The 57,671-nt window shown below is 47.3% G+C and carries 56 protein-coding genes and 1 pseudogene (1 of these 57 running past the window's edge); 35 read left to right on the top strand and 22 right to left on the bottom strand.

What is annotated here, in order from left to right; all coding sequences use genetic code 11:
* The coding region (locus AB3R30_RS01545; RefSeq protein ID WP_458647375.1) for an IS110 family transposase at positions 1 to 257 on the bottom strand (257 nt) is incomplete at its 3' end.
* Between the two features lie 340 nt (positions 258 to 597).
* Between AB3R30_RS01545 and AB3R30_RS01550 the strand changes: the two genes are divergently transcribed.
* Genes AB3R30_RS01550 through AB3R30_RS01570 form a run of 5 tightly spaced genes read left to right on the top strand, consistent with a single transcriptional unit; the run spans position 598 to position 4,960 of the window.
* Positions 598 to 1,719, top strand: a complete 1,122-nt coding sequence (locus AB3R30_RS01550) for a hypothetical protein (RefSeq protein ID WP_458647376.1) — start codon at positions 598 to 600, stop codon at positions 1,717 to 1,719.
* A gap of 1 nt (position 1,720) precedes the next feature.
* On the top strand, positions 1,721 to 2,341 hold the full coding sequence (locus tag AB3R30_RS01555; protein ID WP_458647377.1) for a ParB N-terminal domain-containing protein: 621 nt from the start codon (positions 1,721 to 1,723) through the stop codon (positions 2,339 to 2,341).
* The gene (locus AB3R30_RS01560) at positions 2,338 to 3,849 is read left to right on the top strand and encodes a ParB N-terminal domain-containing protein (protein WP_458647378.1); all 1,512 of its coding nucleotides are present in this window, start codon (positions 2,338 to 2,340) and stop codon (positions 3,847 to 3,849) included. The genes AB3R30_RS01555 and AB3R30_RS01560 overlap by 4 nt, the downstream gene beginning before the upstream one ends.
* On the top strand, positions 3,846 to 4,304 hold the full coding sequence (locus tag AB3R30_RS01565) for a hypothetical protein (RefSeq protein ID WP_458647379.1): 459 nt from the start codon (positions 3,846 to 3,848) through the stop codon (positions 4,302 to 4,304). Before AB3R30_RS01560 ends, AB3R30_RS01565 begins: the two co-directional genes overlap by 4 nt.
* Entirely contained in the window at positions 4,241 to 4,960 is a 720-nt protein-coding gene (locus AB3R30_RS01570; protein WP_458647380.1) for an L-histidine N(alpha)-methyltransferase, read from the top strand. Before AB3R30_RS01565 ends, AB3R30_RS01570 begins: the two co-directional genes overlap by 64 nt.
* Positions 4,961 to 5,177: 217 nt before the next feature.
* On the opposite strand, the gene AB3R30_RS01575 is transcribed toward AB3R30_RS01570, so the two are convergent.
* Together AB3R30_RS01575 and AB3R30_RS01580 are read right to left on the bottom strand one after the other, a co-directional pair.
* On the bottom strand, positions 5,178 to 5,495 hold the full coding sequence (locus tag AB3R30_RS01575; RefSeq protein WP_458647381.1) for a hypothetical protein: 318 nt from the start codon (positions 5,493 to 5,495) through the stop codon (positions 5,178 to 5,180).
* Between the two features lie 9 nt (positions 5,496 to 5,504).
* A complete protein-coding gene (locus AB3R30_RS01580; RefSeq protein ID WP_458647382.1) occupies positions 5,505 to 5,987 on the bottom strand; it encodes a hypothetical protein in 483 nt (160 codons plus the stop codon).
* A 123-nt stretch (positions 5,988 to 6,110) separates the two neighbouring features.
* Here AB3R30_RS01580 and AB3R30_RS01585 point away from each other — a divergent pair, with 123 nt between their 5' ends.
* From AB3R30_RS01585 to AB3R30_RS01615, 7 genes are all read left to right on the top strand, one after another.
* Entirely contained in the window at positions 6,111 to 6,314 is a 204-nt protein-coding gene (locus tag AB3R30_RS01585) for a hypothetical protein (protein ID WP_458647383.1), read from the top strand.
* On the top strand, positions 6,307 to 6,948 hold the full coding sequence (locus AB3R30_RS01590; RefSeq protein ID WP_458647384.1) for a hypothetical protein: 642 nt from the start codon (positions 6,307 to 6,309) through the stop codon (positions 6,946 to 6,948). Before AB3R30_RS01585 ends, AB3R30_RS01590 begins: the two co-directional genes overlap by 8 nt.
* Positions 6,899 to 7,555: a hypothetical protein gene (locus AB3R30_RS01595; RefSeq protein WP_458647385.1), complete on the top strand. Its 657-nt coding sequence runs from the start codon at positions 6,899 to 6,901 to the stop codon at positions 7,553 to 7,555. Before AB3R30_RS01590 ends, AB3R30_RS01595 begins: the two co-directional genes overlap by 50 nt.
* Positions 7,556 to 7,703: 148 nt before the next feature.
* Positions 7,704 to 9,071, top strand: a complete 1,368-nt coding sequence (locus AB3R30_RS01600) for a transposase family protein (protein ID WP_458647386.1) — start codon at positions 7,704 to 7,706, stop codon at positions 9,069 to 9,071.
* A 105-nt stretch (positions 9,072 to 9,176) separates the two neighbouring features.
* On the top strand, positions 9,177 to 11,258 hold the full coding sequence (locus tag AB3R30_RS01605) for an N-6 DNA methylase (protein ID WP_458647387.1): 2,082 nt from the start codon (positions 9,177 to 9,179) through the stop codon (positions 11,256 to 11,258).
* Between the two features lie 3 nt (positions 11,259 to 11,261).
* Positions 11,262 to 12,617, top strand: a complete 1,356-nt coding sequence (locus AB3R30_RS01610; RefSeq protein ID WP_458647388.1) for a restriction endonuclease subunit S — start codon at positions 11,262 to 11,264, stop codon at positions 12,615 to 12,617.
* Positions 12,618 to 12,622: 5 nt separating this feature from the next.
* On the top strand, positions 12,623 to 13,594 hold the full coding sequence (locus tag AB3R30_RS01615) for a hypothetical protein (protein WP_458647389.1): 972 nt from the start codon (positions 12,623 to 12,625) through the stop codon (positions 13,592 to 13,594).
* A 41-nt stretch (positions 13,595 to 13,635) separates the two neighbouring features.
* Here AB3R30_RS01615 and AB3R30_RS01620 read toward each other — a convergent pair whose 3' ends face one another.
* The 5 genes from AB3R30_RS01620 to AB3R30_RS01640 form a co-directional block, all read right to left on the bottom strand.
* Positions 13,636 to 14,097, bottom strand: coding sequence for a DUF7689 domain-containing protein (locus AB3R30_RS01620; protein ID WP_458647390.1), 462 nt, complete (start codon positions 14,095 to 14,097; stop codon positions 13,636 to 13,638).
* An 18-nt stretch (positions 14,098 to 14,115) separates the two neighbouring features.
* Positions 14,116 to 14,613 (bottom strand): hypothetical protein, encoded by a 498-nt coding sequence (locus AB3R30_RS01625; RefSeq protein WP_458647391.1) that lies wholly within the window; start codon positions 14,611 to 14,613, stop codon positions 14,116 to 14,118.
* Positions 14,594 to 15,391 carry a TIGR04255 family protein gene (locus AB3R30_RS01630; RefSeq protein WP_458647595.1) on the bottom strand — a complete coding sequence of 266 codons (798 nt, stop codon included), beginning with the start codon at positions 15,389 to 15,391 and terminating at the stop codon, positions 14,594 to 14,596. The genes AB3R30_RS01625 and AB3R30_RS01630 overlap by 20 nt, the downstream gene beginning before the upstream one ends.
* A 170-nt stretch (positions 15,392 to 15,561) precedes the next feature.
* Positions 15,562 to 16,212 (bottom strand): 3'-5' exonuclease, encoded by a 651-nt coding sequence (locus tag AB3R30_RS01635; protein ID WP_458647392.1) that lies wholly within the window; start codon positions 16,210 to 16,212, stop codon positions 15,562 to 15,564.
* 128 nt (positions 16,213 to 16,340) lie between these two features.
* Positions 16,341 to 16,634: a hypothetical protein gene (locus AB3R30_RS01640; protein ID WP_458647393.1), complete on the bottom strand. Its 294-nt coding sequence runs from the start codon at positions 16,632 to 16,634 to the stop codon at positions 16,341 to 16,343.
* A gap of 50 nt (positions 16,635 to 16,684) precedes the next feature.
* Between AB3R30_RS01640 and AB3R30_RS01645 the strand changes: the two genes are divergently transcribed.
* The 3 genes from AB3R30_RS01645 (at position 16,685) to AB3R30_RS01655 (ending at position 18,850) form a co-directional block, all read left to right on the top strand.
* Positions 16,685 to 16,825, top strand: a complete 141-nt coding sequence (locus tag AB3R30_RS01645) for a hypothetical protein (protein ID WP_458647394.1) — start codon at positions 16,685 to 16,687, stop codon at positions 16,823 to 16,825.
* A gap of 94 nt (positions 16,826 to 16,919) precedes the next feature.
* On the top strand, positions 16,920 to 18,296 hold the full coding sequence (locus AB3R30_RS01650; RefSeq protein ID WP_458647395.1) for a tetratricopeptide repeat protein: 1,377 nt from the start codon (positions 16,920 to 16,922) through the stop codon (positions 18,294 to 18,296).
* 143 nt (positions 18,297 to 18,439) lie between these two features.
* Positions 18,440 to 18,850 (top strand): hypothetical protein, encoded by a 411-nt coding sequence (locus AB3R30_RS01655; RefSeq protein WP_458647396.1) that lies wholly within the window; start codon positions 18,440 to 18,442, stop codon positions 18,848 to 18,850.
* A gap of 94 nt (positions 18,851 to 18,944) precedes the next feature.
* Here the strand turns inward: AB3R30_RS01655 and AB3R30_RS01660 are convergent, their stop codons facing one another.
* From AB3R30_RS01660 to AB3R30_RS01670, 3 genes are all read right to left on the bottom strand, one after another.
* Entirely contained in the window at positions 18,945 to 19,532 is a 588-nt protein-coding gene (locus AB3R30_RS01660; RefSeq protein ID WP_458647397.1) for a hypothetical protein, read from the bottom strand.
* A gap of 179 nt (positions 19,533 to 19,711) precedes the next feature.
* The gene (locus AB3R30_RS01665) at positions 19,712 to 20,101 is read right to left on the bottom strand and encodes a hypothetical protein (protein ID WP_458647398.1); all 390 of its coding nucleotides are present in this window, start codon (positions 20,099 to 20,101) and stop codon (positions 19,712 to 19,714) included.
* 55 nt (positions 20,102 to 20,156) lie between these two features.
* Positions 20,157 to 20,654 (bottom strand): hypothetical protein, encoded by a 498-nt coding sequence (locus tag AB3R30_RS01670; RefSeq protein WP_458647399.1) that lies wholly within the window; start codon positions 20,652 to 20,654, stop codon positions 20,157 to 20,159.
* A 292-nt stretch (positions 20,655 to 20,946) separates the two neighbouring features.
* On the opposite strand from AB3R30_RS01670, the gene AB3R30_RS01675 reads away from it, so the two are divergent.
* Together AB3R30_RS01675 and AB3R30_RS01680 are read left to right on the top strand one after the other, a co-directional pair.
* Positions 20,947 to 21,120 carry a hypothetical protein gene (locus AB3R30_RS01675; protein WP_458647400.1) on the top strand — a complete coding sequence of 58 codons (174 nt, stop codon included), beginning with the start codon at positions 20,947 to 20,949 and terminating at the stop codon, positions 21,118 to 21,120.
* Between the two features lie 244 nt (positions 21,121 to 21,364).
* Positions 21,365 to 22,138: an HAD family hydrolase gene (locus AB3R30_RS01680; RefSeq protein ID WP_458647401.1), complete on the top strand. Its 774-nt coding sequence runs from the start codon at positions 21,365 to 21,367 to the stop codon at positions 22,136 to 22,138.
* Between the two features lie 77 nt (positions 22,139 to 22,215).
* Here the strand turns inward: AB3R30_RS01680 and AB3R30_RS01685 are convergent, their stop codons facing one another.
* Positions 22,216 to 23,238: an o-succinylbenzoate synthase gene (locus AB3R30_RS01685; protein ID WP_458647402.1), complete on the bottom strand. Its 1,023-nt coding sequence runs from the start codon at positions 23,236 to 23,238 to the stop codon at positions 22,216 to 22,218.
* Positions 23,239 to 23,315: 77 nt separating this feature from the next.
* Complete coding sequence (gene menA / locus AB3R30_RS01690) at positions 23,316 to 24,239, bottom strand: 2-carboxy-1,4-naphthoquinone phytyltransferase (RefSeq protein WP_458647403.1); 924 nt, start codon at positions 24,237 to 24,239, stop codon at positions 23,316 to 23,318.
* 201 nt (positions 24,240 to 24,440) lie between these two features.
* Here menA and AB3R30_RS01695 point away from each other — a divergent pair, with 201 nt between their 5' ends.
* The 6 genes from AB3R30_RS01695 (at position 24,441) to AB3R30_RS01720 (ending at position 30,545) form a co-directional block, all read left to right on the top strand.
* Positions 24,441 to 25,889 (top strand): isochorismate synthase, encoded by a 1,449-nt coding sequence (locus tag AB3R30_RS01695; RefSeq protein WP_458647404.1) that lies wholly within the window; start codon positions 24,441 to 24,443, stop codon positions 25,887 to 25,889.
* 192 nt (positions 25,890 to 26,081) lie between these two features.
* Complete coding sequence (locus AB3R30_RS01700) at positions 26,082 to 27,404, top strand: mechanosensitive ion channel family protein (protein WP_458647405.1); 1,323 nt, start codon at positions 26,082 to 26,084, stop codon at positions 27,402 to 27,404.
* Between the two features lie 134 nt (positions 27,405 to 27,538).
* Positions 27,539 to 28,546, top strand: coding sequence for a DUF389 domain-containing protein (locus AB3R30_RS01705; RefSeq protein ID WP_458647406.1), 1,008 nt, complete (start codon positions 27,539 to 27,541; stop codon positions 28,544 to 28,546).
* A gap of 146 nt (positions 28,547 to 28,692) precedes the next feature.
* Entirely contained in the window at positions 28,693 to 29,160 is a 468-nt protein-coding gene (locus AB3R30_RS01710; RefSeq protein ID WP_458647407.1) for a single-stranded DNA-binding protein, read from the top strand.
* Between the two features lie 10 nt (positions 29,161 to 29,170).
* Entirely contained in the window at positions 29,171 to 30,139 is a 969-nt protein-coding gene (locus AB3R30_RS01715) for an Npun_F2552 family protein (RefSeq protein ID WP_458647408.1), read from the top strand.
* 184 nt (positions 30,140 to 30,323) lie between these two features.
* Positions 30,324 to 30,545, top strand: a complete 222-nt coding sequence (locus AB3R30_RS01720) for a hypothetical protein (protein ID WP_458647409.1) — start codon at positions 30,324 to 30,326, stop codon at positions 30,543 to 30,545.
* A 5-nt stretch (positions 30,546 to 30,550) separates the two neighbouring features.
* On the opposite strand, the gene AB3R30_RS01725 is transcribed toward AB3R30_RS01720, so the two are convergent.
* Positions 30,551 to 30,805: a CRR7 family NDH-1 assembly protein gene (locus AB3R30_RS01725; protein WP_458647410.1), complete on the bottom strand. Its 255-nt coding sequence runs from the start codon at positions 30,803 to 30,805 to the stop codon at positions 30,551 to 30,553.
* Positions 30,806 to 31,531: 726 nt separating this feature from the next.
* On the opposite strand from AB3R30_RS01725, the gene AB3R30_RS01730 reads away from it, so the two are divergent.
* From AB3R30_RS01730 to AB3R30_RS01755, 6 genes are all read left to right on the top strand, one after another.
* The gene (locus AB3R30_RS01730) at positions 31,532 to 32,128 is read left to right on the top strand and encodes a hypothetical protein (protein ID WP_458647411.1); all 597 of its coding nucleotides are present in this window, start codon (positions 31,532 to 31,534) and stop codon (positions 32,126 to 32,128) included.
* 369 nt (positions 32,129 to 32,497) lie between these two features.
* Complete coding sequence (sir, locus tag AB3R30_RS01735) at positions 32,498 to 34,450, top strand: sulfite reductase, ferredoxin dependent (RefSeq protein ID WP_458647412.1); 1,953 nt, start codon at positions 32,498 to 32,500, stop codon at positions 34,448 to 34,450.
* Positions 34,450 to 35,223, top strand: coding sequence for a 16S rRNA (uracil(1498)-N(3))-methyltransferase (locus AB3R30_RS01740; RefSeq protein WP_458647413.1), 774 nt, complete (start codon positions 34,450 to 34,452; stop codon positions 35,221 to 35,223). Before sir ends, AB3R30_RS01740 begins: the two co-directional genes overlap by 1 nt.
* A 1-nt stretch (position 35,224) precedes the next feature.
* Complete coding sequence (locus tag AB3R30_RS01745) at positions 35,225 to 35,578, top strand: nucleotidyltransferase domain-containing protein (RefSeq protein ID WP_458647414.1); 354 nt, start codon at positions 35,225 to 35,227, stop codon at positions 35,576 to 35,578.
* On the top strand, positions 35,575 to 35,955 hold the full coding sequence (locus AB3R30_RS01750; RefSeq protein WP_458647415.1) for a HEPN domain-containing protein: 381 nt from the start codon (positions 35,575 to 35,577) through the stop codon (positions 35,953 to 35,955). The genes AB3R30_RS01745 and AB3R30_RS01750 overlap by 4 nt, the downstream gene beginning before the upstream one ends.
* Before the next feature lie 185 nt (positions 35,956 to 36,140).
* Positions 36,141 to 37,211 (top strand): tetratricopeptide repeat protein, encoded by a 1,071-nt coding sequence (locus AB3R30_RS01755; protein ID WP_458647416.1) that lies wholly within the window; start codon positions 36,141 to 36,143, stop codon positions 37,209 to 37,211.
* Positions 37,212 to 37,221: 10 nt separating this feature from the next.
* On the opposite strand, the gene AB3R30_RS01760 is transcribed toward AB3R30_RS01755, so the two are convergent.
* From AB3R30_RS01760 to AB3R30_RS01775, 4 genes are all read right to left on the bottom strand, one after another.
* Positions 37,222 to 39,558 carry a cation:proton antiporter domain-containing protein gene (locus tag AB3R30_RS01760; protein WP_458647417.1) on the bottom strand — a complete coding sequence of 779 codons (2,337 nt, stop codon included), beginning with the start codon at positions 39,556 to 39,558 and terminating at the stop codon, positions 37,222 to 37,224.
* A 151-nt stretch (positions 39,559 to 39,709) separates the two neighbouring features.
* Positions 39,710 to 40,180 (bottom strand): hypothetical protein, encoded by a 471-nt coding sequence (locus AB3R30_RS01765; protein WP_458647418.1) that lies wholly within the window; start codon positions 40,178 to 40,180, stop codon positions 39,710 to 39,712.
* 433 nt (positions 40,181 to 40,613) lie between these two features.
* Positions 40,614 to 40,988, bottom strand: coding sequence for a hypothetical protein (locus AB3R30_RS01770; protein WP_458647419.1), 375 nt, complete (start codon positions 40,986 to 40,988; stop codon positions 40,614 to 40,616).
* A 6-nt stretch (positions 40,989 to 40,994) separates the two neighbouring features.
* Positions 40,995 to 41,429 carry a VOC family protein gene (locus AB3R30_RS01775; protein ID WP_458647420.1) on the bottom strand — a complete coding sequence of 145 codons (435 nt, stop codon included), beginning with the start codon at positions 41,427 to 41,429 and terminating at the stop codon, positions 40,995 to 40,997.
* Positions 41,430 to 41,596: 167 nt separating this feature from the next.
* Here AB3R30_RS01775 and AB3R30_RS01780 point away from each other — a divergent pair, with 167 nt between their 5' ends.
* Positions 41,597 to 42,397 carry a TIGR00297 family protein gene (locus tag AB3R30_RS01780; protein ID WP_458647421.1) on the top strand — a complete coding sequence of 267 codons (801 nt, stop codon included), beginning with the start codon at positions 41,597 to 41,599 and terminating at the stop codon, positions 42,395 to 42,397.
* Positions 42,398 to 42,644: 247 nt separating this feature from the next.
* Here the strand turns inward: AB3R30_RS01780 and AB3R30_RS01785 are convergent, their stop codons facing one another.
* Positions 42,645 to 43,445, bottom strand: a complete 801-nt coding sequence (locus tag AB3R30_RS01785) for an MORN repeat-containing protein (RefSeq protein WP_458647422.1) — start codon at positions 43,443 to 43,445, stop codon at positions 42,645 to 42,647.
* 582 nt (positions 43,446 to 44,027) lie between these two features.
* On the opposite strand from AB3R30_RS01785, the gene AB3R30_RS01790 reads away from it, so the two are divergent.
* Complete coding sequence (locus AB3R30_RS01790; protein WP_458647423.1) at positions 44,028 to 44,849, top strand: hypothetical protein; 822 nt, start codon at positions 44,028 to 44,030, stop codon at positions 44,847 to 44,849.
* Between the two features lie 96 nt (positions 44,850 to 44,945).
* On the opposite strand, the gene AB3R30_RS01795 is transcribed toward AB3R30_RS01790, so the two are convergent.
* Both AB3R30_RS01795 and rsmI read right to left on the bottom strand, forming a co-directional pair.
* The gene (locus AB3R30_RS01795; protein WP_458647424.1) at positions 44,946 to 45,278 is read right to left on the bottom strand and encodes a hypothetical protein; all 333 of its coding nucleotides are present in this window, start codon (positions 45,276 to 45,278) and stop codon (positions 44,946 to 44,948) included.
* 82 nt (positions 45,279 to 45,360) lie between these two features.
* On the bottom strand, positions 45,361 to 46,212 hold the full coding sequence (gene rsmI / locus AB3R30_RS01800; protein WP_458647425.1) for a 16S rRNA (cytidine(1402)-2'-O)-methyltransferase: 852 nt from the start codon (positions 46,210 to 46,212) through the stop codon (positions 45,361 to 45,363).
* A 57-nt stretch (positions 46,213 to 46,269) separates the two neighbouring features.
* On the opposite strand from rsmI, the gene AB3R30_RS01805 reads away from it, so the two are divergent.
* The 4 genes from AB3R30_RS01805 (at position 46,270) to AB3R30_RS01820 (ending at position 57,500) form a co-directional block, all read left to right on the top strand.
* Positions 46,270 to 47,136 (top strand): sugar kinase, encoded by an 867-nt coding sequence (locus tag AB3R30_RS01805; protein WP_458647426.1) that lies wholly within the window; start codon positions 46,270 to 46,272, stop codon positions 47,134 to 47,136.
* A 169-nt stretch (positions 47,137 to 47,305) separates the two neighbouring features.
* Positions 47,306 to 48,157, top strand: a complete 852-nt coding sequence (locus AB3R30_RS01810) for a 3'(2'),5'-bisphosphate nucleotidase CysQ family protein (protein ID WP_458647427.1) — start codon at positions 47,306 to 47,308, stop codon at positions 48,155 to 48,157.
* A gap of 287 nt (positions 48,158 to 48,444) precedes the next feature.
* On the top strand, positions 48,445 to 51,786 hold the full coding sequence (locus AB3R30_RS01815) for a non-ribosomal peptide synthetase (protein ID WP_458647428.1): 3,342 nt from the start codon (positions 48,445 to 48,447) through the stop codon (positions 51,784 to 51,786).
* Complete coding sequence (locus AB3R30_RS01820) at positions 51,783 to 57,500, top strand: amino acid adenylation domain-containing protein (RefSeq protein ID WP_458647429.1); 5,718 nt, start codon at positions 51,783 to 51,785, stop codon at positions 57,498 to 57,500. Before AB3R30_RS01815 ends, AB3R30_RS01820 begins: the two co-directional genes overlap by 4 nt.
* Before the next feature lie 46 nt (positions 57,501 to 57,546).
* Here the strand turns inward: AB3R30_RS01820 and AB3R30_RS01825 are convergent.
* Positions 57,547 to 57,671, bottom strand: a pseudogene (locus AB3R30_RS01825) (IS1 family transposase); its annotated part runs 209 nt beyond the window's last position; the annotation flags it as partial.

Consider the following 57,671-nt stretch of genomic DNA (forward strand, 5'->3'; position numbering starts at 1 on the left):
ATCCGGGCTGGATTGACAATGCTCACCTGATGTCCTGCCTGGTAGAGAACTTCAGCAACAGCCTCCCCATAGGTGCTGGTTGACTCTAAGCAAGCATGGACACCCTCGCATCCCTGCTGCTTGAGCCAACTCAACAGCGCTTGATGACCATCGGCACTATTGGCAATCGCTTTGAGTTTAGGCTTGCGTTCTGGGCGTAACAGGGCAATATGCAACTGGTGCTTGCCTACATCAATACCTAAAATTACCTCACTCATCACACCCTCCTGGTCTAGAATCATGCTATCGATAGACTGCACCGCTGCTAAGCTTGTTCATGCAGGTTCAGCTTCATCAATTAGAAGCGACCTTAGATGCTGTCCAGCCTACCCGATGTCAGTCAATGGCGGTAGAAGGGGTTCAATCTACGTCCCAGGCTTGTTGCCTCAGCTTGCTTCCAACCTCTCTTCTACCGTTCTCTCTCAAGCCAAAAGGGTTCTTGACCCATTTCGCCTGATTAGTTTCAAGATACAAGCTTGTTGGTTGCTATTTTGCTTTTATCCCAAATACTCACATCCTCTCTTAGTTTTAGTGGGTGAGCAGGGCAGTGGTAAAACTATGACGGCTGAAATACTGACGAATTTAGTTGATCCCAATAAAGCTCCACTTTTGCCCCACGTAGCAGATTTACGAAATTTAGCGATCGCGGCTAATAACCGTTGGGTGCTGGCATACGACAACTTATCTGGATTAAACCCGGAACAATCAGATGCACTGTGCCGGATTTCGACAGGGGGAGGATTTACAACCCGCACTCTCTTTGAAAATGAAGATGAAACTGCTTTTACGTTTTTACGCCCACAGATTATTACCGGGATTGACTCCCCAGCAGCTAGAGGCGATCTCCTCTCTAGAGCAATCCAGGTGCGGTTGAGAGCAATTCCTGATAACCAGCGGCGAACAGAGGCAGAGATCCAGGCGCTTTTGGAAGAGGCAAAACCCCGAATTCTAGGGGCGCTATTAACGGCACTGAGCCGGACACTGAAAATTCAACCGACAATTATGCATTCCCCAACTCGATTAGCTGACTTTACTCGGTTTGCGATCGCAGCAGAAGAAGCATTGGGCTTTCCGAAAGGGAGTTTCTTAAAGGCTTACCAGGGTAACCAGCAGGACGCACACCAGATTGCGATTGAGGCTTCCCCTGTGGCAAGGGCAATCCAAAAGCTCATGACTTCTCGACAAAGTTGGCAAGGGACTGCCAGCGACCTACTAGAAGAGTTAGAAAAGTTAGTAGACGAAAAGGTGTTGAAGCATAAAGCTTGGGCAGGCGACTCACGTCGATTGGGTAAGGCGTTAGCTCGTCTTGCACCTGATTTGCGAAAAGGTGAGGGAATTGAAATCGAACAAGGGCATAATTCGCGCAAAACCCAACGAATTGTCCGTCTAACTAAAATCAAAGATTCCTTGTCCGCAACGTCCGTTCTGTCCGCTAATAAACAAATTCAAAGCTCTGTACTTGCAGTAGTTGTAGGAAACACAGACGAGACGGACGAGACGGACTTTAAACTAGACAGTTTGTCTTCCGAATTGAAAGTGGGCGATCGCGTAAAAAAGCGGTTCCACGAAGGCTGGAGAGGAACAGTGACTGCTATTGAAAGCAGCAGTCATGTGCAGGTTCACTGGCAGCACGATAAATATCCTGAATTGATTGCAATTTCTGACTTAGAGGTTGTTTAACATGATTCGCTCAATTCACGACCTCAAACCAGACGATCGCAATGCCAACAAGGGCACAGATCGCGGTAAATCACTCTTAGCTAACTCCCTAACAACATTAGGAGCCGGACGGTCAATCGTATGCGATCGCAACGGCAAAGTGATTGGTGGCAACAAAACCTTAGAGCAGGCATTAGCACTGGGGTTAGAGATTGTCCCTGTCACTACGAAAGGCGATCGCCTGGTCGTGGTCATCCGCGAAGATTTGGACTTAGACACCGACTCCATAGCCCGCTCTCTTGCCCTAGCAGACAACCGCATTGCCGAATTAGATCTCGACTGGGATGCCGAGCAAGTGTTAGCCGACATAGAGGCTTGTGAACTAGACGGGCTATGGACGCAGGAAGAAAGTACCTTGTTGGCATCCCTATTAAAGGAAGAACCTGATCCGTTTGATGACTTTCAGGATTCAAGCGATCGCACCGCTGACATCAAACCCCAAAATGCTAGCTGCACCATCGGCGAGTATCGATTCTCTCTAAAACGAGAACAGTATCTCCGCTGGCAAGAGCAGTTACGCCAAACCGTTGGCTTTGATCAAGACAACATCATTGCCGAAATTCAGCGGAGGTTAGAGCTATGAAACTTCTACCCATCAGCGCCATCAACCCATCTAGCTACAACCCCAGGATTGCCGACCCACAACGCCTTGATTTAATTGAACTCTCCCTGCGGAAACTGGGTTTTCTGCTGCCTCTGTATGTTGATGCCAATGGTGAGATTCTGAGCGGACATCAGCGCCATCATGTTGCAACTCGAATGGGCGTAGAAAAGGTTCCGGTCGATTTCACCAAACCACTCGACTTGGCAGAACGAAAAGCTTGCAATGTCATTTTTAATCGGGCAACGAATGACTTGTCCCCAGATGATTTGCCCAAAACTTTAACCGAAGCATTAGAGCGTTCTAAGGTTCACGAGTTGGCAGAAGCACTGCCAGATTTAGACATTCACAGCCCTGAATTCTATCCCTGCCTCAATGCTGAGGAACTGGACATCCAGCCCTTACTGTCTGTCAACACGGGACGATGGGTGCAGTATGCCCGCAACATCAGCAAAACCTTGAAAGGTAAAGGCGTTGTTATGCCATTGGTGATTGATCCTGATGGAAAAGTCATCAACGGCATTGGACGACTGCAAATGTTGGCAGAAAGTAACGCACCCACGGTTAAAGCGGTCAGAGTCTCTCATGCTCAAGCAGCCCTAGCCGATGCCATGCTGAACCTGCTCTCCATGGATTTTGACATCCATAATCGCTACTCCGATTTACTGCGCTATAACTCCTTCTGCCGATCTCGCCGTACCCGCAATGAGTTAGGCAGAGGCTTTGTGTTTGCGGTGATTGGTGCCCAACCTAGCTATACACTTGATTTGAGCAATCCAGACCACCTGAAGCGATGGAAAGCGGTACATGGCTCGACTGTACTGGATTTTGGAGCCGGACACCTGACCGAAACACAGATTCTTCAACAGGCTGGAATTGACTGCACCCCCTTTGAGCCGTTCCACATCACGAAAGGCGAAGAGATCGATAAAGTTGCCAGTCTAGAGATTGTGAAATCGTTTCTGCAAGTGGTTCGCAGTGGCAAACGATTCAGCAGCATCTTTATCAGCAGCGTGTTGAACTCCGTGCCATTTGAGGGCGATCGCCGTCATATTGTCACCTTGACCGCTGCTTTAGCTGATAGCAAGACTCGTTTGTTTGCCGTTGCCAGCAGCACCCAGCAAACCGGATGGCGCAACCTGAATGGAGCCGCACCGCTCAATAAATCCGACTCGTCCCAAATCACGTTCATGCTGGACTACGAGCCAGGGATCGGATTGGGCGGCATTTCCAAACTGCCCAAAGTGCAGAAATATCACACCATTCCAGAGTTTCGGGAGTTGTTTCTAACCCGATGGCAGGAAGTGAGGGCAAACATCGCCGTTGAAAATGTGCAGGCGATTTGCCGCAATCCTTGCCCGGTTGATCCGGTTGCGCTCAGAGACGCGATCGCGTTTGAATTCAATCTTCCTTACCCGGATGGTTCTCGTATGGACATGGTTAACACTGCACTAGAAGCCTTCAGTACCCGATTAGGAGTTGCCCTATGATCATCCTGCTTGACTTAAACTACACCCTAGTAAGTAACTCGTTGACCAAGAAAAGTCCCTTCACCAAACAGATTGAAGGGGAAGAGTACCGGGAATGGCTGATTGAACTGGTCAAACCTTATACCACGATCCTGATCACCGCTCGCCCTCAGCATCATCGGAACCAAACCTTGCAAAGCATTTTGGATAAAACTGGATGGCAACCCCAAGACGCTTATTTCAATGCCCACAACCTGCGTCCACCCCAGGCAAAGGAGAAAATGTTATTAGAAACCATCTTTCTAAGTTATGGGCAAGATGCCCCTTATCTCGCGATTGAGAGCAATCCCAGAACTCGCACCATGTATGCCAAGTACAACATCCCTAGTATTTTCGTAGAGGACGGAATTGAATGGACAGCCCTACCTCAGTTGGACATTTCCCCGGTGACAAGTGGCAATTTGACGACAGCGTGACCCAAGTATTTGAGGATATGCTGTGGCGCTCCATCCCGCAGTATCAGGTGATGCGGGAGGCTGTGACGGATTTAGCGGTTCAGCATACAATCGGCGACAGCACGATCGTGGATCTGGGTTGTTCTAGGGGAGAGAACATCGCCCGGTTGCTGTCTGTCCTGAATGGGCGATGCCGCTTTCTCGGTATTGATGTAAGCCAACCGATGCTGGATGCTGCACGGCAACGGTTTCAGTCTGCTGACAGCGTGAAGATCGAGCGGTTTGATTTGCGTCAGGGTTACCCAGCGGTGAAAAACGTATCAGTGACTCTGGCAATCCTGACCCTGCAATTTACGCCGATTGAGTACCGTCATCGAATCGTCCGTAGTGCCTACCAATCTATCTGCCCCGGTGGATGCTTGATTTTAGTAGAAAAAGTGATTGGTGCCACTGCCGACATTGATAGCTGCCTTCGCGATCGCTACTATGCCTTGAAAGGTCAAAATGGTTACAGCACCGACGAAATTGAACGGAAACGATTGAGTTTAGAAGGAGTGCTAGTGCCAGTCACCGCGAGGTGGAACGAGGAGTTATTGCAAAGTGCTGGTTTCAATCAAATTGATTGCTTTTGGCGCTGGATGAACTTTGCTGGATGGATTGCAGTGAAGGGAGATTAGAAGATGGATGAGGGCGATTAGATACCACGTCTTTTAAGGCAGTTGATGTTTATTTTAAGAATGAGGGATTAGTGTTTGTATCGCCCGATGAAGCTGAAGCCCGGCGGGCTAACTGTGAAGCGCAACTCAAGAACCATAAAGTCAAACTGGAGGGCAACAAGTCGATTTTGCTCAGTTTTGGCAAGAAAAAGGACTCAGAATAACAAGGCATGGCAATCTACCCCTCGTTCGGATCGCTCCCACCAAAACCAAGCTGGTGCAGCAATGTTTTCACGTCCTCAAACTCTAACCCGCAGTAGTAGTACCTTTTATGGCGTAAGTCTGCCAGATAGTAGCCAGCCTTACCTCCATTGATCCGAAATAGCTCAACGCTCATCTGTTGCTTTGAAACACCATAGAGCAGTTCAAAGTCTTGCCAGTCGATCGCAAAGGGCAACCGTTTGTAGAAAAGTGTACCCTGCTTAATCAGCCAGCCACCGGGTTTACGTTCCACAATCCGTATATAGTCTGGATAGATCACACTTGAGTTTGACATGGCTATTCTTTAAGCAGCATTTGCAATCGCTTCTACAGTCTCTACTAACCAGAATCGTCCTTCAGCATCAGAACGAATTCCATAGCCCAATTTCAATACGGCAGTCTTGCGGGGATTCCAATCTTTCCAGCCCAATGTAGTGCGGATTTGAGCTTTAGTGACACCCTGACGGAGCAGGTTCACCAGTTGCAAGATTTCATCCCCCGGTTTGTAGCCAGCGATCGCAGTGCTAGGAGCCACATAAACTGTTTTAGATTTGCGATCGCTTTGGGCAACAGCTTTCTGCTCAACTACAACAGGTTCTACGACTTCAATCGGTTGGGCAATCAGATTCAACCGAGCAGCCGTCTTAATGCGGATAATTTTGTTGTTGCTTAAGTTCTTTGCTTCCCATCCACCAGCACGATGTTTGCGGAGAATCAACACTTCCACGGGCTTGTCTGAAACTTTGGTTTGATAGGTAGTTCCGATTTTAACTTGGTTGGTGTTCATCGTTTTCTCTCCTGTGTTTTCATACTTCTATTCTAACCGTTATATATGTCGGTAATAACCGTATTTATGCTTAATCTGTTCAGCGTTTTATCCGTTATATATAAGGGAAAGTGTTATGTTTGAATGATGCAGCCAACAGAACGAAAGAAACGGGGCGGTAAAGCTACTCAATTTAAGCCAAAACCTGATTCTTTGGCAGAAAAGCCGATTAGTGTTTATCTGGAGAAGATAGATGATGAGGCAGTGAGAACGCTGCCCAATCGCTCTGAGTGGTTAAGGACAGTGATTCATGCAGCATTGATAGCGGAAGGGTTGATCCATGAATGAGCCAATTTGGGAGCAGCAGCCGGAAGAACCCGATCGCTGGTATGGCAGATTTCACCGCTACCTACTCATGGGTAGTGGGCGATCGCTGCTGGGTTGCGTTCATGCTGAGGAAAAAGCCGCAAAAAGCCCAAAAAAGCCTTCTAAAACAGTGCCCGGTTCTTGGAAAGATGCCTTTGAAAAGTGGCAGTGGCGCGATAGGGCTGCTTTTTGGGATACATGGCAGTGGCAGCAGGAAGAAGTGATCTGGCAGGAACGGCGTAAGCAATGGCGCGGGCAACAGTGGGAACTGGCTCAACGAATGAAGGAACGAGCTGAGCGAATGATGAGTTTTCCACTTACCCGAAAGACGGTACAGGAAGGTGAGGGGACATCCATTATTGAACCTGCACGATGGTCACAGCGAGACGCGATCGCTTACCTGAACCTGGCAAATGAGTTTGTGAAAGATTCTGCTAATCTCCACGAGAATAAGCTGTTTGATGCCATGCAGACGTTGATGCAGGCAGGTATGGCATCTCCTGAGCAAGCAGCCGTGATCAAAATGGGAATTGAGTGGATGCAAGAGTCCTTGCGGGAGGTGCGAGATGGCAAATTGGGGAACTTTGAAGAGACTGGCGGATCGGATTCTGGATGAGGAGTCTGCAAAGCAACCAAATTCATCACTCTCTCAAGACTTTCAGATATGGCGATCAGAGGTATGGGAACCCTACTGGACAGAGATTCAGGATGAGCGGGAATGGTTGGTGCTGGATGAGGATTGCTGGCAAGGCAATCAACTTAAAACTGGGCAATGTACTAAACAAGGCAATTTTATCCGCATTAGCAATACGCATTTGCACAGCTTTCGTAATCACTCCGGTCGCTGCAAGCAGTTCAGCATTAATCCCCAACATTTAACCTCACACGACCCGAAACAGGCAGAACCGTTACTTGTATTCATGCTGGAAGCAATACACAAGCTTGATGGAGATGCTTATGTGCTGAAACAGTTTCCTCAGATTCGGGAGGAGCTACGTCAGCTTCGTCAATGGCAAGAAAAAGCGACGATGGTTGAAATCGTTTATAACTACAGCCTGACTCATTTGCTCTATGCCCGATGTCCTGGTTTTCGGCACTTTATCGATACCTACATGGAACTGAGCAGTTACCGAAACCGGATATGCGGACAAATCAAAACCATTGCGGCTCGAAATATTCCACCTCTCTACAGTTTGAAGGTGGAATGCCAATTGAGTGGTTAGCATTGCTTGGTAATTATTCATGGTTAAACATTGCCTTAATTTTCACTTCTGGCGATGTGAAAATCGCCGATTGCTAATCACACAGGACTTGGCAAGTTACAAGTAGAGGAAAATAGAAACGACCTCCTACCTCAAACCGGAGAGATAGATGATTCCCTTTGTTGGAGTTCCAAATACGATTCTCCGAAGGAGACGCTGCGCGAACGCCAAAGGCATGAGTGCTTACCGAGAAGTATTTTGTCGAGAAGAGGGATTTGAACACGTTAGCCGCTATATCAGCGGACTGCTGCTAAGTGAGAACAAGACCTTACAAGGGATACACGCCCAACAAGTTTATTTTGAAGGAAAAGCAAGCAGCCGACGAGCCATGCACACAGCAGTGTTTGAAGCTGGCTGGGATAGTGAAGGATTGATGCAACAGCATCGAGTCATCGTGGGCAAGCAACACCAGGAGTGTGGGCGAGAAATCATCAGTTTGGACTGGACGCTATCGCACCATGAAGACGGCTTCGACATCTATGGGGTAAAACGCTCCTATGATTATGTCAACCACTGCATGAGCCGCTTTCAAACCGTAGTCACAGCAGTGATTGCCAATCCCCAGCAGACGGATGGGATTGCAGTCGAGGTGCAGATACCGGACTTTAGTGAGGCAGAGCGAGGATACCTGAAGATGACTGCTCAACCCAGTTACGAGGAGATGGAACAGGTCATGCAACGCCTGGTGGAGTTGTTACATCATCAGAAAAATCAACTGGCATATCGCAAGCGCACCGAGATGGTGGTAGACATCGTGCGGCAAATTGAGGCAGAAGGGCAGTTTCCAAAAGCCGATTATGCGTTTGACAACGGGGTGTTAACCCTGGGCTTGACGCAGTTGATTGAAGCCTCCGGTAAGCATTGGGTGAGCGAGATTGAGTGTTCCCGCTTGATTCTCTGGAACGGGCAATGGGGTCGAGTTGACACCGTAGCGACTCAATTACGCGTTGAGCATCCAGAAAGCTTTCGGCATCTGCAAGTGCGCTGCCGCAATGGAGCCGTGAAGGAGTGCTGGGCATTTACCAAGACTGTTCGCCTCAAACGCTATGGACGCAAACGATTAGTCATTGTGCATGAACAGGCGGATTTGAGTGATACCCCCCGATTTCTCCTCACCGATGCACTGCATTGGGAAAGTGCGCGGGTGATCCAAACCTGGAGTTACCGTTGGGCTTGCGAGATCTTTCATGAGTTTTGCAAGCAAGTAGCAGGCTTTGAGTCGGCTCAGGTACGCACTGAGGAAGCGGTCAAACGCCACTTCCGCTTAAGTTGCGTAGCGCAGTCGTTGCTTGGGCAAGCGGCTTGTCAGGGCAAAAAATTAGAGAGATTTGCGTTTGCAAATGAAAAGCAAACTGTGGGACAACGGCTTTACAGTCTAACCCGTGAGGTCTATCACCAACTGCTGCATCTGGTGCAAGCACTGTTTGCTCAAGGACAAACCTGTGAGCAAGTGCTGGAGGTGATTATACCGGATTAAAATGACTTGTCCTTCTTTTTCTCTCATCGTAACCTTCCAAGTCCTGATCACAAGCAAAGTCTTGCTATAGAATAGCTAAGTTTAGCCCTATCACAGCCAAGTTTGATGGAAGCAATAGCCAGCCTAACTTATACAATCGCAGAAATCCTGAGATCGACTGACTATGCTCTAGATGCGTTTGAGCCGGAGGAAATTGCAGCGATCCAACTTTTTGATAAGAAGGGTAAGCCGTACCTCAAAGATTTTGCAGATGGGAAGGAGCGCCCCGCCAAGCCAGAGGAAATTGTGCGGCAACTGGTGCTGTATCGATTGCTGAATACCTACGGCTATCCCCGCGATCGCATTTTTGTGGAGCGAGGGGTTTACTTTGGCTCCAGTGTAGCGGAGAAACGCGCCGATATTTTTGTGAGCGAGAAGAATCATCCTGATACGGCTTATATCATTGTCGAGGTGAAAAAACCGAAGCGGAGAGATGGACTGGAGCAACTGAAGTCGTACTGCAATGCGGAGGGTGCACCGATCGCTGTGTGGACGAATGGCGGCGAAGTGGTGATTCTCCACCGGGAAGATCCGAACATTTATCGGAAGATCGATCACTTACCTAATGCCACCCAGACCCTAGCGGAGGTAATTAATGAGCAGGTAACGCTGGATGAATTAGCAGCGCGAAACAAGTTGGTAACGGAACGCTTAAGTCTGCGGGATGTAATTCTAGATCTGGAAGATCTGGTGCTGGCAAATGCAGGGGTGGACGCGTTTGAAGAAGTGTTTAAGCTGATTTACGCTAAGCTGTATGACGAATGGGCGGCAGAGAATGACCCCAAACGGAAGCGGTTAGTGCAGTTCCGGGCATCGGGAGAAACCTATCGAGATCTGTACGACAAAATCAATGGGCTGCTAAAGGAAGCAATTAAGAAATGGCAAGGGGTATTTTTGCCAGGGGAAAAGATTGATTTGACCCCGACTCACTTAGCAGTTTGTGTCTCATTTTTGCAGGATGTGAAGCTGTTTAATTCCAATCTGCAAGTGATTGATGAAGCGTTTGAATATCTCGTGACGCAGGTTGCGAAAGGCTCGAAGGGGCAGTATTTTACGGTTCGACCCGTGATCGATATGGCGGTGAAAATGATGAATCCGCAATGGGCAGAGTTTGTGATTGACACGGCGGCAGGTAGCTGTGGGTTCACAATGCACAGCATCTTTCATGTGTGGGGTGGAGAATTAACGGCGCAAAAGCCGGAGGCGTGGCAGTTGAGCTATGCGAGTGAGAAAGTGTATGGGTTAGATTTTGATGCGAGAAGTGTGAAGATTGCGAAAGCAATTAACCTGATTGCGGGAGATGGCAAGACCCATGTATATCGGGTAAATACGCTTGATCCACGCGGTTGGGATGAGGAGGCGCGGTTGGGACTGCGCGATCGCCTCTACCCGTTTGAGAACGATCAGCGCGATGAACAAAATCGCAAGGATTACCGCTTTTTCAATTTTGATTTACTGCTGACGAATCCGCCGTTTGCAGGAGACATCAAGGATACGAGAATTTTGTATCAGTATAAATTGGCGAAGCGGGATGATAGCAAGTGGCAAAGCACAATGGGCAGAGACATTCTGTTTATTGAGCGTAATTTGGAGTTTTTGAAGCCGGGAGGGAGAATGGCGATCGTGCTTCCCCAAGGCAGGTTTAATAACATTAGTGATGAGCGAATTCGACGGTTTATTGCGGAACAGTGTCGGATTTTGGCGGTGGTGGGGCTGCATGTGAATACGTTTAAGCCGCACACAGGTACGAAAACGAGTGTGTTGTTTTTGCAGAAGTGGAATGACAATGAGGCAGTGGGGGTGTTGTGTCCACAGGTAGAGGATTACCCGATTTTCTTTGCGACGAATCAATATCCCGGTAAGGATAATTCGGGTGAGTATGTGTATTTGCGGGGTGAGGACGGGCAGCCACTTTTAGATTTGTTCGGGCATCAGATTGTGGATCAGGATTTGTATGATGTGCGGCAAACGCTGGCACAACAGTTAAGCCGATTGCTGGAGCGGGACAAGAACAATCGCGAGAAGTGCGATCTCCACCGCAAACAATCAGAATACTTGCTGCTGCATATTCCCCATCGCCCGACGATCGCTGAGGCATTTATTGAGTTCGCCAAAGCTCAACAGTTCTCATTTTTTCAGGAGGATTAAGCATTGGCAGTTTGGAGCATAATCAACTTTAGTGAACTCCCCGGACTAAGGACTGATCCTGAGTATTATCAGCCCTACTATTTGGAACTAGAGGAAAAGCTAAAGGCTGCTGATCCTGCCTGTATTGATGATTTCGCTTTCGTGACTGACGGAATTCATGGATCTCCAGAGTGGGTAGAAGAAGACGGGGTGCGATACCTATCTGCGAAATGCGTGAAGGATAACTATTTTGCTTTGACCGATGCAGGGCAGATTAGTAAAAAGCAAAATCAAAAGAATCCGCGAACACAAGCACAGATGGGAGATGTTTTATTAACGACTGTTGGTACGATCGGGAATGCAGCAGTAGTTAATGAAGATATTCTTCCAGCCAACATGGATAGGCATTTGGGAATCATTCGGATTAGTAATCAGGCTGATGTTGATCCCTATTATGTTGCGACTTTTCTTAATAGTGAGTTTGGACGTTTTCAGACGTTGAGAGAAGCGACTGGTAATGTTCAGTTGAATCTTTTCATTGACAAAATCAAAAAACTGTTAGTGCCGATCGGCGATCGCTTCAACAAAATTGGTAATCTAGCCCGTCAAGCCTACGACAAACGTCGAGAATCAGAAGCTCTCTATGCTGAGGCTGAGGAGTTGTTGTTGCATGAGTTGGGGTTAGATGCAATCGACCTTTCACCCCAAACTACCTACACCGCTAACTTCAGCCAAACCATAGAAGCAAAACGCACCGATGCTGAATATTGGGGAACACAATATACAAATCTGATCAATTATTTGAAAGATAAACCTCATGAGAGGTTGGCTCATATAGCAACTTTCTCCAATGGTGCAACTCCAAAAGGTGCTGAGTATTTAGAGACAGGAATACCATTTTTGAGAATTCAAAATGTGGTTAAGAACCGAATTGATCTGGATGAAGTTGTTTGTATATCTGATGCAGTACATCATGGTCTTTTGAAGCGATCACAGTTGCAACCAGACGATGTTTTGATAACAATCACTGGAAGAATAGGAACTGCTGCTGTAGTACCCGAAACTATTTCAATCGGCAATATGAATCAGCACAGTGTAAGATTGCGCCTCACCAACAAGCAAATTAATCCTTATTACCTATCAACGTTTCTGAACTCAAAAGCTGGACTCTTACAGACTGAGCGGGAATCCTATGGTTCAACCCGTGACGCTTTGCCCTACTACTGTTTAGGAAAATTGATCATACCAACAGTCTCGCAAAGCTTACAAGAACAAGTCGAAATCAAAATTAGGCAAGCTAACAATGCTTTGGAGGAAGCTAAAAGCCTTTTACAAGAGTCCAAGCAACAAGTAGAAGAAATGATATTGAGAGAGGGTTGAATCAGATGTCTCGACTTGATGATTTGATAGATCTTCTTCAGAGTGCTAATGAAATTTATCTAATCAACCCATCTCGTAACGTCCGTTCCGCTTTCATCCAGGTTGATGATTTGTGTGAATTAGCAATGAAAAGCTGGCTTCAAATAGATACAGAATTACGCCAAAAAAATTGTCAATCTGACTTAGAAGCTGCTAGCGTGATAACAACTAGTGGACACAAGAAGAGTCTACAAGAGTTTTTTTTAGAAAGTAGATCCCAGCCTGACCTTGAAAAAGCTATAGGAATAAGTGGGAATGCTACAAAGAAAGCTAGCTTGGACAGCATTCTGATAAATTATGGACACTTAGAAGACCTCCTGCATAACTGGAAGTCTGAAATAGAACCTGGGCGCTATAAGTCTTTCCACCAAGTTGCTAATGAAATTGAGGGTAGGAAGCCCTTACCTACCCATCAAGACCTACACGATGCCCTGAGTCGAATTAATGATCGTCGTGCCAATCGGAATAAGTTTTTTCATAGCCATGAGCAGTCGGGTCTAACAGTAAACGAGCAACAATGCTTGATGGCATTCTTAGATCTCTACTATTTAATCTCCGAGTTGTTTGGTTCCACATTCGCCGAGAAGCTCGAGCTAAGTCCAGTTGTCCAAGCTCAACTCATAATAATGAAGCTGAAAAATCATGCTTACCGCGCAACTGCTGCATATGATGAGTATAGGCAAATTCTTCGTGAAAGGAACTTTCTCAAGGTCCATCCTGAAAGCTTTGGTTATGAACTCTGCTTTCTATATGAAGATGCTGTGACTTTTGTTTCTACTATTAGACAGCATTTTCAAAACAAAATAGTAGAGCATCAAATTAGGATAGATGCTATCAATAACATGACAAGAAAAAGTCACGAACGTTCCAGTGAATTGAGCCAAAGACAGCGACAGGTAGATATATTGAAAGATGTGATTGATAGCTGCCTTCAATAGACTAGCTCTGATGAACTGTGAAAAACTTATTGATAGTTAAGTTATTGAACGGTAGATGAGCGGGGAATTGGGCGCTTCATAATTTGTTGGACGAAACCATAATTTACATCCCCTATACCGTTTTCTATTCCCTCGATCTGATGCTCAATATCTTCCCAACCACCCAGCTTGCTTGTCCAATTACCGTTCGGTAATTGCCGAGCTGCATGGCTTGGTTCTCCAGCATTTACGTAAATCGCGATCTTCTGAAATTCAGGTTCAACTTCAGCCGAATCGCAAGGCACATACCCCAACATGCCATAGGTTTGAATAAATGCTTCGAGCGTTAGCTCTCGTGGTGCATTCTCAGGCCAGTAATAATCTTCTGCTGAGTCCGGCGACCACCACCGTTCATCTTCCTCTGCTGCCCAAGCAAAGCAGTTGTAGTCGTTGGTGCGTGGGCTAGTGATTGCGTATTCTGTTCCTGCCAGATTGGGCAACCACTCCTCAAGGTCACTCTGCATACTAAATCTCAAATATTCTTACTGGCAATATCCGCGATCGCGTCCCCATTCCAACCAATCCTGAGCCATCCGCTTGACGCGTCCCCGATTTTCGGGCTGCACCGGATTCGCCCCCGTAATTGCTCTTAATGCCCAGAACCAATGATTTGGTTCTCGCTCTAATTCGTTCAACAGCAAAGGAACAGCTTTCTCACCCATCCCAATGATGCGCTGATACGCTGGGTGTAAAACTTTTTGAGACAACACAGAAAGCATTCCCGTCTCCACTTTCCACTGGGTTGCGAGTTGGTTAAATTGACGCTCAACCTGACTGACCGATTCAGCAACTCTCAAAGGTTCATTTGGCAAAATATTGAGTTGAAGCGATCTCTCCCCATATCGTACCTGTCTGCTCTCACGTCTAGAAGCAAGCAGATTTGTTTGTTTGTCAAACTGGCGCTGAATGACAACATATACGCCTCTTTGGGCGATCGCCGTCGCCATGCCCGTACTTGCACTAATTACTGGCAGTCCCACTCGTGACAGATTGGGGTCCCATTGCCAAATGAAGTTTTTCCGTAATGCTCCACCTGAAGAGATTTCTAGCCGACTTGTTGTACCGATCAAAACGTTCCCAGACATAGCTTCCAACCGCAGTTCGCTCTTCACTAAAGAAATCTGAATCTAACAAATAAGCAGGTTCAATCAGGTTCTGCTCTGGATCTCTAGCTTCAACTAATCCATGCCGAAACGCAACTAGCCCTGTCTCAATCTTCATCATCAGCGTCTTTGTAGATGCAATCACCGCACCAGCCGTTTCAGGCGAGTGCAACTCTGGAGCAATATGAACTGGAATCAGGCTTGTCCAGTCCTCATCTTTTAACCCTAAGCTAGAGCGAATCACTAAATCCTGGTATCGCAGCCCAATTCTGGAGTAGAAAGACGGCTTATAGATTGCTTCAAACGCCGCAACAATTTTCTGGAAGCGATGTTTGAAGACTTCATAACGTTTGTAGTCCTTTGTTGTTAAGGCGATGAAGTGACCACTAAGTGAAACTTGCCAGCGTAGATCTTCAGATCTAAAATGATAGACCGTATTAAGCTTCCGAGTGTCGGGCAATTGTTCACCATCTCCCTCCACCCACAAAACATCTGTGGCAACTTCCAAAATCGGATAATCGACTCGAATCGCATCCTGAAACTCCACAGGATCTTGATTAACGATTTTGAGAATTTGCGGAAACTGTAGCTGACCCACAACCTCTACAAGCGGGTTACGCTGATAAATTACTCTCTCTGTCTCAGGCAGTTGCATCACATTGGTACAATTTAGACGCGAGGTTTTGCATTGTTAAAATTGATCGATCTAACTTCTAAGGTATTGCTTAGTGACGCGACTGTCCAACAACTGTAATGGTCCAAGTGGGTGGAAATGGCGTTAGACATTACTGTGAGGCTTGATTAGGTTTTCCGGGTCAAAAAAACTTATTCCCCTATTACAAAGATTAGTTCAGCTTTTGCTCTGGTCAGCGCCACATATTTTAGGTTCATTTCCTGCTTCAGTTCCCAGGACTGCTGATTCTCCCACACCAGCGGCAACTTATCTGGGTATAGGATAAACACCCGCTCCTCCTCCAAACCCTTCGCCCGATGCACCGTAGATAGGATGACCGACGGGCGATCGTCGCTGAATAGCCCCTCAATCTCCAAGCAAAAGGCTGCCAAAGTTTTGCACTCAAACGCCTCATAGCAAGCCCTTACCCCATCTACCCGATCGCAAAAGCTCTCAACCTGCGCCTCTGAATTTGTCCGTTGCTGTAACTTCGCCACTCGCTTCGAGCGATACTCTTCCAAAAAATCGCTAAACCTGTGGAACGTGAATTCGCGCATCTGTGACACATCCCGCGCGATCGCCGTCAGCATTCGCCCAATATCTCGACCTCGTACTCGTGCTGGAATCCGTTGAGCAATCAGTTCAATGCATAGGTTCACCAGCGGAGCCGTCAGCCGACACAGAATCAAATCCCCTTCCTTTACGACCTCTGGCAACTTTGATTCTTTGATCGTCTCCACTCTGCCATCGGCTGCATTGGGAGCCGCTTCCATGTGAGGCACAATCTTTTTCGCTAGTTCCAACACTTTCACCGGACAGCGATAGCAGATGGAAAGCGGTAGTTCTTGGGCTTGTAACGTCTCCTTGATCTGGTCGAATGCCTCACAATCTGCCCCCGCAAACCCGTAAATTGCTTGCAGCGGATCGCCGACTAATAACTCCGCCCACCCTTTGCCCGTGCTTTAAGGATGAGGTGTAATTGCGCTGCTGAGAGATCCTGCGCTTCATCCACAAACACCCATTCAAACGTCTGTGGCTGCAAATCCCAAGCATAGGGCAAGTAAAGCATATCCGAGTAGTCAATGATTTTGCCTTGCCGCGCCAGGTCTTGCCCTTGCTCCAGAATGGTTGCGATAGCTGGAATCAGCAAAGCGGGATAGGGAACCTCTAGCCCAAAATGGGCAGCCATTGAATGGACAGCGATCGCACTGCCAGGATTGGTCAAGGTGCATTGGGTGAAGTGAACCAGTTGGGCGATCGCTCAAGGTTTTAGCAATGTGGGTATTGAACGCGGCAAACAACGCCCTGGAAGTTTTCAGCCGTTGGGATGCCTGGATTAGAGTCGTCGTTTTCCCTGATCCTGCAACGGCATGGGCGATTGTATCGCCCCCAGATCCAAATTTATTGCATGAGTAGCATCTCTATTTTGTTCGAGATCCTCAACTTCAGGGAATTCTAGCGATAGTAGCACGATGCAAAATTGTTCTGTAACGCAGGATAGGCGATACATATGACACAGCTATTTCTTCAATCCCTCGATCCAAGCTTTATTGGATCTTTCTCTTCACAACTTGCTGGCAATCTGTCCCAAAAACTAATTGATAGGTTGCTTGATATCTTAGTTGAGGTAATAGTACAAGACCTCAAAACTTGGATTGAAAACATTAAGAAAATCAATGAAGGAAAAGCACTATTTGATATGGAGTACTATGAAAAAGCAATGCGTCTTTTTGAAGAAGTTGTACAAAAAGAGCCAAAGAATTATGAGTCTTGGTTCATGAGAAGTTTGTGTTTTTTATTATTAGGTGATTTAGAACTATCCATTCGATCTTTTGAACAGACATTGAACAGAAGAGAAACTTATCAAGCATATTACTATAAATCAGCCGCTCAAATTCTGCTTCAAGATTTTGAATCTGCTTTAAACAGCTTAGAAAAAGCAATTCAACTAAATTCTAAAATTTCTGAGCTTTGGTTCTGCAAAGCAAGAGTTCTTGAGCAAATTGGAAAATATGAAGAAGCAATAGATAACTATGATAAAGCAATCACAATTAAATCTAATAATTATTCGGCGATTATCCATCGTGATATTTTACTTAATGCTTATACAGAAACACCTGAAATTTTGATTGGTAAAAGCGCTGAACTCATCAAGAAATCAAGATATGAGGAAGCGGTTGATTACATCAATAAAGCAATTGAGATGAACTCTGAAAATGCTGAAGCCTGGTGTCTAAAGGGAGACATTTTAAGATTGAATAAGTCTTATCAAGAATCCATGCTTTCTTATAAAAGATCAATTGAGATTAATCCAAAGATGAGCCAAGTTTATTACGGGATTGGGCTATCATATTTTCAAATAAAAAAATATAGATCTGCTTATTTACAATTAAAGAAAGCCGTAGAGTTAAATGATCAGTTGAGTGATGCTTACTTTCATTTAGGAATAGCCTCACGCATACTGAAGTATTGGGATAAATCAAATGCTGCATTTACTCGATTTTGTGAACTCAATCCAGCTGATACAAGAGGCTTTTTAGAAAAAGGACATACCCATCGAAAATCTGAAGACTATATGAACGCCTTAGATGCCTATGAACAAGTCCTTAGTATAGACCCAGAGAATAAGGCTGCTTTAACTTGTGCAGGCAACATTTATTTTTCACAGAATGAAAATAATGAGCGAGCTTTAGGATTATACAAAAAGTTGAGTGGCTTGATGCCAGAAGATTGCTTTGTACAATCTAGAATTCAAGAGTTAGAAGATAGACAAGATCAGGGACAACAGCGACAGAAGGAAGATCAACAAAAACAGGAACAAGATCAAGAATTGCAAGAACAAGAACAAGAGACACAAGGAAAGAAAAAGTGGTTCGGATTGTTTTAGCATTTAGGATTAAATACCTTGCCAATCAAGTGCATTTTTCAATCAGCTGTATGAGTCCTCAATTCTGAACCAACGATCGCAAAACGACTGTTCAAACCTTCAAACAGACGATCGCTGATATCCTGGCTAACATTGCCAAACTTGTGCCCGATCGCTTCTTAGAAACAAGGCAGCAGGGCGGAGCAGATTTGACCTACATTGCCTGGTACACGGTGGCAAAGCTGCTGGACTACTATGCTCCCGGTTGGGAAGGAATGGTGACGCAGATGCACACCACGGGCGATCGCTTGTTTGTTACCTATCGGCTAACGATTCATGCCGCAGAGGGCGCCTTTATCCGTGAGGCAACGGGGACAGAGTTATTGAAAGAGGAGAAAGAAGTATGGGTCGGTCAAAAGCCGAATCGAAAGCAGTTGAAGGATGAGCAAGGTAGACCGATGACGGAGCGGCGAGAGCTTGCCTATGGCGACCCGTCTTCCAATGCAGAATCGATGGCGTTTCGTCGGGCGGCGGCTAAGTTTGGGTTGGGGCTATATCTTTATGAAAAAGAATAGGAAACGAAGCCGCTTCTCAAGACTGTACGAAAACCAGAATCACTTCGCCATTGAGCCTGATTGTCAGAATCACCCTCATCCATTAGAGGTTGGGTTATTTAGGTAAGCTGCTGATACAACCCGCTTGGTTAAACTGCTCGACCACTTTAGGTTCATTCCGCAAGTAGTCTGTTGCTTCTGGATTGCTTAAGGGGCGTGGGTGAGCATACTCATAAATGCCGGGTTTTCCCTCATACACAAAAGCATTCGCCAAGAAGTTTCCTTCTTTGATCAACACTTTTTTGTCACCTGCACGAAGTCCATTATTGGTGACTGTGGCAGTGGTGAAGCTTACGCCCAGTCCTCGATCTGCCAAGAATGTCTCAATAATGCATACTTGCCCTTTTGCTTTGGAAGGGTAGATGCTCATCGATTCCTCAATCGCTGTCCACATTCCCAGGAATGGAGCCGTTTGGGAATCGAGCTTTGACCAGGCATCCACAAAGGATTTAACCTGTTGCTGTTCAGTCGGTGTGCGTCTGTCTTGGTACATGCGGTCTTTTTTTAACGTAGGAAGTTTTTGCTTGAATTGGCGAGAAAGCTGGCTCAATTCTTGCTCAGTGGGATAACGCTCAGATGCCCATGCGGGTAAGGCGATACTGCTTAAAATCAAAGCGGCGATCGCAAATCGAATTGATTTCATTGACTTTAATGCTCTCCTAATTTGTCATCAAGTATCTACGGGCAGCTATTCGTCAAGGCAGGGCGCGCTCTATCAAAACAAAATGCTTAAAGTTTTCGCCAAAACATTTCATCGTCAGCTTTTGAGGAATAAGGGCAATGTGGATAAATTGCCTCATAGCAGAAAGACAATAATTATTCCTAGTCTGCATAAGATCTGATTCCCTTTTTAATAAGGATCGCCACACAGAGTGCAACAACACCTACATAAGGTTTTGCAATGCATGTGCCTGTTAAGAGTATCCTTGTGACTTCACTTGCAAGTTGTGGAATGCTATCGCTAATATCCTTATCACAAAGAATAGAACGGCAAGTCTTGTCCACTTCTGCAATGAGTGAACTCAAGGCTATACCTGTATCTTGAGCAACTTTCTCAAGCGTCGCACTTAAATTTCCTTGACAAGTCTCAATAAACCTTAAAGCATCGCTTATTTCAGGGTTGGAATTAGTCTGCTGCTCAAGTGACTGCATCTCCTCTTCAGATACATTTGCTTCTGGCAGGGGTGAACCCATACAGAGATATTTTGCCATTTACTATTTCCTGTCTCCAAATAAACTGATTACTTCACTCACATGACGATCTCTTCTATCGCGCTGGACGGAAATTGCGGGTGAATCCAATCCAGCGGTCTACCTTACCGCCTGTAATTGCCAAAATTGGCACATTTATCAGACGAGTTGCTTGACCAGCTTCTTCAAAAGAGACATTCATTGCCGTTTGTTCTGGTTTGCCCAATCCATAGGCGATCGCGAGATCACTTGCTAATCGGCAGCTAATTTGAAAATTGCCCATATTAATCGACCCATTGCCAGCGGCATAAGTCCAAACGGTGCCAGGTGAAAGTCGCCCTGAGCTACACATAAAATGGGTCACCTCAACCATTTTGGCGATATGCACGTCATACACCCGCAGTTTACCGCCATAGGCAGATGAGGTCGTGTTGGTGTTGGGAACAGTGAGGCTAAACATTCCCTCACTCGTAGAAATCGTCATAGGCAGAGCGGTACTTTGGGCAAAAACCGGCTGGGCGACCAAAAGGGCTGATGTCATCGTTGCCAGTACAAGCAAATTTTGGGTGATCATTAAAAGCTTTCCAGATTGAGGAATACATTCACAGAATTCCCTACTCAGAGCATAAATGCACAAAATATTATGGAGTCAATGTTGTGTCGGCAAAATAGGGTTATCCCCTCGAACCGACACAACATTTATGAACTACAAGCACCTGACGATCGAACTGGAACGACTAGAGGGAAGCAGGTTGAGGATCAAGAATGAGGGAGAGGTGCTATCAAGTCACTAGATAGATTCGGCAAAAGCACGAGGAAGGACTTATCATCGCTTACGACGCTGGAATGAAGGAAGATCAGAGTTTGTGCGGACGCTGAAGCTGGAAGAATTGGCAGAGATTAAGGCAATGTGCGATCGCGCTCGGCAATTGGAAAAGGTTAACCAGTCTATTCAAGATGTGACGGCTCAGATAGACGGAGTGGTTGCATTGGCAGGAGAATTAGGAGTTTCGGTTAAAACTCTGCAAAATCAAAAGTAGCCTTCTACCGTCGAATATCGTAGATTGGTAGAGAATTGGTAGACGGTCTTATTGAGAATTGCCGGACAGCCCATGCGGAAAGCAATTGAGCCGTTTATACTCCACGTTGACATCGTGGGGGTCTCCCATTCGAGTCGGGATGTGTCCATTTTTGTACTGTACAGATAAGTCTAAATACACTCCTCCATCAGAGGACTATTACGGTATCTTGAGGCGGCAGGGTTCCTGAGATGAGTAGTGGACAATGACTCTAACCGTTCTAGCGCTTGATTTTGATGGGGTATTGTGCGACGGGTTGAAGGAATACTTCAAAACATCCTGGCAAGCCTATTGCAACCTTTGGCAGCCTACCAGTTTGGTGCCGCCAGATGGGTTGGCTGAGTCCTTTTATCGGTTGCGCCCGGTGGTTGAAACGGGTTGGGAAATGCCATTGGTGATTCATGCAGTGCTAGAAGGGGTATCGGAAGCGGCTGTGCTGCAAGATTGGGTTGCGATCGCTCAGCAACTCATTGTCACGGAACACTTAGATCCCGCAGCACTAATCGCAGAAGTGGATGGCATTCGGGATCAATGGATTGTGTCCGATGTGAACAGTTGGCTAGCGGAGCATCGGTTTTATCCGGGTGTCTGCGATCGCCTGAAAGCAACCCTGCAAACGGATACTCAGGTTGCCATCATTAGCACGAAGGAAGGACGCTTTATTCAGCAGCTATTAGAGCAACAAGGCATCGATTTGACCGATCTGCAACTGTTTGGCAAAGAGGTAAAACGCCCTAAAAGTGAAATTTTGTTTGAGTTGATGCAAGTGTTTGGTAAGGATGCCACTTTTTGGTTCGTTGAAGACCGTCTTAAAACGTTACAAGGGATTGCTAGAAAGCCTCAACTTGATACTGTGCGCTTGTTTCTGGCAGATTGGGGCTACAATACGAGCCGCGATCGCGAACAAGCAGCGAATGATTCTCGCATTCAGTTGATTTCGCTGGATCAATTTGCTGGAGATTTTGCTGGGTGGCTGTGATGGTGCGTTTCGCGGCTCAACAGCACCCTACACGATCTGTGTTTTATGCCTCTTCCCTCTTTCCTCTCCCCTCTTCCCTACTCCTCAAACCAGTGCTCTGTGCCATAGCCCATGGCGCGATCGCGATTTCCTAGTTCTGCTGCTAACCGTAAGCCTGCCTGCCGTCCAATCTCAGTTTCAAAAACGGAGGAAAAAACTGCATCAATCGAGTGAGTTTGAAAGAATTGTCGTAGACGATGGGGTGAACCAGCGATCGCGGGTTTAATCACAAAAATTCCACGCCAGCCTTGAGTATGGCAATCTTGCAGGTGAGCTAGGGTTGCTACCGATTCATCAAGTGCTAGAGGGGTGGAATGCTGTTTGCTTAATTCCATCATCTGAGTCAATTGGCTAGGAGAAAGCGGTTGCTCTAAATATTCGATCATGGGGAGGCGATCGCACACCGTCAACCACGCGATCGTAGCCTCCAGACTCAATCCGCCATTCGCATCTAGCCGCAGTCGAGCCGTTTTTGGTAACTCATAAGCCAGTCGTGCTAACAGTGCCAGTTCTACGTCCAGAGCTTGTACTCCAATCTTCCACTTAAACGTTCGATAGCCTTCCTCCCACCGTTTCTTCCAGGTTAATAATGCATCCTCTCCCGCAGGTAGCAACGCGCTTTGCAGGAGTCCGAAGGATGGAGTACGGAGGATGGAGTACGGAGGGTGGAGTACGGAATTTAAGGATTGTTCTTTGTAACCTGATACCTGAGACTTTGCACCTAAAACCTGATCCTTACCACTCGCCACTCGCCACTCACCACTCGCCACTTCTTCCCACGCCATTTCAAAGCCAAATTTACAGGCTGGCAAAGTGGGTGGGATGTCAAAAATAATAGGCTCCCTAATAACAGCAGGCAGTTGACGGCAAAAATCTAAAGCTTGCTCTAGGGTTTCAGAGCCAAACCAAGGCAGGGGAGCAATTTCGCCGCTGCCAACCTGCCCAGTTGAATCAATCAGTTGTAGTAAAATCCCCTCTCGCACCTTCCAAGTCCCGTGGTTGGTTTGCAAGGGGTGTTTGAAAGGCCGCTGATAGGACTGGAATTGAAACTGATAGAGCATCAAGCGTTTGGGAATTTATGCCGGAGGCACACTTTAAGATTTTGTACCTGCACAAAGATCTTGTTTTTGATGAATTTTTAACCTCTGGATAGGACAAATCCTAAACCCAGCATTGAGCCAGTGACAAAGTGAAACGAAACGGCGATCAATCGACAACGCAGGAGTGTTTCTGGTTGATGGTAGTTGGCAGCGATCGTTCGACACAGTTGGAGGGCATAGGGCACACTAACAAACACCAGCAGCGTCCACAGGGGAAACAGTTTGACTGCTATAAATAGGACGGTCAGCCCATAGACGCTGCTGCAAATCCAAGGGAGCAGTTGGGCAGCGCGTTGGGCACCTAGCCGCACCACGGGCGATCGCTTGCCCACGGCGGCATCATCATTCACTTGGTTGAAATGGGAGCAAAAGAGAATCAGGCTGGTGGCAATGCCAATCACGGCGGAGGCAGCAAAGTTGGTGACTGACCAGGATTGGGTCTGGCTATAGTAAACAGCGGCAAATGCAAGAGGACCGAAGGCAAAAAAGCAGAGAATTTCGCCCATGCCGTGATAGCTGAGGCGAAAGGGCGGACCTTGGTAAACATAGCCGATCGCGCAACAGAGCAAAATCAGCCCAATCACGGTTAGGTCTTGCTGCCAAAAGGCGATCGCCCCAATCCCGAATAGCCCAACTATCAAACAGCCATTACTGATCCAAAAAATCAGCGGCTTGTTTCCAGTCAGGTTCACTAGAGAGTTTGCCTTGTTCACATCAACCCCAGTTTCGGCATCAAACACATCATTGCTAAGATTTTCCCAAGCCAAGATCAAAATTGCCGAAACAAGAAATGTAACGAAAATTTTAGTTTGAAACAGCCCCGTTTCCGCATAAGCGATCGCCGTGCCGACTCCAATTGGCATGATAGCAACGCTATACATGGGGGGCTTAATGGCAGCGAACCAAAGCTTTCTTTCAGGTAAATGACTATTTGTAGGTAAATTAACAGTTTTCGTAACCATTTTAGATGTTGTTAAGTGAGCATCTTTCAGCGTAAAGTTGCCTAATCATTCTATGATCCAACGATTCCCAGACTGAGGAAATAGATGAAGAGTTTAAACTTTGAAACATGTTAAGAAATGATGCGCTTACAGACTGAAAATGGCTGCACAGAGTCATTTACAGAACTATACTGTTTATAAAATTGTGTTGTCTTCTATTACATGCCAGTCACACTTTGTTGCAATCAGCAGTTTAAAACTCAGCAGGATCTTTATCAATTTCTTTCAAGTTGCCAGCAAATTTCTTGTGAAAAAAAGCAAGCTCAAATCATTAGTATTGCCTTAGAAATTGATGCAGTTGATCCACTCGTAATTTTGCATGAAATGGCTGAATTGGGTCAGCTAAGTTTCTATCTAGAAAAACAAGATTTATCTAGAAAAACAAATTTTAGTGATGATAAAGTTGCGATCGCAGCAATTAATTCTATAGCTCAATTTCAGACCGATGGCAGTCAACGTTTTTCCCAGGTTAAAGCCTTTATTCAAAACACCTTAGCAAACACAATTATGGCGGGTGTATCGGGTATTCCCTTCTCTGGACCGCACTTTTTTTGTAGTTTTTCTTTTAGCGATCGCCTTTCTAATCAAGCCTATGGCGAGTTTGCAGCAGCAACCGTGTTTCTTCCACGCTGGCAGATTTCCTATCAAAGGAATCGAAGTACCGTTGTGGCAAATGTAGCGATTGAGGCTCAAACTTGCCTTACTTCCACTGTTGAAATGCTGTGGAAAAATCTGCAAAAAATTAAGGCTGTTCAATATAAACTAATTAATCCAATTCTTCAGACTTCTGATTGGTTAAAACAACACCCAGTTGCAGGGATCGAAACATTTCAGAATGCCGTGGGTAGTGCCTTAAAATCAATTCATACAGAACACTTTGATAAAATCGTTCTAGCTTATGCAGTAGATGTGGTTTCGCCGCTTCCCTTTCATCGAGTTTTTTCACTAAACAATTTGCGAACCCAGTATCCAGATTGCTATATCTTTTCCACAACCAATGAGCGCGGACAGCATTTTGTGGGAGCCAGCCCCGAGCGATTGGTCAGTGTGCAAAATCACCAACTGATTACCGATGCTTTGGCAGGCTCAGCCCCACGCGGAAAAACCACCTGTGAAGATGCTCGTTTGGCAAATATTCTGCTCCACAGCGTCAAGGAATTGCACGAACACCAAGTGGTGATTGATTTCATCATCCAGCAGCTTGCCCAGTTGGGGTTAGAGCCATCTTGTTCGCCCCTGCGCTTACTGCAACTATCCAATATTCAACATTTGCACACCCCTATTCGGGCGATCGCCCCATCAGAGATCCACTTGCTGGATGTAGTTGCGGCGCTGCATCCGACTCCAGCCGTTGCCGGAAGACCCAGAGAGATTACCTGTGAGCAAATTCATCGCTATGAACCGTTTGAGCGATCGCTCTATGCCGCACCCATTGGCTGGGTTAACCATCGCGGCGAAGGGGAGTTTGCCGTGGGTATTCGGTCGGCTTTAATTGATGGATGCACCGCCCGGCTATTTGCGGGTGCTGGCATTGTGGCAGGCTCGACCCCAGAACGCGAGTTGGCAGAAGTGCAGCTTAAGCTACAAGCTCTACTGGCAGCCTTAGTTTGAGGGGGCTGCGTACCCAAATTTGGCATTGCTAATTAATTAAGGATGAATTGCCCACTTTGAAGGAGCATACATGGATGGAAATCGAGTCAATAAAGTGCTGGGGACTCTGACTCACCCGCATGTTTTTGAGTAGCAACCTGCCACACTTAGGAAGAGCTTAGATAGGTTCGATCTGTGTAGTCAAAAATTATAGTGAACGGTTTATTCAAACGATTCTTTCTAAAGGCGATCGCCACCTTGCTCACGCTCCTGCTCTATCTGCCTGTCGCTGTGGCGCAGACCGAACAAGTGACGGTGCGCCTCGACGGACGCGCAGTCTTTCGGGTGGGCGCAGTGAAAAATCTAGATGCAAATACACGGGCGCGCCAAATCGAGCGACGGATCAATCGTTTATTAGAAAACCCAGAGGCAATTGCGCCCCCCCGAATTGAATCTACGAACGACAATCAGGCTGAGCGCGTGATTACGATCGCGGGGATTCCTGTAGTCACAGTGACAGAGGCGGATGCTCAAGATAATCTAACAACCGTAGGCATATTAGCGACTCAGTGGTCACAAGCGATTGATGCCACCTTAAAACGCGCCAGTACCCGCCGCTTATCACCCGGAGGGCGATTCGCCTCAGAAGTTCAAGCCTCGATTGAGAATGCATTTGGACGATTGCTGGAATCCACTATTGTGATCATTCCGCGTGCTTTAGCGACCCTCTTAGTAATTGGATTATTTTGGGCGATCGCGACCTTTGTTCGCTGGTTGATGCGGATTCTCTTTCGGCGCATCGTATCAGACCTCACCGTTGAAAATCTGATTAAACAGGTTGCTTACTACACCGTTTGGATTTTGGGGTTTATTGTCGCGTTAGATACCTTTGGCTTTGATCCGCAAGCAGTCGCCACAGGTTTAGGGCTAACTAGCCTCGCTTTGGGTTTTGCCCTCAAAGATATTCTTTCCAATTTCATTAGCGGCATCTTAATTTTGGTCTTGCGTCCGTTTGAATTGGGCGATCAAATTATCGTGGGTGAAACAGAAGGCAACGTCGAGCGCATCGAACTACGAGCGACGCAACTGCGAACCTATGATGGTCGCGTCGTGCTAGTGCCAAATGCCGAGGTCTTTACCTCTCGCATCATTAACAACACAGCAGCTTCTATTCGGCGAGGGACTGTGGCTCTTTTCCTGGGATACGACAGTGATCTGGAAACCGCGATCGCGGTCATTCAAACAGCCGCTGAAACAGTGGATAGTGTGCTAAAAGAGCCTGCCGTCTCTGTTCGGGTTCAAGATCTCGGTCAAAATGATATTGAGGTTGAAGTTCGCTTCTGGACAGACTCGCGGCGATCGGACTTTGTGGCAACAACATCCAATGTGCGACACGCGATCGTAACGGCTCTCAAACAGGCTGACATTGGGCTGCCCGATCCAGCAATCCGAATTTTAGTCCCGCGTCAGTCCCAAGAGTGGCGCTCAGCCCTAGGGGTGGAAGACAGTGCGGCTCAAGATGCTGATAATTCTTGAGTTTAAATTAGGATGAGTAGAATTATTGCCCCCTGTTTGGGTTGCCAATACCTATATTGAGATATTGAGGGAATCACTTCAATTGCGTAAACTGCTCGATAGCAGTAGGGTTCTAGCTTAAAAGAGGGGTTGAAGTGCTAAAAAATATTCGCGATCGCTTCCGCCATTTGAGAGACCAGGAAAAGACCCTCATTCAACTACAGCAGATTGAAACAGATCTGCTATCAGAATCAACGCCCGATATGTCGTACCTGATTTTGATTGTGAGTTCCTGCGCGATCTCGACCTTCGGTTTATTGTCAAATAGCACGGCGGTCATTATTGGGGCGATGCTGATTGCGCCGCTGATGCTGCCAATCCGGGGGCTGGCATTTGGGGCACTCAAAGGAAATGTCATACTGTTTCGGCGTGGGTTAGTTGCCCTTGCGATAGGAACTGCCCTTGCAGTAGCACTTGCTTGGATGCTGGGTAAATTGGTTGGCATCGCTAATTTTGATAGTGAAGTGTTGGCGCGATCAGAACCTACCCTGCTGGATTTAGGAGTTGCGGTTGCGGCTGGAGGAATTAGTGGATATGCGAAAATACAACCGAAAATCTCAGGCAGTCTCGCAGGAACAGCGATCGCGGTTGCTTTAATGCCGCCCCTTTGCGTCATCGGTTTAGGACTCTCTCAGGCAAACTGGAACCTCAGCCAAGGCGCGACCCTCCTGTATCTGACCAACCTGCTCGGCATCACCTTATCCTGCATGGTCACTTTTCTACTAGCTGGCTATGCATCCTTTCACCGTGCCCGTGAAGCCCTGATCTGGATATTGGCTTTCACTGCAATTTTGCTGATTCCTTTGGGGTTTAGCTTTACCCTATTAGTGAAGCAGGCACATCTAGAAGCTAATTTACGACAAGCACTCTTAAATCGCACGCTTACTTTCCAGCGGGTAGATTTATTAAGCAGCACCACCAATTGGTTAGCCAAGCCCCCCGAAGTCCGATTGAATGTCCGGGCTAGCGAACCCATTACCCCTAAACAGGTTGCACTTTTGGAAAAATTTCTCAGCCGTGAAATGGAACAACCTTTTACACTGGTCTTTGTGGTTGGACAAGTTGAAGAAATCCGGCGGGAAGATTCTACTGTCTTAAAGTAAAAGAATTAAATTGTGTATGCCACTTATTTAAGATCGCATCTTCATATTCGCCATTCGCCGATTCACATACAGCAGAAATGTTAAAATCAATCCAGACCTAGGTTAATTCAACTGTACTAATCAATTTTCTTCTTTGGGGTTGCTCAATGAACCAATGCATTTTAATGGCAGACATTATTCAAGAACCTGAACTCCGCTACACGTCGGATAATCAAACGCCGTTGGCAGAAATGATCGTGCAGTTTGCGGGGATGCGTCCTGAAGATCCACCGTCTACGCTGAAGGTGATTGGCTGGGGCAACTTGGCGCAAGAAATTCAGGCAACTTACCATGAGGGCGATCGCGTTGTGATTGAGGGTCGCCTTAACATGAACACCATCGATCGCCCTGAAGGCTTTAAAGAGAAACGGGCAGAACTGACTGCCACCCGAATGCATCGGTTAGCATCGGATACGGTAGCCACATCCACTGTCCTACCAAACAGTAGCGCTGCTAGTCAGTCCGTCAGTACGCCTAAAATCCCTCGCGCTGATGCGACTGCGACGAAAGCCAAAGAACCTGCTGGGACTTTTCAAACTCCGCCAGAGACTAATTTAGATGATATTCCCTTCTAACTAAATTCCTATGACTTCCCAAGCCACTGTCAGCCTGACTCGCGCTCACTCCTACGATCGCATTCAACTCCGCCAGTCGATTGAAACCGTATTGCAACCCTTGGGCGGCATGGCAGCGTTTGTGAAACCGGGCGATCGCGTTCTGCTCAAGCCCAATCTGCTCACGGGTGCGCGCCCCACGAAAGAATGCGTCACCCGTCCCGAAATGGTTTACTGTGTCGCGCAGATGGTTCAAGAAGCGGGAGGCGTTCCATTTTTAGGCGATGGACCTGCTTTTGGCAGTGCTGCGGGCGTGGCACGGGCAAACGGCTATTTGCCCTTGGTTAAAGAATTGGGGCTACCGATTGTTGAGTTTCACGGCAAGCGCTATGAAACCATTAGTCAGGAATTTAATCATTTGTTGCTGTCTAAAGAAGCGATGGATGCAGATGTGGTGATTAATCTGCCCAAGGTAAAATCTCATGTGCAATTGACGCTGACAATGGGAGTGAAGAACTTGTTTGGCTGCGTTCCTGGCAAAATGAAGGCTTGGTGGCATATGGAAGCAGGCAAGAGCAAAGAACGTTTTGGAGCGATGTTGGTTGAAACTGCGCGGACAATCAATCCCAACCTAACGATTTTGGATGGCATTATTGGGCATGAAGGGAATGGACCGAGCGGCGGTGAACCTCGTGATTTAAGTATGCTTGCTGCATCCTCTAATGTATTTGCCCTCGATCGCGCCATTGTAGAAATCCTGCAAGTGAATCCTGCCACTGTGCCGACGATCGCCGCTGCCCAGCTTTTGGGGCTTGATCCAACCCTAGACGAGATCGCCTTTCCCCTGTTACAGCCTCATGAGCTAGCGATTTCAGATTGGCGCTTGCCCGATCAAATGATGGCGATCGATTTTGGGATGCCACGAGTTTTCCAATCCACCTTTAAGCATCTTTACATTCGTTTCATCAAGGAACCCATGACAGCCTATTCAGCCCGGTAGATTCTGAGAACGCTCATTACCGTTTGGTAACTGTTGTATCGTCTTATTGTTTTGCTCACTGATGCATCAATGATTGGATATGGTGAAGCATGAACACAAATTTGCTTCTCTATCTCTTACTCAATATCTTTATTAAATTAAGATCAAACAATCGCTTTTGCTCACTTCGCTAGGAAATTGCTGCATGTCTCCACTCCTGCTGCGACAAATTTGGGGCTTGGTTGAAGCTACTCAATCCCAAATCCTCTTGAACCTAGATGATGAAAGTTTGGTGGAATGGCTGCTGCGCCAACTCATCAACCAGCGATCGCTCGATTCTCACGAAGCCAACCTGCTCAGCGACTACCTACAATCGCGCCTGCCGCTGATTCGCGATGTTGCCCAAAGCCGTCACGCTTTAGTGTAGTCTCTTTATTTTTCCAATCTCACCACATACCACTGGATAAATGTGCCTGGACCCAAGTCAAACTCGCAGGCGGTTTCCAGAAGGTGTTTTGCCTGTTCTGATAAAGATGAAAATCGCTGAAGTTCGGCGGGCAGTTCTTCTTGCTGTGCTAAAACCGCCTGCAACTTTTCGTGCAGTTCTGCGGTTGTTAAAAACTGTTCAGGCTGGTCCGGCTCTAGCAAAACATAGGTATCACTTTCATAGAGTCGTGGGTCTGGCATTGCGTCAGCCTTTCAATCGTGGAGGAAATACCTCTATCTTTGCAGGTTTCCGCGATCGCCCCCAAATATTCATTCCTCATGCAACTATTTTTGATCAAGCTGAGAAATTAAATCTATAATTTACCCGGCTACAATCTTCCTCAGCAGCTAATTCGCGGCGCTGGCTAGTTCATAATAATTCAGAGTTGCCCACTTGAAAGTATTAAATTCTCAAACTTAAAAAATTTTATAATAAATTGAGTCCTTCATCGTTTTAGACAAAAATTAAGCAGTCTAAAAATTTTGAGTTTTTATTTTCAGGTTTCTCCTGATCCGTTGATTTAACCAAGTAGAGTATTAATTCACTAATTTGACTCGGTGCTTTAGTTTAGAAAAATAGCAAAAAAAGAGCTCGCTGTTTTAAATTAAAGTAGCCCACTAAAGCCTGCTAATTAAAGCAAAGCTCTAGAAGTTGGAACTCCCTTGGGGATAGATTTTAAGGAAGGAAGTTATAGTTTATAAGTGGATCAACACCAGTCATTTTTTTGATTCGGGCTATAAAAGCAGGTTAAAATAGAACACATCTAAATAATCTGCTTTATTAAAGTTTCTCTTACAAAGTTTTCTATGGTTTAAATGCTTAATTTAGTCATTTTATTTGAAAATCCTTGGAACATATTTGACCACTCTTTCGACATTGAATCTATAACCGCACACACTACACAAGAATAATTGAGGGCTATTGAAATGACACTCTCTCAGACTATTTCTAAAGCGATCGCGCTTCTTTCTGCTGCCACTGCTAGCTCCGTTATCCTGTCCGCTGGCATCGCCTCGGCTCAATCAGTCAATCAAACCGTCAACGTTGAGACTGGCAACACAAATGTTGTTGTAGTCAATACTCCAACTCGCGGCTTTGGCGGTGCCTACGTGGGCGGCGGCGTTTCTGCGGGCGTGACCAATGGTGGACAGCAAGGAGACGCAGCAACATTAGGCGGCAACATTCAAGGTCGAATTGCTCCCTTTGAAAATGTTCCAGTATCGGCGCGGGCTGCGATTCTATTTGGCAGGGAAACCACCGCGATTATGCCCCTAGTCACCTATGACATTCCGGTTGCTGCAAACACGAACGTTTATGTAGGGGGTGGCTACTCCTTCGTTGAGAAGAATGGCAAACCAACACCCTTGGGCAACAAAAATGCTCCCGTTGTAACTGTTGGTGCTGAAACCAGCGTTACTCGCGATATTGTTGTTTATGGGGATGCAAAACTGGGTATCAAAGCCTACGAAAATAGCCCAGCTAGCGCGCTCAGCTTCCAAGCGGGTGTGGGCTATCGCTTCTAGTTCCCAATGATTTGCAACCAATTTTTTCAACCAACTTAAGTAGATAAACTCATCAGGCTCTTGCATCGGCAGGAGCCTATTTTTTTGATTTTCAATCTGTTTATTTAAAGTTGCAGCAATTTTGCCCCCATTCCCAACTGTAAAAATCCCCTTAAGCCTGAGTCAGAATTCTTGAGAACACGATAGGGTGCATAAAGGCAATGCTACGATTAAGGTATCTAGCAAATTCCTATCGGCTTACCGGGAATTTTGAGTCTGGTTTTACCCGTCTGGTTGCGCGGCAATCCTGAATAGATAGTTTTCATAGAAAATCGCTCAGGAATGCAACCCGTTATACTAACGATCCTTCAACACTTTGCAGCAGTCCCGATGGTCAACACTTCCGCACCTCCCACAGTTCGTAAACCTTCCAAAGTAGAAGGCTTGAAAGAGCGCAGTAATTTTTTACGCGAACCCGTCGCGTCTGAATTACTTTTGGATACAACTCATTTTACTGAGGATGCCATTCAGATCCTCAAGTTTCATGGCTCTTATCAGCAGGATAACCGGGATAACCGGATCAAAGGGCAAGAGAAAGATTATCAATTTATGCTACGGACGCGGAATCCAGGTGGTTTTATTCCACCGGAGCTTTACCTAGCGTTGGATCAGCTTGCGGATGAGTATGGCAACCATACCCTGAGAGCGACTACCAGACAGGGATTTCAGCTTCATGGCATTCTCAAGAAAAACCTGAAGGCAGCGATCGCGACGATTGTTCGTAATCTGGGATCAACCTTGGGTGCCTGCGGGGATTTGAACCGTAATGTCATGGCTCCCGTTGCTCCTTACAAAAATCGTCCTGAATATGGATATGCCTGGGAGTATGCCAACGGAGTCGCCGATTTGCTCACGCCCCAAGCAGGCGCTTACTATGAAATTTGGCTAGATGGGGAAAAGGCGATTTCTGCGGAGGAAGACCCAGCAGTAGTTGCGGCTCGTCAGCGCAATGGTAATGGCACAATTATTCATGATTCGGCAGAGCCAATCTATGGCACTCACTACATGCCGCGCAAATTTAAGTGCAGCGTTACAGTGCCCGGAGACAATTCCATCGATTTGTTCTCCCAAGATGTCAGTTTGGTTGTCATTACAAACCCGCAAGGCGAACTCGAAGGCTTTAATGTCTATGCAGGCGGCGGGTTGGGGCGCACCCACAACAAAGCCGAAACCTTTCCGCGTGTCGCAGATCCAATTGGCTATGTCGAAAAGGCAGATGTGTTTGATCTGGTGAAGGCGATTGTGGCAACCCAGCGGGACTATGGCGATCGCAGCGATCGTCGTCATGCCCGGATGAAATATTTGATTGCCGATTGGGGCGTAGCCAAATTTCAGGCTCAGGTTGAAAAGTACCTGGATAAACCAATTCAGCCGCTTAAACCAACTCCCAACTTTAAGTTTTTGAACTTTTTGGGCTGGCATGAACAGGGTGATGGCAAGCTATTTCTAGGCTTATCGATTGAAAATGGACGGGTTAAAGATGAAGGCGATTTTCAGCTAAAGACCGCTCTGCGAGAAATCATAGAAAAATTTCACCTGCCCATGCGAATCACGGCTAGCCAAAATGTGCTGCTGTATGAAATTGATCCCGCGAATAAAGCCGAAATTCAGCAAATCCTAGTTCGCTGCGGCATTAAGCGTGAGGATGAAATTGATTCCCTCGTGCGCGATTCGATGGCGTGTCCGGCTTTGCCCACTTGCGGCTTGGCAACCACCGAGTCAGAGCGCGTCATGCCCAGCGTTCTGGAGCGAATTCGACTATTGCTCGATCGCGTCGGTTTACCCAAGGAACACTTTATCGTTCGGATGACTGGTTGCCCCAATGGGTGTGCCCGTCCTTATCTGGCGGAAGTCGCGTTTGTGGGCAATGGACCTGGAATCTACCAATTTTGGCTGGGTGCATCGCCTGACCAAACTCGATTGGCGCAGGTGTATCTCGAAAAGATGCCGATTGACGAGTTGGAATCCACCTTGGAACCGCTGCTCATTTACTTCAAACGATCGCGCAACTCAGACGAAAGTTTTGGTGATTTCTGCGATCGCATCGGCATGGACGGCTTACATCAGTTTGCCGCCACCTATCAACCCAGCGTTGAAATAGAAGCGAATAGTGATAACGGCTCTAGTGTTCATACCACTGTCACTACAGGGAAAAAGCGCAACCGGATTAGCGTTCGCAATGAGGTTTACAGCCGCCTGCAAGAAGTGGCATTTCGGGAAGGGAAACCGATTAGCCAACTTGCCACCACTGCGATCGAGGAATATCTCAAGAGTCTCGGCTAGTGCACCAGCGGGTTGTGATTGATCCCTGCCAAATTTGCCTGAAAGCGATCGACCTCACCCAAGACCAGCAGCACTATTTAGGGCGAGTGTTGCGGTTGCAAGCAGGCGATCGCTTTATTGCTATGGATGGACAGGGGCAGTCTTGGCTGGCAAACTTGATTGTCCTCGACGATCAACTTCAGGCGGAAATTGTCGAGTCTGTGTCAACTCACACCGAACTGCCTGTGAATGTCACCTTAGTAATGGCTCTACCCAAAGGCAACGGCTTTGATGATGTAGTGCGGCAGGCGACCGAACTCGGCGTAGCTTGCATTGTTCCCGTACTCAGCGATCGCACCTTGCTCAAACCCAGCCTCCAAAAATGTGATCGCTGGCGACGCATTGCCCAAGAAGCCGCCGAACAATCCGAACGCCAACAGGTTCCCATGCTTCACGATCCGCTCCCCTTCACCCAAACCCTCGCCCATCTCACTCCCTCCGATCCTCACTACCTCTGTGTCACTCGCCACCCCGCCCCTCACCTACTCAATTGCCTGCTCGCCTCTCGCCTCTCGCCTCTTGCCCCTTCCCTTACCCTCGCCATCGGTTGCGAAGGCGGCTGGACTGATGCTGAAGTTGAGCAAGCGATCGCCGCTGGCTATCAACCTGTTTCTCTGGGTTCCCGCATCCTCCGCGCCGTCACCGCACCTATTGTGGCGCTCTCCCTGATTGCAGCGGTGTGTGAAAGTAAAGAGATCCCCTCCCACGGATCGTTTCACGAATCGCCCCGCTAGAATGGAACCAAGATTTGCGATCGCCCTCAGCGTCATGAATATTACACTCAGCCCCATCCTTGCCCGTCTCAAACAGGAACTCACTGGTGTATATGGCGATCGTCTGCTTCACCTTACCCTCTTTGGTTCTCAAGCTCGTGGCGATGCCGAACTAGGGTCAGATATTGATGTGCTGGTGGTGCTAAAGTCTCCCGTCAATCCGGGTGAAGAAATCAAACACACTGGCAAGGCGATCGCCGATCTCTCCCTTCACTATGATGTGGTGATTAGTTGCCTCTTTATGGATGAAAACCACTACCAAACCCGCAATGGCTCCCTACTTCGCAATATTCGCAAAGAGGGAATTATGCTGTGACCGATGAACAACGAGAACTTCTCCTCAAAGCCCAACAAAGTTTAGAAGCTGCAAAACTTCTGCTGACTAACAACTATCCAGATTACGCCGCATCTCGCGCATACTACAGCATGTTCTATATTGCGGAAGCATTCCTAGAGGGCAAGGGACTCTCGTTTCCTAAGCATTCCGCCGTCATCTCTGCCTTTGGACGAGAATTTGCCAAACCTCAACGAGTCCCGCCTGACTTTCACCGATTCTTAATCGAAGCGCAGGAGTTGCGAACTACTGGTGATTACGGACAACTGAACGCTGTCACGACCGACCAAGCCGCAGAACAAATTGACCGCGCTACTCAGTTTTTGGTACTGGCAATTCAGGAAATCGGTGCAATTTAGGAAGAGTGTCCATCTCTCTCATGGCTGCTGTGTATGCAAGGAATGGCAAGGGCGAATGACGAGTGACGAATGGCGAGTAATGAAGAGTTAGGATAAGTTGAGTACAAAATTCATCGATTTATTCCCTACCCCCGTTCGGCTGAGCGCTCACGTCGAAGCCTGTTCCCTATTCCCTCTTCTCCTTTATGCTCGACCAAGTTGCCGCCGCATTTGAGCGCCAAGATTATCAGACAGCGGCGCAGTTGTTAAAAGAATTGCTGAAGCGATCGCCCCAAGATCCTTGGGTGCAGTTGTATGTGGCGCGTTTACAAGAAGTATCGGGCAAAACCAAGGCAGCAGAGGGCATCTATCGGCAATTGTTAAAAAGCCAAACTAACTCAAAGCTGATTGCTCAGGCGCGTCAAGGGTTGCAGCGATTGGGCGGAGTGAACAAAGAACCGCCAAAACCACAGGCGATCGCGGTCACTCGACAGCCGAGTAGTGCGAACCCAGGATTTATGATTTTGTCAGCGGTTCCCAATGAAGCTCGGAGTCATTTGGGGCAGTGTTTTGCCAGCGTGATGAATTTGGATGTGTATACCGCGAGAGCTTTACTTCCTAGTCGTGGCTGGAAACTGTATCGAGCGGGTGCTTTTGCCGACTTGCAAGAAGTAGGACAAGCCTTAAAAGCAGCCGAAATTCCGGTTTTTTGGTCAGCAGTGTCAGAGCTAGAAGCGATTCAAGTTTTTCATGTTAGCCACTTCACTACGTTAGAGCCAAATCCTATTGTGGTGTGTAAAAACGAGAGTGGGCAGTTGGGTTCCTTGTCGTTTGCGTGGTCGGAAGTGGCGCAACGGGTTGAAGGAATTCTGCCACTCTTTTCGCAAGTGGTCGAGTTAGGCTATCGCGATCGCCCGGAATGGAAAGATAAAATAGAAGACTATGCTCACTTTTGCGATTTGCACATTCCATCGCGTCGCTGCATTTTGCGGATACACGACAGTCGGTATAACTTTAAGCAAGGCGCACTTGCGTCCTTTGCCGCCGATACCATTCGCCAACGCTGGAACCACCTGCTCACCTGTCTCAATCACCAATTGCCCCAAGCGCCTATTTGGTCAGACTTCACCCCATTTTCTGAAACCGTAGATGATTTCATTGTTCCCTTAAGCCGTTTGAAGCCGCAGCTTTTTTTATCCCGTGCAGAAGATTGTTATTTAGATTCGGCTTTTCACCTTTACAGTACTCTGGCATTTCTTAAAAGTTCCATCCAATAGAACGAACGCCCTAAACGCCCGTGCTTAGTTCATCCTGAGTCGTTGCGATCGCATCGCTGATGTTGACCATAGGCAAGGGAAAGGGCACCTGATCCGTTTGGGGAGGAATGATCCAGTGGCTTGCCTGATTGAGTGAATAAAGACTGCCGCAAAGCAGTAAGCGATCGCCCACTTGCAAATCACTTTTTCCATCGGGAAAGCCATTAAATCGACCTTCGCGGCGAATTGCCTGCACCAATACGCCAAACTGACGGCGAATGTGAACTTCTTCAAGGGTTTTGCCCACTACCGGACTCGTTTCAGGCAGCAACAGCCATTGGCAGGAGGCGTTTTCGGTAGGCACCATCACTTTCCCATTTGCTAGTTCATCGAAAGCAGCCAATTCTTCCGGTTCGCCGATAACTAATAGGCGATCGCCCGGTTGCAGCATCGTTTTTGCATCAGGATAATCGACTTCTTCGCCACTTTCGCGCTGAATCGCCATCAGACTGATCCCTGTTAAGCGTCGTAAATTTGTCTCCTCAAAGGTCATACCGATCAAGGGCGATTTTTGCGGTAAAGGATACCACTGGTTGCCCATCTCTTGGGTCGCTTCTTTCAACTCTCGTGATACTTGATAAGCAGGACGCTCAGTTCGTAGCTCTTGGTAATGTGCCGTGCGAATTAGCTGCATTTCTCGCTGAATCACAGGCAGCGGTAAGCCAAGCTCGGTCAGTAAGTGGGAAGAAAGCTCTAAACTGGTTTCAAACTCAGGCTGCACCACTTCTTTTGCGCCAAGCTGATAGAGCAGTTCAATATCTTTAGTTTGGTTGGCGCGGACAACAACATCTAGATCGGGCGTGAGTTCTAGGGCGCGTTTGAGGCACAGGCGAGTACTCATCGGGTCGGGGAGGGCGATCGCCATGCCTGTTGCCGTGGTCACTCCAGCTTTTTCCAACACATGTAAACTGGCAGCATTGCCATAAATATAAGGAATATTCAACTCGCGCAACTCTTGCACACACCGTTCCGACTGATCAATTACGACCACCGGGTAGCTATGATCGCGCAATAGCCGCACAATGTTGCGACCAATTCGCCCATAGCCACAGACCACCACATGCGGCTGCATGGGAATATTTTCAGACACTTCTAAAGGTAAATCGCTGCCGTCTAACCACGACTTCAGCCAGGGAACGGCTTCTGCCCAAATAAACAACTGAGGCACTAAGCGCAACACAAACGGAGTGAGAACCAGCGTCACGGCAGTCGTTCCCAGAATTAGCAGGTAGACTTCCCGCGTAATCAGCCCCAGGGTTTGCCCTTCGCTTGCCAGCACAAAGGAAAATTCTCCAATTTGTGCCAGCCCCAATCCAGCAATCAGCGCGGTTTTGAGTGGGTAGCCAAACAGCCGCACGATGGGCGTGATGATCAAAAATTTGCCGATAAAAACCAGTGTCACTAACCCTAGAATCAGTTCCAGGTTGTTCCATAAAAACACCGGATCGATCAACATTCCAATCGCCGCAAAAAAGAGAGACGCAAAAATATCTCGCAGTGGCTCTACATAGGTCAGGGTTTGATCCGAGTATTCCACTTCAGAAATCATCAGCCCTGCCACAAACGCGCCCATCTCAATCGACAGCCCTAGATATTCTGTCAATAAGGCAATACCCAGGCAAAGCACCACGATACACAGCAAAAACAGTTCCTTGCTTTCAGTGCGGGCTATGACTCGCAGCAAACGGGGAATCACCCAAATTCCAGCGGCGATCGCGCCCAAACCAAATAACCCAGTCTGCAACAGCGCCCAACCGATCGCCACTCCCAGTTCTTCCGGTGGCTTGTCTAAGGCAGGCAAAATCGCCAGCATTAAGCCCAGCGCCAAATCCTGCACCACCAAAATCCCCAGCATCACCTGTCCGTGGGGCGTGCCAGTCTCATTCCGCTCCATCAGACATTTCAACACCACTGCCGTAGAAGAGAGCGACAAAATTGCTCCCAAAAACACGCCTTGAGGCAGAGACGTAACCCAACCTACTGAGAGAGAGACAAATGCTGTAATGGCGATCGTCAAAACGATTTGCAGTCCGCCCCCGCCTAAACTAATGCCTTTAACCTTGTTCAGTTCGGAAAATGAAAACTCAACCCCCAAGGCAAACAGCAAAAAGGCAACCCCAAACTGCGCCAGCGTTTCCACTTGTACCAATTCTTTAATTAGCCCCAACCCAGCCGGACCGATCGCAATTCCAGCGATTAGATAACCCAGCAAAATGGGTTGTCGCAACAACGCTGCCAAAAGTCCACCTGCCGCCGCTGCCGCAAGCACAGTGACTAAATCGATAATTAATCTAGGGTCTTCTTGCACGGATTCTGAGAGTAAAAGAAAGAAATGTTAATGTTTATAAACCCCAGCATACCGAGTTTTCTATGCAGAGGGGAACGGTGCCTGAAAAATTGCTCACAAAAAAGGCTTGGCACTGCCAAGCCTTTCTAGAACTATATCCAAATAGAAAAACTTATTTCATCTGGCGAGCCATATCCAGATAGGAATTCATGTTGGCACCGGGGCGACGGCGACCGCCACTAATTTGAATGGGATATTTTGATGCAAATCCAACTTCCGATGGAACCGTTACCACAGCCTCGACCGGAACTGATTTTGGTTTAGCAGGTGCTTTTGTAGCAGTCGTAGTCGTAGCAGAATTACTATTGGAAGCTGCTTTTGCTGCGGCTAACTGTTCCTTACGGGTGGATTTTTTGGGTTCGGTCGGGGCTGCTCCGTTGCCCGATGAGATCGCTGCCGATGGGTTTGCGGCTGCGGGATTTGCTGACTGAGAGTCAGCAAATTCTAAAAAGTATCCTGAGTTGCCCTTCTTACCTGATTGATTCGTTCCACCTTCTAGGGCTGGCTTTTTGCTAAAAAGTCCACCAAGAAAATCAAAAATGCCACCCACTAGATTTTTAATGAAATTGATAATGCCGCTCATGAAAATTGCTCCTGACGTTCTGACGCTTTGAGACGAAGTGTAAAAAAATATTACAAAACCTGTGTATTAGCAGCGATCGCTCACCTAGCGGAAAACTTCTGTTAAGTAATTTCATCTAAATGATTATTTCTCACAATTAAGAAGTTGCTTGTCTAAAATACCACTAGGGTAAGGTAAGACCATACTGTCACTAACTGCTGAAGCTGCTGATTGCTTACTTAAAAAAAATAGCGCGATCGCCACCAAGATGACCGTGTGATTGATTATGAGAGTTTATGGGAACAACAAGCAAGATTTATCTACATTTCTTCACCAAAATTCATTTCAGCTATTCAGTTTCAACTATCAAGAGCCACCTTGCGCTACCGTTCAACGATTAGTCAAGTGGTTTAACAGGCTCAGGGCTACTAGAATATTCATTTTTGTTGCGTCTTTACCATCTTCCCAACGGCATAGCTTCTAACCGTCGGTTTTGTAGTTCAGCGACTAAATCATCGTCACTGCGATGAGCCTCCCAAGTGCCCGATTCGAGTCCTTGAATCGTCCAGCTACCCTGCATCGAATTTTCATCTTCAGCAACCAGTCCTGAATAGATAATGGGATAGAGTGATGTGGTCAAATATTGCTTTGTAAAGCGGATGGTTCGCCCAATTACTTCACCTGCTGCCTTGGCTTCCCCCAAGAGTGGACTATCATCCAAAATACTGCCATTAATTGTATTTCCTGCTTGCACAAACGTGACCTCAAATCGAGTAGGATTAGCGTTTTGCCAATAGGTTCCAAGCCAACTGCCGCTTACGTTTGCCATATCGTTTTAAGACTCCGCATCTCCAATTTGACCGAATGCTGTCTCTCCAAAAATTGCCTCAGAATACCGATAATGTTTAAATTCCAACAGGTTAAAAAACGGATCTTCTAGAAAGAAAGTGGAGTGTTCTAGGGATGTTCCTGAAAATCGGTATTTAGCGGATTGGTAGAAATGAAGTTGGTGTTGCTCTGCCCGCTCTAATAGCGATCGCCACTCTGCTTCATCCGTAAAGATTAGCCCAAAGTGCCGTGGATAGATGCCTTGTTGTGGACTAAGCGGTTCCTGGGTTACATGGGCAACCAGTTGATTTCCACGGAGGTTTAAAATGATCGATGCTGCATTTTCTCGCCCAACTTGGCACCCCAAGCCATCCACGTAAAACCGCTTAGTGTCGAAGATATTGCTGACTGGAAAAGCAAGATGAAATAGGGAGTGAGACATAAGAGAAGTGAAAGGGTAGAGGGATGGAGGGGTAACTCTAGGCAAAGGCTGAGGATACGCGCAATCAATAGTTAGAAGACCAGTACTGCTTGAATTTTAAACTCCGTACTCCTGACGCTGCACTTTAAGATAGGAGGGATGTTGTCGTTATTCGCAAATGCAAAGCCATGATTGATGCGAATCCTAATTTTCTCTACGCTATACCGTCTCTCAATGGCTGGATGATTGCAGTTGTCTTAAATACGGTTTTAGCAGCGATCGCGTGGATTGTGCCGAAAAAACTGCTGACCCCTTCGGGTTTAGTTCATGCATGGGCATTGGGGATTTTGATCTGGGGATGTTTGGGCTGGTCGGGCTATACGGTCGTCATGTTCTACTTTTTGATGGGATCAGCGGTCACAAAAGTTGGCATTGCCCAGAAAGAAGCGGAAGGCATTGCTGAAAAGAGATCGGGCGCACGCGGACCTGAAAACGTCTGGGGTTCAGCCTTTACAGCCGCTTTATGTGCAGTGGGCATTTTGATTTGTTTTCTGGTGTCAAGTCCATCTACTTTGCTAATTGCACGGCTGCTAGCGTTAGGTTATGTGGCAAGTTTTAGTACGAAGCTATCAGATACTTGTGCGAGTGAGATTGGGAAAGCCTACGGTAAACGCACATTTTTGATTACAACTTTACAACCCGTTCCCCGTGGAACTGAGGGGGCGATCAGCCTAGAAGGAACGGCAGCAGGTATCATCGCCTCTATGGCGATCGCCCTAATCGGTTGGCAGGTCGGTCTGATTACACCCAGTGAAATTATTATTTGCATGATTGCTGCATTTATTGCGACCAATATCGAAAGCGTCATTGGCGCAACCTTGCAAACTCAGGTTGAGTGGCTCAGCAATGAGTTAGTGAATGTGGTGAATACTTTGATTGGAGCCGTTGCCGCGATCGCCATTGCGATCGTTCTGCAATTTAGTTTTTGAGCGCTACAAATAAGGAAGTACTCTTTCTCTAACTGCCTTATTTTCTGTGGACGGCTTAAAAAATAAGGAGGCATTCGAGCGGGCTACTTGGCAACGAGCGATCCACAGGCACTTGTTGAAACGGGTTCGCGATCGCAGCTAATGTCAATATCACCTTTGCAGAATACCTACCTTATCCATAGCTTGTTTTTAAGGTTTGCTTTCGATTAGCGCTCAGTTCAATTAACAAGAACAAACGCGAATTGCATTAGCTGCCGCCATCTTTTGATAATCCTGGCTTTCCTTCGCGAAATTCACCTGTATATCGTTTGCCATTCGCATAGATAACAGTTCCGCGTCCATTTGGACGACCGTTATAAAGTTCCCCCGTATAGGATTGAAATGTGCTTTCCCGTGGAAAGGTGCAGGTGCCTTTTCCGCTCAAAGTATTGTTGAAGAAAACGCCATTACAAACCGTACCATCAGCATTGGTAACCACCCCTTTACCATTAATCACACCGAGATAAAACTGTCCATTGTAAGAGTAGGAAACTTTGCCATCTTTGAAGAAGGAAAATTTGCCAATTCCGTGAGGCTGTCCGCCGGCAAATTGCCCAACATAGCGATCGCCATTAGCAAAACTATAAGTACCGCGCCCATGAAACTCTCCATTCCGAAAAGTTCCTTCATAACGGCGATTTTCGGCGACTGCTAAGAACACTCCTTTGCCATTGGGTCGCCCATTTTTCATTTGCCCTTGATAGCGATCGTCATTGTCATAGACAAGTGTGCCATTCCCGTCAAAGGTTCTATTCCGAATTTGTCCACGATAGTATTTATAGGGTTCGCCAACTGCTTTTTCAGATTGATTGACACAAATTCCTTGACCACTATTTCCCTGAAATTGTCCTTCGCATCGCCAAATATTTTCATCCGCATCTTTCAGTTCAAGATAGCCATATTTTGCATAAACAGGCGCAATGTTACTCAATCCAAACAAAGTACTGACGATTGCTAAAACCATTCCCTGATGAGCCGACTGAATATAGGGTTTCGAGCAACTTCTCATTTTGCCTCCTCAAAATTTTGTCAAGAACGATTCGCCCAAATCAACAGAGTTTTAGAGTTTTTTAAGCCAATGATGTTTCAAGCGTAAAGTGTCCATTCAATAAGAATACGAAACTGTCTTCTCAACTGCAATCATTCTTCCCCAGTTGGCAAAATTTACCTGCTTTAAACAAGAAATCCAATTTTTACGAGAATCACTCAAACCTTATGTAAGAAGCCTGGACTAAAGTAATTCTTCATATTAAAGATGCCTATCCTAGTCGATCTACTCGTTTAATTAGGAGGATCAACTTAAGCGTTGCGAAGACTGGAAAGTAACCTATCTGTGATTTATCTATAGATTAACGGATTAAGATGCCCTATCTTATTTAGATCCTATCTTATTAGGTAAATAGAGGTTAGGTAAATGGAGGCTTGTTTTCACAACAATCGATTCATAGAATATCAACAATGTGCTAACTGTTCCTTAATGTGCTAACTGTTCCTTCAAAAGTGAAAAATCTCACTTGCGAAATTTATGATTTTCGACAGATGAATCTGATTAGAGTTATCTTGGAACTAAAGTAGTTGGAGGATTGAAATCATGGGTTCGCAAAGACTAGTTGCATTGATTGGGGCTGTCACAATTGCGATCGCTGGTTGTAGCTCTGAAGACACTACGACCCCCACGGCTAGCACCCCATCCCCCGATCCTGCGGCTACTACCCCCGCCCCCGCAGTTGTCCCTGCCCCAGTCGCCCAGCCCTTGGTTGTTCAAAAAAAGCAACCCACTCGCGCAGTCGCAGGACTCATTCAACCCACCAATGCAGCGGAACGTGCAAAGCAGGTTGAATCTGAAATTAGAAATAGCGAAAATAGAAACCCATTTGTTGGGCTTCCCCCCGCCTTACCTAGACCCACCACTAATCCTGTAAAACCAGTACCCACGGTTGCCGGATTACCCCAAGCAGGCGCACCTGGGACAGGCGCACAACCATCTAGACCCGGCACACAGCCAACCAGTACTCAGGCAAATAGCCCGATCGCCAGCGGTCCTCTAATTCCTCCCATTTCATTAGAAGAGCGTCCTACGCTGCCAACCGCTGAAGGCGCGCCGCTAGGTTTTAATGTTCCCCCTGTTCTGCCTGCGGCTCCGGTGCCACCTTCAACCACCACTGCTACTGCTGTCGAAATTACTGGCGTGGTGTTTGTTGGTAACACTCCCCAAGCCATTGTGATCGCGCCAGGTGATCCAGGAAGCCGCTATGTCGGCGTTGGACAGCGAGTTTCTGGTGGCAAAGTGTTGATCAAACGAATTGAAATGGGGGCAGGGTCTGTTCCTGTTGTCATTTTGGAAGAGAACGGCGTAGAGGTTGCCAAAAGCGTTGGTGAAGGAGCCGCACCTGCCAAGCAAGCTAGTCTTTAAACAAGCCAAATACATAGGATTAGGTGTTTTAGGAAAGTTGCATATCAGGTCACATTAGCATTCAGCAATGCTAATCTTTTTTACCATGCAGATCTATCAAAATCTTAGGCGACGAGCAGTCAATAGCCGATAGCCAACGGTGAGAGCGGTAAACGCTAGCACAAAATTCCATAGGCTCGTCGGCTTGAGGGATACACCACTTCTAAGAAAGACTGACACAATTCCTGCCATGAGGAAAATCCAGCCAAAACTTTTGGTTTGCCTTGGAAAAATTACTAAACAGACAATCCCAATCATCAAGGACAAAATAGAGCCAACTGCTGGTAGATTCCCCCAGAAAAATGGCGAGAAATAGGTCGAAAAAACCACATTTTGACCCAAGACGTAAGTGCCTGCAAGTAGAAACAGAATGCCAATTAGCTTTTGCATGAGGGTTGATGATCTGAATTGTGTCTAGTATTCCCAGATGAAAGGAGGCACTACACTGATTAGATGAAATCCCGATAAAGTTTTAGAGATCAGTTGGCAAAGACAAGGCTAGCTGGTAGATTTGGCGGCGGGGCAGGGCGGTTTGCTGGGCAAGTTGGCGGCTGGCTTCGGAGCGAGAAATTCCTTGGTTGATGAGGACTTGCAGTTCGGCTTTGAGGGCATCGTCTGATAGGATAAGTGGGTTGAGTTCTGCACCCGCAAGCACTAGGGTGAATTCACCCATGGGTTCCCGATCGCGGTAGTGTTTGATCGCGTCAGCAATGGTGCCGCGCCAAAATTCTTCATGCAGTTTGGTGAGTTCTCGTGCCAACACGATTGGGCGATCGCCACCCAACATCCGCAAATCTTGCAGGGTTTGGCGTAATCGATGGGGCGCTTCATAAAAAACCAGGGTGCGCGATTCAGATGTGAGTTGTTCCAGATGGGCGCGGCGGTCTTTGGTTTTCGCAGGTAGAAAGCCTTCAAACACAAAGCGATCGCTGGGTAACCCAGACGCGATTAAGGCTGCCACCACTGCACTACAGCCCGGAATTGGTACGACAGGAATCCTCACATCCGCACAGGCTTTGACCAACTCATAACCCGGATCGGAAATTCCTGGCATCCCTGCATCACTCACCAAGGCGATCGCCTGACCTTGTTGCAGTCGTTCCACCAGTTCTCCAGTGCGAGTCATGCGGTTGTGTTCGTGATAGCTGATTTGGGGGGTGGTGATTTGAAAATGGTGCAGCAGTTTTCCCGTGTGGCGCGTATCTTCAGCGGCGATCGCGTCCACGGCTTGCAAAATCCGCACTGCCCGGAAGGTCATGTCTTCCAGGTTGCCGATCGGCGTTCCCACAATATATAGCGTTCCTGGTTTAGGATCAGATGGCACGATTTTTTCAATATAAATTGTTTGATAGGTGCGTTACGGTGTCGCTAATGCCACCCTATGGTTAACCGCGTAATGCATGGACTGTTTGTTGGAGTGACGACGCTGGATTTAATCTATCAGGTGATGGAGCCGCCGCCGCCAAATCAAAAGCTGGTGGCTTTGGACTATACTACGGCGGCTGGCGGTCCGGCGACGAATGCGGCTGTGTCATTTGGCGCTTTAGGGGGGCAGGCAAGTCTGCTAAGCGTGGTGGGCTGTCACCCGATGACGCAGTTAATTGTGGCAGATTTGCAGCAGTGTGACGTGGCGTTGTTGGATCTCGATTCGGCATGGGCTGAGTCGCCGCCCGTGTCTTCTATTATCGTGACGAAGGCAACGGGCGATCGCGCTGTTATCTCAATTAACGCTGCCAAACTTCAGGCAACACCCGCTCAAATTCCCGCCGATGTTTTGGAAGATGTAGATATTGTGCTGTTGGATGGACATCAACTGGCAGTCGGCAGGGCGATCGCTGAGCAAGCCAAAACGCTCAACATTCCGGTTGTGCTAGACGGTGGCAGTTGGAAACCAGGCTTGGAAACGGTGCTGCCGCTGATCGATTACGCCATTTGTTCTGCTAATTTTCATCCGCCCCACTGCGATACCCAACTGGAGGTAGTGGCTTATTTGAACAACTTAAACATTTCTCACGGTGCCATCACTTGCGGAGAGCAGCCGATTTGGTATCGCGATCGCGATCAAACAGGCTACCTTCCTGTTCCCAAAATTCAGCCCGTCGATACCTTGGGCGCAGGCGACATTTTTCACGGTGCATTTTGCTATTTCATTTTGCAAACTAATTTTATAGAAGCCCTTGATAAGGCGGCTCAAGTCGCTGCGCGATCGTGTTTGCATTTTGGCACTCGCCAGTGGATGAAAGAATGACGAATAGCGAATGACGAATAGCGAATGACGAATAGCGAATGACGAATAGCGAATGACGAATAGCGAATGGCGGATAGCGGGTGGTGAATAGTTTCACCTGCCCCCCGACCCCTGAAACCTGAAACCTCATAGTGATAGTGTGATTGGAGCGATGCAGGAGGGGAGCGACATGATAGATGGAAATTTGCAGGAATTGCTGGCGATCGCCCGTACGGTGGGTTGGGGCGCGGGAGATATTTTGCTGGAGACGCAACAATCGGATCTTGAGGTGCAGGATTTGGCAGATGGACCGGTCACTATTGCGGATGCTGCTGCCAATGACTACATTTTGAGTAATCTTCACGCTAGCTTAGGCACTGAGGAGTTTGGCTATCTGACGGAAGAAACTTATAAGCTTCAGCCTGCCAGCGATCGCTTAGAGAAATCGTTCGTTTGGATCATCGACCCGCTGGATGGCACTAAGGAATATATTCAAAAAACCGGGGAATTTGCGGTACATATTGCGCTGGTGCAGGATCAGCGTCCGGTGCTGGCGGTGGTGGCTTGCCCCGCAGTCAGTCGGCTCTACTTTGCAGCGATCGGTAGCGGCACATTTGTAGAACAAAAAGATGGCACGATCGCCCCAGTCCAAGTGTCTCAGCGCAACCAATTTGAGCAGATGATCGTAGTCACGAGTCGCAGCCATCGCAGCGATCGGTTTAACCAGTTGATGCAGCAGTTTCCTTGTCAGACTCAAAAATCCGTAGGCAGTTTGGGCGGCAAAATCGCGGCGATCGCGGATCAATATGCTGATATCTATCTTTCCCTCTCCGGCTCATCGGCTCCTAAAGATTGGGATCTCGCGGCTCCAGAACTGATTTTGACCGAAGCAGGCGGCAAATTCACCCATTTTGACGGTACGCCCTTACTGTATAACCGCGAAGATGTGACTCAATGGGGCGGCTTACTGGCTAGTAATGGCACCCGTCACGAAAGCTTATGCGCTGAAGCAACCCGCATTTTGACCGCGATCGATGGTTAAGCGATTCGTTCCACGTTGGCGAAGCCATCCGAAGGACTCCCAAAGGGAATCGCACCCAAAAGTCTCTAAAATTATGGTTTTAACCCAGCACTGACACCCATAATTCATTAACTTCATGGGGTTAAAAGTACAAGGGAAGATCAAGACAACAACCATCCGTTATTTTTATTTCTCAAGGATCTTTGTGTCATAACTATTCATCCGTTGCCAAAAATCTATCTTGAAGCATAATTCTTCAGTCACGTTTTCCTCTACAACAGAGTGAGGTTGAAAAGACGCAGGTATAAATGACTGTAAACGATCCCTATCAAGAGCCTGTTGAGGAAGATGTCTTCATCTTTCCAGCCTCGTTTGCTCAACAACGCTTGTGGTTTATCGAACAGTTGCTTCCTAGCGGCTTATACCTGATTCCGCTGGTCTTTCGGCTCACGGGTGCGCTCCAGCGATCGCGGCTGCATCAGAGCATTCAAGCGATCGTCTATCGTCACGAAAGCCTCAGAACTACATTTGATGTAGTAAACGGGCAATTAGTGCAAGTGATTAGCCCGACGCGGCAAGTTTCATTACCCGCGATCGATTTGCAAACAGTGCCAACCCCACTTCGCGAAGACACCGCACTTCAACAAATTCAGCAGCAAATTCAGCAGCCGTTTTTCCTCAACAAAGAGCCACTGTTTCGAGTGCAACTGTGGCAATTACACAAGACTGAACATCTATTGTTGATAGCATTGCACCACATCATTTTTGATGAGTGGTCGAGCGGCGTTTTAATCCGGGAGTTAGGCGAACTATATACGGCAATGGTGCAAGGAAAATCGGCTGTATTGCCGGAATTGCCGATTCAGTATGCCGATTTTGCCCACTGGCAGCGGGAGTGGTTGCAGGGAGAGGTGCTGAACACGCAGTTACGCTACTGGAAGCAGCAGTTAAAGGATGTGCCGCCGCTCAATTTGCCCGGTGCATCTCGTCTGGCGGATTCATTCGTTCCCAAGCATCAGGGCGCTAGTCAGTTGCTGGAACTGCCGCAGAGCTTGTTGGATGCCCTAGAGAACTTAAGTCAGCAGTCGGGTGTAACGCTGTTTATGACATTGCTGGCGGCGTTTCAGACGTTGCTACATCGATACACAGGGCAACCTGATATTGCGATCGGGTCGCCGATCGCCAATCGTCATCGCAGCGAGCTAGAAGGGTTGATCGGGTTTCTGGTGAATAGCTTGGTGTTGCGAACCGATTTGGCAGGTGATCCCCCGTTTTGCGAGGTGTTAGACCGGGTGAAAGAGGTCACCTTGGCGGCGTATGCTCATCAAGATCTACCGTTTGAGAAACTGGTAGAAGAACTACAACCGATTCGCAGTCTGGGTCAAAATCCGCTGTTTCAAGTGGTGTTTGCGCTACAAAATACACCCATGGCGCAGCTAGAGTTACCGGGCTTAATCCTTAGCCCGGTGGAGTTGGAAACGAAAACTTCTCGCTTTGACCTGGAGCTATATGTGTGGAAGTGTGCGGATAACTTTCGGAACCTATGGGGCAAGGGTTGGCAGCAGTCTGATGGATTACGCGGAGTGATTGTCTACAACACTGATTTATTTGATTCGATGACGATCGCAGCTTTGCGACATCATTTTCAAACCTTACTGGAGGGGATTGTGGCAAATCCAGAGGCTCCTCTTTCTAGGTTGCCTTTATTAACCACTACAGAACAACGAGAATTGCTCCAGCAGTGGCATTCGCATCAATCTAGCTATCCGGCAAACGAATGTATTCATCATTTATTTGAAGCGCAGGTGAGACAAAGACCAACCGCGATCGCGGTCAACTATGGCGATCGCTCATTCACCTATGAGGCTTTAAATCAGGGTAGTAATCAACTGGCACGATATCTACAACGACTAGGGATCGAGGCTGAAACGCCTGTTGGGATTTGCTTAGAACGAAGTATCGAAGCGATCGCGGCAATGCTAGCGGTGCTAAAAGCGGGCGGGGCTTATGTGCCGCTTGATATCAGTTATCCGCCGGAACGCCTGCACTTGATGATAGAGGATGCCGGAATTAGGATAGTACTGACTCAAGCAAATTGGGTCGATGCGCTCAACATCACTGAAACGACAGTGATCTGCCTCGAACAAGAATGGGGCGCGATCGCCCAAGAGTCAGATGAAAATTTGTCTACCTCTTGCACCTCTGATCAGCTTGCCTATGTAATCTATACCTCTGGCTCAACCGGAACACCAAAAGGGGTGATGGTGTCGCATCGAGCAGTCAATCGATTGGTGTGTGAAACCAACTATGTGCAGATTGAACCGGGCGATCGCGTTGCCCAAGTCGCCAACCTCGCGTTTGATGCCGCCACGTTTGAGGTGTGGGGCGCATTGCTCAAGGGTGCCCAACTGATTGGGATTGAGCGAGAAACTACGCTTTCACCGATTGAGTTTGTGACTGAATTACAGCAGCATCAGATTAGCATTCTGTTTCTGACCACTGCCTTATTTAATCAAATCGCGAGTCAAATTCCCGACGCTTTTCGATCGCTCACCTATCTTCTGTTTGGTGGCGAAATGGTGAATGTCGATTGTGTGCGATCGGTGGTGCAACAGGGCAAACCTCAACATCTGATTCATGTCTATGGACCCACCGAAAACACGACATTTTCCACTTGGTATGAGGTACAAGACGTTCCAGAAAACGCGACAATGATTCCGATTGGTCAGGCGATCGCAAATACTCAAGTGTATCTGTTGGATGCAAACTTGAATCCAGTTCCAGCAGGCGTGAGCGGCGAAATTTATGTAGGTGGAGCGGGGCTAGCACGAGGATATTTGAATCGTCCAGAGTTGACAGCAGAGCGGTTTATGAATGCGGTATGTAAGGGTCAAAGTACGGAACCACAAAACTTATTGAACTCTATACTCCGTTCGCGTAGCGTCTCCGAAGGAGTTACTCCGAACTCTGCACTATATAAAACTGGCGATCGCGCTCTATACCGACCTGATGGCAATCTTGAGTTTTTGGGACGAACGGATAATCAAATCAAGCTTCGAGGATTTCGGGTAGAGTTAGGCGAAATCGAGACAGTTTTGGCTCAACATCCGCTGATACAAACGGCAGTCGTTGTAGTCCGTGAGATCGATCAAGATCGTCAACTCGTTGCCTATGTTGTTCCCATATCGGCGATCTCGGCTGAACTGGATCTGCGATCGTTTCTCAAATCAAAACTCCCGGCTTATATGCTGCCTGCCGCCTTTGTCCTGTTAGAAGCTTTCCCATTAACCGCTAACGGCAAAGTGGATCAAAAGGCACTACCCCCGCCCAATCTAAGCACTGTGAAGGTCGATCTAACCATGGCACCGACAACCTCGGTAGAAGCTTCTCTAGTCGAACTTTGGACTCAACTCCTCGGGCACAATCAAGTAGGAATTCACGACAATTTTTTTGAATTGGGTGGGCATTCCCTGCTGGCGACTCAGCTTGTCTCGCGCATCTGCGATCGCTTTCGGGTAGAACTGCCGCTACGGAGTGTGTTTGAAGCTCCAACGATCGCAGAACTCGCCCAAAGAATTGAAGTGTTGAGATCGACCACACCAGCAGATTTCAATCATTTGCTCAATCCTCGTGAGGAGATAGAACTATGACAAATCGGGCGATCGCTGAGTTTATTTCCCATTTAAAAAGCCTGGACGTGCAACTTTTTGTTGAGGGCGAACAATCTGCATCGTTAGATAAGATGCGGTTGCGCTGTAACGCTCCAGAAGGAACATTGACACCCGAATTGCGCCAAGAATTAGCCGATCGCAAAGCCGAATTGATTGCCTATTTACATCACTCACGTTTGCAGTCGATTCCATTGACCTCAACCATCCAACCTATTACTCAAAGCACGACTCAAGAAAAAGTTTTTCCGCTGTCTTTTGCTCAACAGCGATTATGGTTTTTATATCAACTTACTCCCGATAACCCTTTCTACAACGTGCCTGCGGCGATTCGCTTAACAGGGATGCTCGATCAAACAGCATTAGCGCGATCGTTTAATGAAATTGGGCGTCGTCATGCGGCTCTTCGCACGACATTTACGATCGCGAATGGGCAACCGATTCAAGTAATTGCCCCTCATCTAGCGATCACATTGCCTGTAGTGAATCTCCAATCGGTTGCAGTGCAGGAGCGAGAACGGATCGCTCAACAGTTAGCCACGACTGAAGCCCAGCGCCCGTTTAACCTGACGGCTGATCCGCTGCTACGAGTGACCCTACTGCAATTTGCTCCAACTGAGTCGATTTTGTTGTTGACACTGCATCATATTGTGGCGGATGGTTGGTCATTGGGCGTATTAATCCAAGAACTGGTTTGTTTCTACACGGCATTTGTTGAGCAGCGATCGCCCAACTTACCGCCCTTACCGATTCAATACACCGATTTTGCCAACTGGCAGCGTCACTGGTTGCAGGGAGCGGTGTTAGAGAAACAACTCGCTTACTGGCGCAAGCAACTACAGGATTTACCCGGATTAGATCTGCCCAGCGATCGCCCTCGTCCTGCGGTTCAAACCTACCGGGGTGCAACCTACCCAGTGCAATTTTCCCCCACGCTCACTCAGTCACTCGCAGACTTGAGCCAGCAATCCGGCGCATCATTGTTTATGACTCTGCTGGCAGCCTTTCAAACGCTGCTATATCGATATACAGGACAGGACGATATCGCAATTGGATCGCCTATCGCCAATCGTCATCGCAGCGAGCTAGAGGGGCTGATCGGTTTTTTTGTGAATAGTGTAGTGATGCGATCGGATTTATCAGGAAACCCCACGTTTCGAGAATTATTGAAGCAGGTTCAGAATGTTGCCCTCGAAGCCTATGCACATCAAGATTTGCCCTTTGAAAAGTTGGTAGAAGAATTAGATCCAGAGCGAGATCTCAGCCGCAATCCGCTGTTTCAAGTTGCCTTAGCGCTGCAAAATGCGCCGATGCAGCCCTTAGAACTACCGGGATTAACGCTAGAACCTGCACCGTTAGAATCAGGTAGCACTCGATTTGATTTAGAGGTTCACCTATGGGAGCCAACCCACGGATTGCGGAGCCTGTGGCAGTCTCAGACAGGCTTAAGCGGCTTCATCTCTTACAGTACTGAAATGTTTGATCGCGATCGCATCGGTCACCTCATCGAACATTTTCAAACTCTACTACAAGGCATTGTCGATAATCCTGATGCGCGGCTATCTGACTTGCCATTGCTCACATCCGCAGAACATCAACAGATTGTAGTTGAATGGAACCAGACTTGCACAGATGATACCCGCGATCGCTGTTTTCATCACCTCTTTGAAGCACACGCAAGACAGACTCCAGAGGCGATCGCCGTTGTCTCAGAGTCGCGATCGCTGACGTATAGAGAACTCAACCAGCAAGCCGATGATTTGGCACAAACGTTGAGACAAATGGGAGTCCAGCCCGATGCTCTCGTTGGGTTATGTGTCGATCGCTCTATCGATCTAGTGATTGGTATTCTAGGAATTCTCAAGGCAGGTGGAGTTTATGTGCCGCTTGACCCAAATTATCCGAGCGATCGACTTCTCTTCATGCTAACTGATACGCAGGTTTCGATTCTGCTAACTCAATCCTGGCTAGTCGAGTCTCTACCCATATCATCAGCAAAAATTCTTTGTTTAGATCAACCCTTACCGCTAATAGAACCTGATCAAGAAACATCCCTCACTCCTGATCATCTTGCCTATGTTATCTACACCTCCGGTTCTACGGGCAACCCTAAAGGCGTTCTCTTAACGCATCGAGGGTTATGTAACGTCGTTGAGGCTCAACGCATCTTCCACCCATGCCGCGAGAGTCGAATTCTGCAATTCAGTTCTCTTAGTTTTGATGCCTCTATTTTCGAGATTGCATTAGCCTTTGGCTGCGGCGGCACGTTGTATATTCCGCCCAAAGCTGCTCAGCTACCCGGAATCGCGCTGGTACAATTCCTTCACGATCATGCGATTACTCATGCTCTGCTCACTCCAGCAGTATTGGCGGTGTTACCGTTTGCAGAACTTCCCACTCTACAAGTTCTGATTACGGGTGGAGAAGCTTGTTCTAGTCAAGTAGTCGATCGCTGGGCAGCCAATCGCCGCTTCTTTAATGCCTATGGTCCAACAGAAACCACGATTTGGGCAACGGTTGCGGAACTCCATCCAGGCGATCATCCACTCACCATCGGTCGCCCCATCCTCAATACTCAAGTATACATTCTGGATGCCGCCTTAAATTCAGTTCCTACAGGCATTCCAGGCGAGTTATATATCAGTGGCAAAGGACTCGCACAGGGCTATCTCAACCGTCCAGAGCTAACGGCAAAGCAGTTTATTGATGATCCATTCAACTCAAAACCCAAAACTGAAAACTCAAAACTTTATAAGACTGGCGATCGCGCTCAATATCGATCTGATGGCGCGATCGAGTTTCTAGGTCGAGTGGATCAACAAATTAAAATCCGGGGTTTTCGGGTCGAGTTAGGCGAAATTGAAGCAACGCTACAAGCCCATCCAGCTATCCAAGAGGCGGTTGTGATTGCCGCTGGAGAATCATCTAACGAGATGCGCCTAACTGCATATTTCAGCCTTGATTCCATCCAGCGAACTGCTTGTGCAAATCACCAGCATTTTCAACACACTATTCTACAATCTCTGCAAACGCAACAAATCCAATATTGGCAAACCCTTTATAACCAAACTTATGAGTCTTTAGATCGCACTCAAAATTCAACCCTTAAAACTCAAAACGTTAACATCACAGGCTGGAATAGCAGCTATACCGGAGAACCAATTCCGCTGGAGCAAATGCAAGAGTGGGTTCGCGATCGCGTTCAGCAAGTTCTCGCCCTTAAACCAAAACGGGTACTAGAAATCGGCTGTGGCACTGGGTTATTACTGTTTCAAATCGCGCCTCACTGTCAAAAATATGTGGGAACCGATTTCTCAACGATTTCTTTAGAAGCAATTCAACATCAACTAGAGGATCGTAACCTTCCTCAAGTCGAGCTATTACCCCTTATGGCAAATGACTTTGAAGGGATTGATAATACATCTTTTGATGTCGTAATTTTGAACTCTATTGTGCAGTATTTTCCAAGCGTAGATTATCTGATGCAGGTGCTAGAAAGTGCGATCCAAACTGTGGCGATCGATGGCGTTTTGATGATTGGTGATGTTCGGAGTTTACCTCTACTAAATGCTTTTCATGCTTGGATGAAATTTTCTCAGGCAGATGCAAACATCGAACGCACCCAACTTCAGTATCAAGTAGAGCGATCGCGATTTGAGGAACCTGAACTGGCGATCGCTCCCGCCTTCTTTCATGCCCTATGCGATAAATTCTCCCAAATTCAGCAGGTACAAATCCGGCTCTCACGGGGTCACAGCCCCAATGAAATGACGCAATTTCGCTATAACGTTTTATTACATCTGAGAAAGATTCCAAGTGCGGCCCCATCCACATTGCGTTCCTCTATTCAACCCCATAACTGGAAGCTGAATCCTATTACAGTTGAGGAAATTCAACGGCATCTTATTGAGAATCAACCAGAAATATTGATAATTACAAATGTTGTAAACAGTCGGGTTAATGCGGCTGTCAAGATTGCAAACTGGTTAAGCAGTAGAGCAGCACCAAAAACGGTTGGGCGAATGCGAGATCTATTGCAGAGTTCCACTGAACAAGCGATAGCTCCTCAAGATTGGTGGGATTTAGAAGCCGTGCTGCCTTATACCATAGAAATTACGTGGTCAACTCAAACCCATACCGGAGATTATGACGTACAGTTGACTCGACAAGGCATTGATATAGATATTAACGCAAGACTTGATTTACCAACTTCGGAGCATCAATTCGATAATCACTATACGAACGATCCGCTTCAATCTCAATTCGCTCATCAACTCATTCCAGCACTTCGTCAACATCTCAGAAAAACTCTACCTGACTATATGGTGCCTTCCGCTTTTGTGCCATTGGCAGCGTTTCCTCTAACCGCCAATGGCAAGATCGATCGCGTGAGTATTGCAGAGCAAAATCGCCATATCTCAGTGAACGAAGGCATACTCTACTCCTCTAACGCCGCGATCGCGCCAAGCGTGAACCGTAGCCACCCAGCATCAACATCAACAGAATTGACCCTCATTGATATCTGGCAAGAACTTCTGCGGCTTCAGCATATCAACACTCACGACAACTTTTTTGAATTGGGTGGACATTCCCTCCTAGCCACGCAAATGATCTCTCGTGTTAGCGATGTCTTTGGACTAGAACTACCCTTGAAGAGCGTGTTTGAAGCACCTACGATCGCCCAACTCGCTCCCCTGCTTGAAACCCTGCGCGACACCACTTCAAAGTCCAAAATCCCGCCCTTTGTTCGGCTAGATAGGGCTGCTCATCGTCGTTCACGATTAATCTTAGATAATAGTAATTCTCAAATCCTCCCAGAAATTTCTGTAGCAAAACCTCCACAACCCGACGCTCATACTATCAATGCTTGGTCACCATTAGTCCCCTTAGTTATTGGAGATAAACTTGATGGAAGTAAACAGCCTTTCTTCTGTGTGCATCCGATGTTTGGAGTCGTGTTTCCCTACCTGGAACTGGCACATCATTTAGGTAGCGATCGCAGTTTCTATGGACTTCAACCCTTAGGCTTAGATGGAAAATCGCCCCCGTTGAACCGAATTGAAGCGATCGCAGCCTACTACATTCAAGCAATCCAAACCGTTCAGCCTCAGGGACCTTATTTAATTGGCGGTTGGTCATTTGGGGGTATGGTTGCCTTTGAAATGGCACAACAGTTAACCCAAGCAGGTGAGCAAATCGCGCTGTTGGCAATTCTCGACACTCCGGCTCCTGTCTCCAACAACCAGCTATCTCTCTATCAAAGCCTCAAGTTTCTCCTAGGAACTGTCCTCTGGTCTACGCTACCGTTTCTGTTGGACTATGGCGCGATCTCGACTCATCGACTTCAATTTTGGAACTCTTGGCTGTCTCGCTGGCAGTGGTCTACGATCGCCAGTCTCGTGCCTGACGAAGCTCGGCTGCGGCTACTGGATGAGTCCGCGATCGCGCCCATGCTGCGGATTGTCTATGCTCACATTCAAGCAACATATCGATATAAGCCGCAGTCTTACCCTAACCGGATCACGCTCTTCAAAGCGGCTGAACAACCTGATTCAATTCAGCACGATCTCACCTTGGGTTGGGATGCACTGGCTCAAGCTGTTCAGCTTCATCAAGTGCCCGGAAATCATCTATCCCTACTGAAGCAACCCCATGTTCAAACTCTAGCTCAACAACTTCGGCGCTGTTTGTCTTAAAGAAATGGGTCTAAAGTTCGGCGTTGCTGAATATCGCAATGAATCGTTAGGGCACTGGAATATCGGCGAATTTGAGGTAGTGAAGTAGCAAGCGAATCGAATGCTTCAGCAGTGTTACGGATTTAGAATAACAGAGAGTCTTCCGATGCAATCGCGCTAAATAATTGCGTA

This window comes from Sivoneniella epilithica UHCC 1019, from assembly GCF_040830845.1.
Taxonomy (GTDB): domain Bacteria; phylum Cyanobacteriota; class Cyanobacteriia; order Leptolyngbyales; family Leptolyngbyaceae; genus ULC077BIN1.

Bases quoted from the DNA above. Each gene is read 5' to 3' on its own strand.
- AB3R30_RS01550 (WP_458647376.1), top strand. From the start codon at position 598: ATGACGGCTGAAATACTGACGAATTTAGTTGATCCCAATAAAGCTCCA.
- AB3R30_RS01555 (WP_458647377.1), top strand. From the start codon at position 1,721: ATGATTCGCTCAATTCACGACCTCAAACCAGACGATCGCAATGCCAAC.
- AB3R30_RS01560 (WP_458647378.1), top strand. From the start codon at position 2,338: ATGAAACTTCTACCCATCAGCGCCATCAACCCATCTAGCTACAACCCC.
- AB3R30_RS01565 (WP_458647379.1), top strand. From the start codon at position 3,846: ATGATCATCCTGCTTGACTTAAACTACACCCTAGTAAGTAACTCGTTG.
- AB3R30_RS01570 (WP_458647380.1), top strand. From the start codon at position 4,241: ATGGACAGCCCTACCTCAGTTGGACATTTCCCCGGTGACAAGTGGCAA.
- AB3R30_RS01575 (WP_458647381.1), bottom strand. From the start codon at position 5,495: ATGTCAAACTCAAGTGTGATCTATCCAGACTATATACGGATTGTGGAA.
- AB3R30_RS01580 (WP_458647382.1), bottom strand. From the start codon at position 5,987: ATGAACACCAACCAAGTTAAAATCGGAACTACCTATCAAACCAAAGTT.
- AB3R30_RS01585 (WP_458647383.1), top strand. From the start codon at position 6,111: ATGATGCAGCCAACAGAACGAAAGAAACGGGGCGGTAAAGCTACTCAA.
- AB3R30_RS01590 (WP_458647384.1), top strand. From the start codon at position 6,307: ATGAATGAGCCAATTTGGGAGCAGCAGCCGGAAGAACCCGATCGCTGG.
- AB3R30_RS01595 (WP_458647385.1), top strand. From the start codon at position 6,899: ATGGCAAATTGGGGAACTTTGAAGAGACTGGCGGATCGGATTCTGGAT.
- AB3R30_RS01600 (WP_458647386.1), top strand. From the start codon at position 7,704: ATGATTCCCTTTGTTGGAGTTCCAAATACGATTCTCCGAAGGAGACGC.
- AB3R30_RS01605 (WP_458647387.1), top strand. From the start codon at position 9,177: ATGGAAGCAATAGCCAGCCTAACTTATACAATCGCAGAAATCCTGAGA.
- AB3R30_RS01615 (WP_458647389.1), top strand. From the start codon at position 12,623: ATGTCTCGACTTGATGATTTGATAGATCTTCTTCAGAGTGCTAATGAA.
- AB3R30_RS01620 (WP_458647390.1), bottom strand. From the start codon at position 14,097: ATGCAGAGTGACCTTGAGGAGTGGTTGCCCAATCTGGCAGGAACAGAA.
- AB3R30_RS01630 (WP_458647595.1), bottom strand. From the start codon at position 15,391: ATGCAACTGCCTGAGACAGAGAGAGTAATTTATCAGCGTAACCCGCTT.
- AB3R30_RS01645 (WP_458647394.1), top strand. From the start codon at position 16,685: ATGTGGGTATTGAACGCGGCAAACAACGCCCTGGAAGTTTTCAGCCGT.
- AB3R30_RS01650 (WP_458647395.1), top strand. From the start codon at position 16,920: ATGACACAGCTATTTCTTCAATCCCTCGATCCAAGCTTTATTGGATCT.
- AB3R30_RS01660 (WP_458647397.1), bottom strand. From the start codon at position 19,532: ATGAAATCAATTCGATTTGCGATCGCCGCTTTGATTTTAAGCAGTATC.
- AB3R30_RS01665 (WP_458647398.1), bottom strand. From the start codon at position 20,101: ATGGCAAAATATCTCTGTATGGGTTCACCCCTGCCAGAAGCAAATGTA.
- AB3R30_RS01670 (WP_458647399.1), bottom strand. From the start codon at position 20,654: ATGATCACCCAAAATTTGCTTGTACTGGCAACGATGACATCAGCCCTT.
- AB3R30_RS01680 (WP_458647401.1), top strand. From the start codon at position 21,365: ATGACTCTAACCGTTCTAGCGCTTGATTTTGATGGGGTATTGTGCGAC.
- AB3R30_RS01685 (WP_458647402.1), bottom strand. From the start codon at position 23,238: ATGCTCTATCAGTTTCAATTCCAGTCCTATCAGCGGCCTTTCAAACAC.
- menA (WP_458647403.1), bottom strand. From the start codon at position 24,239: ATGGTTACGAAAACTGTTAATTTACCTACAAATAGTCATTTACCTGAA.
- AB3R30_RS01695 (WP_458647404.1), top strand. From the start codon at position 24,441: ATGCCAGTCACACTTTGTTGCAATCAGCAGTTTAAAACTCAGCAGGAT.
- AB3R30_RS01710 (WP_458647407.1), top strand. From the start codon at position 28,693: ATGAACCAATGCATTTTAATGGCAGACATTATTCAAGAACCTGAACTC.
- AB3R30_RS01715 (WP_458647408.1), top strand. From the start codon at position 29,171: ATGACTTCCCAAGCCACTGTCAGCCTGACTCGCGCTCACTCCTACGAT.
- AB3R30_RS01720 (WP_458647409.1), top strand. From the start codon at position 30,324: ATGTCTCCACTCCTGCTGCGACAAATTTGGGGCTTGGTTGAAGCTACT.
- AB3R30_RS01725 (WP_458647410.1), bottom strand. From the start codon at position 30,805: ATGCCAGACCCACGACTCTATGAAAGTGATACCTATGTTTTGCTAGAG.
- AB3R30_RS01730 (WP_458647411.1), top strand. From the start codon at position 31,532: ATGACACTCTCTCAGACTATTTCTAAAGCGATCGCGCTTCTTTCTGCT.
- sir (WP_458647412.1), top strand. From the start codon at position 32,498: ATGGTCAACACTTCCGCACCTCCCACAGTTCGTAAACCTTCCAAAGTA.
- AB3R30_RS01745 (WP_458647414.1), top strand. From the start codon at position 35,225: ATGGAACCAAGATTTGCGATCGCCCTCAGCGTCATGAATATTACACTC.
- AB3R30_RS01755 (WP_458647416.1), top strand. From the start codon at position 36,141: ATGCTCGACCAAGTTGCCGCCGCATTTGAGCGCCAAGATTATCAGACA.
- AB3R30_RS01765 (WP_458647418.1), bottom strand. From the start codon at position 40,180: ATGAGCGGCATTATCAATTTCATTAAAAATCTAGTGGGTGGCATTTTT.
- AB3R30_RS01770 (WP_458647419.1), bottom strand. From the start codon at position 40,988: ATGGCAAACGTAAGCGGCAGTTGGCTTGGAACCTATTGGCAAAACGCT.
- AB3R30_RS01775 (WP_458647420.1), bottom strand. From the start codon at position 41,429: ATGTCTCACTCCCTATTTCATCTTGCTTTTCCAGTCAGCAATATCTTC.
- AB3R30_RS01780 (WP_458647421.1), top strand. From the start codon at position 41,597: ATGATTGATGCGAATCCTAATTTTCTCTACGCTATACCGTCTCTCAAT.
- AB3R30_RS01785 (WP_458647422.1), bottom strand. From the start codon at position 43,445: ATGAGAAGTTGCTCGAAACCCTATATTCAGTCGGCTCATCAGGGAATG.
- AB3R30_RS01790 (WP_458647423.1), top strand. From the start codon at position 44,028: ATGGGTTCGCAAAGACTAGTTGCATTGATTGGGGCTGTCACAATTGCG.
- AB3R30_RS01795 (WP_458647424.1), bottom strand. From the start codon at position 45,278: ATGCAAAAGCTAATTGGCATTCTGTTTCTACTTGCAGGCACTTACGTC.
- AB3R30_RS01805 (WP_458647426.1), top strand. From the start codon at position 46,270: ATGGTTAACCGCGTAATGCATGGACTGTTTGTTGGAGTGACGACGCTG.
- AB3R30_RS01810 (WP_458647427.1), top strand. From the start codon at position 47,306: ATGATAGATGGAAATTTGCAGGAATTGCTGGCGATCGCCCGTACGGTG.
- AB3R30_RS01815 (WP_458647428.1), top strand. From the start codon at position 48,445: ATGACTGTAAACGATCCCTATCAAGAGCCTGTTGAGGAAGATGTCTTC.
- AB3R30_RS01820 (WP_458647429.1), top strand. From the start codon at position 51,783: ATGACAAATCGGGCGATCGCTGAGTTTATTTCCCATTTAAAAAGCCTG.